Here is a 57,671-nt window from a genome sequence, read left to right as displayed (position 1 = left end):
TACTAAATAAAGTGGCCCAGGCGCTGTGGGAGAAAGCAGATAGGCTTGCTGAAGTTGAATCGCAAGACAATGGCTTGCCAATCAATGAAACGAAGTTTATTGCAATGCCAGCGATGATAGATGTTCTGGAGTTTTATGCGGGATTAACCAACAAAGTACAGGGCAGCACCCTTGCTTCTCCTCATGACCGGTTCAACTATACTTTGAAGGAACCCATCGGCGTCATTGGGGCGATAGTACCTTGGAACTTTCCGCTAATGTTGACCATGTGGAAGCTTGCTCCTGCTTTAGCAGCAGGGAATACGATCGTCATCAAGCCAGCAGAGCAAACTCCGGTGAGTATACTGGAAATGGTGAAAGTCTTTCAGGAAGCCGGTATTCCTGACGGAGTCATCAATGTCGTCCCAGGATATGGGAAGATAGCTGGTGATGCCCTCAGCTCACATCCGGACGTCGACAAAATCGCTTTTACAGGTTCTACCAATACGGGCAGGCTGATCATGCAAGCGGCAAGTAAGAATTTAAAACCAATTAGTCTTGAATTAGGAGGTAGATCACCCAATATCGTGTTTGACGATGCCTCCATCGAGAATGCAGTGAATGGTTCCATGTTTGGAATCTTCTTTGCTCAAGGTCAAGTTTGTGCATCGGGCACCAGACTTTTTATTCAAGAAAGCATATATGACCGATTCATGGAATCATTCGTGAAGAAAGCTCAGTCGATACGTGTGGGGAATCCATTAGACGGAACGACCCAAATGGGTCCGCAAGTTTCCTTGCAGCAACTGAACAAAATTGAGCAATACGTAGCGGAAGGCCTGGAACAGGGAGCTAATCTAGTCATTGGCGGTGAAAGAAACCTAGATGCAGGTAATGGCTATTTCTTCACGCCCACCGTTTTTGAGAATGTCACCAATGAGATGTCGATTGCCCGTGAAGAGATATTTGGTCCGGTTTTGTCGGTGATCAAGTTTAAGGATGAAGAGGATGCTTTAATCAAGGCTAATGACTCCTTGTATGGCCTTGCATCGGGTGTATGGACCAATGATTTAAAACGGGCCCACCGGATGGTAAGGGGGCTAAAAGCCGGGACGGTGTATGTTAACACATTTAGCATGCTGGATAGCGCCGCTCCCTTTGGCGGCAGGAAACAAAGCGGCTTTGGAAGGGAACTGGGGATCCAAGCGATGGATATGTATACGGAAACGAAGAATGTGTGGATCGATTTGAATGAAAAGGGCCTGAATTGGTATGGAGTCTGATGGTCGATGAAGGCAATGCCATATGTCACCTTGTTTCCTGGATGAAGAATTATGAACGGTCGATATCCTTGTACAAATAAATTTACGGTTGAAAACGAGCTGAGGTCAATCAACAAACAGAATGAGCCAGGCAAGTAAAAGGAATTGATGAAGTCAGCAATTTCTCGAGAACCGCTTGAACGATATATTATCCATAAGGAGAGGTTACGATGGAAAAAGCATCTAGCACAAAGATAGCGATGGTCGATCATCCGTTAGATCCATTAACGGCAGAAGAACTTAAATCGACAGTGCAAATTTTAAAGCGGGATAAAGGGTTGGATGATCAATACCGCTTTGCTAACATCAGTCTATTGGAACCGGCAAAATCGATTGTTTTGGGTTATCAAGATGACAGGCAAATCAACAGAGAAGCATTTTGCATCATTCTCCATAATAAAGAGGGAAGGACGTATGAGGCCGTAGTCTCTTTGACGGAGGATAGGATAAAGTCATGGAAACTGATTCCAGGAGTTCAGCCATCGATAATGGCTGATGAATTCATGGAGTGCCAAGAGGTCGTCAAAAGCCACCCAGAGATGATAAAGGCCTTTGCGAAAAGAGGGCTTACGAATATGGATAATATAATGGTCGATCCTTGGTCTGCGGGGAATTTTGGCTTGGAGGGTGAAGTGGATGTACGAATCGTCAGGGCTTTATGCTACTACCGCACATCATTATACGATAATGGGTATGCACGCCCCATTTCAGGGCTGTATGTGCTTGTAGACTTAAATAAGATGGAAGTCATCAAGATCGTCGATAAAGGAGTCATCCCCTTTCCGCCACTTGATGGGAATTATACACCAGATCAAGTGGGCAAATTGAGAGAGGATGTACAACCTTTAGAGATCATTCAGGTGAATGGGCCGAGTTTTACGACAAAGGGCCATGTAATCGATTGGCAGAAATGGAAGATCCGCTTCGGCTTCAACTCCCGTGAAGGTCTTGTACTTCATACGGTCAGTTACAATGATGATGGGGTGCAACGGCCAATCCTATATAGGGCGTCTTTATCGGAAATGGTTGTTCCTTATGGTGACCCAACAGAACCTGTGAATAGGAACAATGCTTTCGATGCAGGGGAATACGGCATCGGGATGTTGGCCAATTCATTAGAGCTCGGCTGTGACTGTTTAGGTGAAATCAAGTACTTTGACGCCGACCTAGTGGATAGTGCCGGGGATGTGGTGCAAATCAAGAATGCCATTTGCCTGCATGAAGAAGACTTCGGGATTGGTTGGAAGCATACGGATTGGAGGACAGGCCATGTTGAAGTACGGCGTTCAAGAAGATTGGTGTTATCAAGCATCTCGACAGTAGGTAATTATGAATATGGCTTCTATTGGTATTTCTTTCAAGATGGGTCGATACAGTTTGAAGTGAAATTGACGGGCATATTGCATACACAAGCCATAGAAGCTGGACAGAAATATCCACATGGCAATCTGGTGGCACCCCAATTATTTGCGGCACATCATCAGCATTTTTTTAATATGCGACTGGATATGATGGTGGATGGAAGCCAAAATTCAGTATATGAGGTGAATACGAAAAGAATGGAGAAGGGAGTGGACAACCCATATGGAAATGGATTCTACCCAGTTTCGACATTGCTTAAAAATGAATCGGAAGCAGTTCGGGATCTCGACTTGAGCACTGCGCGTTTCTGGAAGGTGGTCAATCCATCCAAAACGAATCTTTTCGGAGAACCGGTGGGGTATAAATTATTTGCAGGGGAAAATTGTTTTCCATTCGCCCATGATGACTCGCCACTATTGAAGCGGGCTGGGTTTTTAAAACATCATTTTTGGGTAACGCCATTCAATTCCGAGGAACAATTCGCCTCTGGAAGGTACCCCAATCAGCATGCAGGGGGAGAAGGACTTGAAGACTGGGTCAAAGCCGATCGTTCGATTGAAAAGGAAGACGTGGTGATCTGGTATAACATGGGGCACCATCATATAACCAGACCTGAAGATTGGCCAGTCATGCCGACTGCTTATATTAACTTCATGCTGAAGCCAACAGGCTTTTTCAATCGGAATCCGGCTCTTGACGTGCCTCCATCCAAACCAATGAGTTCGGCTTGCCATATGGATGGTGACTCTTCCTGTCATTAATACGATTAAAGGGGAAGTGAATCAAATGCTGCTGATCAGTTTTACGATAGTCTGGGCCTATACCTTTTACTTTTTTAAAAAGGCTCATGACTATAAAAACCATGTTGGTGCCAGCCTTGGTAAATGCATGGTCATGATGATAAGCATGACCACAAGCTTAACTTTAAGCTTAATCCTATCATTCCTGCTGCCCGGCAGGCTTGCGGTGTTAACCGTTTTATCCATCGTACTGTGTTCGGTGGCTGCCTTCATCATTGGAAGCCCATTCGGTTCATTGGCGGTCATGGAGTCCATATCCACAACTCTGATGGGTGCGATGATGGGTGCCATGCTTGGGGTCATGCTGCCACTTGATTCACGGATTTTCATGCTTCTTTCAATGGATCTCATATACCTTGTCAGTATATTTTTTGTAACATATCAGCTAAAAAGACAAGTTTTCAAAGAAACGCCTCCCCAAAGAATGAGGGAACTCGCTCCTTTCTTTTTGACGCTGTTGTGCTCCGTCATCATTATCGGCACGACGGCTGCCTGGGAAAGTGATTACTTCAAAGATGGCGGTGATCCGAAAATGGATATGCACAATCATCAGCATGGCTGATAGTCATGTAATCATGGTTTCGGATGGGATTCCTTCCGAAACCTTTTTTATTAAGCCTGTTTTCGGAAGGAATGTTGTTTTTAAAACGGAACAAACGATTTAAGGTTGATTGGCGGCTCATTTGTCCGCCCGCTGGATAGAGCAAGCATTGGCGGGGAAACCAACCACTCCGCATTATTTGGTGGATGGCAACGAAGTATCCGAAAGCAGCCTTTCCTTATTATTGAAGCAGTTATTTTCAAATCCCCGGAATCAGTTCGTAAAACGTCCATGATTCTTCTGACACCCGCGTGTCAAATGACCAAACTAAAAATTACCAAGGCTCAATTCACGGAGTGAGAACATATTAAGAAAAAGGCTAAGTGAAATTTTCCTGCTTTAGTTTGGACATACATATATGGGGGTTGAAGATGGATATAGTATTAGCGCTCTTGCCGGCAGTGTTCTGGGGAAGCATCGTTTTATTTAATGTGAAGCTGGGAGGCGGACCTTACAGTCAGACACTGGGAACAACGATCGGGGCCTTGATATTCTCAATCGGCGTTTATATTTTTGCCGATATCAAGCTTTCCCTTTTGGTATTTGGCGTCGGCGTCGTGTCTGGTCTGTTTTGGGCGGTTGGACAAGCCAATCAGCTAAAGAGCATCGATTTAATGGGCGTTTCCAAAACGATGCCGATATCAACTGGGCTGCAGCTCATTTCGACCACGTTATTCGGGGTCATCGTTTTCCATGAGTGGTCGACGATGAAGGCGGTCATTTTAGGCGTTTTGGCACTAGTTTTCATCATTATAGGAATTGTCCTGACTTCATTGGAAGATAAAGAATCAAAAGAGGGGAAATCGGGAAACTTGAAAAAAGGAATCATGATTCTCCTCATCTCCACCTTAGGTTACTTGGTTTATGTGGTCGTGGCCCGGCTCTTTGATGTTGATGGCTGGTCAGCACTATTCCCTCAAGCGATAGGGATGGTGATAGGTGGACTATTATTGACGTTTAAACATAAACCGTTTAACAAATATGCCATTCGAAATATCATTCCCGGATTGATATGGGCTGCTGGAAACATGTTTTTATTCATTTCCCAGCCTCGAGTGGGAGTCGCTACAAGTTTTTCGCTGTCACAAATGGGCATTGTCATCTCGACACTCGGCGGAATCTTCATATTACGCGAGAAAAAAACGAAACACCAACTAATTGGAATCGTTATCGGAATAATATTGATCATCATAGCAGGGGTCATGCTCGGACTGGCAAAAAGTTAATTGGAGGATGATGGAATGTATAAAGATTTAGAAGGCAAGGTCGTTGTGATAACAGGCTCATCAACAGGATTGGGGAAAGCGATGGCCATTCGCTTTGCGCAGGAAAAGGCAAAGGTCGTGGTTAATTATCGCTCGAAACCGGAGGAAGCGGATAGTGTATTGGAAGAAATAAAAGCAGACGGCGGGGAAGCGATAGCAGTGAAAGGCGATGTCACCGTCGAGGAAGATGTGATTAACCTCGTTCAATCGGCAGAGAAAAAGTTTGGAAAACTTGATGTATTCATCAATAATGCAGGAATAGAAAATCCCGTTCCATCTCATGAGATGCCGTTAAGCGATTGGAATAGGGTAATAAATACCAATTTGACTGGCAACTTCCTCGGCTGCCGTGAAGCAATTAAATATTATGTCGAGAACGATATAAAGGGTAATGTGATAAACATGTCCAGTGTACATGAGATGATTCCATGGCCTTTATTCGTTCACTATGCAGCAAGCAAGGGAGGCGTAAAATTGCTTACGGAAACCTTGGCCCTTGAATATGCGCCAAAAGGAATTCGGGTTAACAGCATAGGACCCGGTGCCATTGCCACCCCTATAAATGCAGACAAACTGGAAGATCCCGAAAAGAAAAAGGACCTCGAAAGCATGATTCCAATGGGGTATATCGGAAAGCCTGAGGAAATTGCCGCGGTTGCTGTGTGGCTGGCTTCCTCCGAATCCAGTTATGTAACAGGCATCACCTTATTCGCCGATGGCGGGATGACAAAATATCCTTCGTTCCAAGCTGGAAGAGGATAAAAGAAGCTCCAACAGCAAATAATCAACAGCTGGTTTCGGAATGATACCCATTCTGGAACCTTTTTATATTTCACTATTCTGGAAAGCGCCAATAGGTATGTGTACGAAACCTAAGCATAAGAAAGCGAATGCGTGGAGAAGAAATTGTATATGTGTTTCCTTCCTTAGAACTTAGCAAAAGAAGCAGGCATCATCACAGCGTGTTTCAAAAAGGAAAAAGCCATGGCTATCGGATCCTTTCACTCTTCCGCTCAAAGGAGCAGTTTTCCGGAATTTTTTACATGTTAAATAAAGATAATATTAAATTTCAAGTTTATTAATCTTTTATTAATATCATGTTAATGATTTCCATATAGACTAAATATTGAATACAAATAAGGAGGAAATAAAAATGAAAAAAATATTCGTAGCTTTACCAGTAGTGACTTTGTTAGTATCGGGGTTTTCCTACAGCACTGCAGATGCAAGGAGTGCTCTAGGCGAATTGCCAGTTTATCCAGATTCAAATCCCACTTCAGAAGTAAAACCGAAAGAGAAACCAAAACAGGAAGAAGTAGTTGAAAACAATGGCGGGAGTGCAATTGGGCATCTGCCAAGTAATCCAGACTCAACCCCCACTCCTGAATCCAGTTCTTCTATCCATAGTAAAATTACTATTCTAGAAGCATATGCAGGTGAAAATACAATAAAAGTCGAACATCCAGCTGATGATTTAACTCTCAACTTTTACCGTAATAACAAATATGAAGGTTCAGGTTCTGTTTATTATTTCTTTTATAGAGTTTGGGGTAATCGAGCAAGTTTCAATTATCCAGGCGAGGCATTAAAACCAGGCGATATTTTGCGGGTGGATACAAAGGATTCGTTCGGTCTAGTAACTAAAGGAAAAGAATTTAGTGTAAGTGATATGGGTAGACCGGAAGATAAAGTAACGGTTAATAACCTTAATGCTGGAAAAAACGTCACTATTGAAGGTGAAACAATGGAGAATGCCTGGATTTATGAAATATATGTAAATGGAAAGAAGGTTACTTATGTCCAAACAAATAAATTTTCCCCGGATGTATATTCAGTACAAGTTCCAAATTTAAATAAAGGAGATATTGTAACAGTTTTAGCCAAAGATATTAGTGAATCTGGCAATTATACTCATGGTTCGGTTACAACAACCGTGCAATAAGTTACCAAAGTAGAAACACATTCGCAAGTTTAAGTGGTTCAGTAGAAAATTGAACTGCCCCGTAAATGTTTTACATCAAACTTATTTTACGGGGTATTTTTATGGCTAATTTTACAGCATGTATTTCATGCTTACCTAGAGCCCAATTCTAGAGTAGTACAAATTTGTATAGTCAGTGCACATTCAGGCAAAGGCAAACTACCGGTCCCCAATATATAGGGGACCGGTAGTTTGGGTGTTTTTCCTAAGTCTTAATTAAAAATCCTCAGCGAGTATGATGATTATACCAGTCTATGAAGTTATCTACGACCGTATCGATGAACTGGACAGTCGATTCGTGTGTAAGGCTTCCGTCACTGTCGATTTTATCATGAACGGCTCCCACATATACTTCATTCCCTGGTAGGAGTGGTGAGGAGATGCCTAGTGCGAATAAGATATCACGTAGATGCAGTTGGGCTTTAACCGTTCCGAGCTGCCCCATTGACGCGCCCATGATCCATGATGGTTTGCCAATCAAGACTTTATCCACACGTGATAACCAGTCGATGGCATTGCCCAATACGCCAGGAATCGTTCCATTGTATTCAGGTGTCACCCAAAGAACTGCATCTGCATCGGCCACTTTGCCTTTGAATTCTTTCACGACGGCAGGAGGATCGTTTTCAATATCTTGATCATAGAACGGCAAATCACGAATGTTTAAGATTTCAAGATCGAACCGATCTTGATACCTGGTTTGAATATATTTGGCAAGCTTTAGGTTATAAGACTCTTTACGAATGCTTCCCACTATTGCGACAACTTTCATCTTCATTACCTCCAAGTGTTAATTTGTCATGGATAACCATGTTAATATGTTCCACTTACTCATTATAATTGGATTTATAATGAAAGGGAAAAATGATGCTTGAAGAACAGAAACAGCTACAAGAGATTGTATCCTTGTTGCCCAAGTCATACATACAAGACTATGAATCTAGACGAGCATTCAATTCCATGATAAACACGAGTATGTTAGAGCTTGTCAAGGAAGGTGTAATTACATTCTTATCAATTCCTCAAGATGATAGCGCAGAATATGGATACACGGCAATGGACCAACAAAAGGTTGCTGAGAAGATAGAACAATTACGCTTGTATAAGCAAGTGCATATGTATCCTGGAGCGGACGAGGTGGGAGCGACTTTATTGGCGCGTGTATATAATGAATGGATGGAGAAAAGGCCAAAGATTTATCCGGTTTGGCCCCAGTTAATTCCCATGTATGAGGCTCGCCCTTACGCTGAAAGTTTAAAGTCACATGTACTAGCGGCAGGCTGTCAATTAGTAACGAGCGCTGATGATGCGGATTTAATACTTGCTTATAATACTCCAGGCCGTATTATGCAAGAGGCGTGGAATCAACATAAAAAAGATATTACATACACAAGTTTTCGAAATATGTTAACCTTTGTTGATTCTATCAGAACGTTTATAGAATCCGGAAAAAAAGTGGTGGTTGCCGATGCTGCCTATGCGAACGGGGGAGATCGGGAGTTAATCACACTTTTGGATGAAGAACGAGTACTGGATAAATTGTTGTCCTATAAAGGAAAGGATGGAATACGAATTGTAACACACTTGGTTCAACCATTTGTCAAGGTGTTGTCGCTCTAAATGGTAAGGCGGACATCATCGAGGAAAATATCATGTATCATTTACTAGATGACTATTTTTATCAAACGGAAGTTCGAATGGACATGGTAGCCGATTTTCTCCCCAATTATAATCTAACGTACTTTAATCTGAACAATGAAGCGGGAGTTGTAAGTAGAGAGAGAGGTGATCGATTAATAAGGCGTTACCATGAAATGATTTTACATAGTTTTAAAGGAATCAAACTTGAAAAATCACCACATTCGCACCTTGGAATCGAATGTTTGAATGTGGAATGGTCTTACAAATTAATAGGAGAGGGGGAGGGACATGTTAACAACAATCAAAAAAGGGTTAGTTGTATCTTGTCAGGCTATAGAAGGGTAACCATTATGTGGATCTGATAATATGAAACGAATGGCAGATGCCGCAAAAAGAGGCGGGGCCGTTGGGATTCGTGTTAATGCCGTGGAGATTTTCATCTACCAGTCATCCCCGAAGGGAATATCAACACCGCCGATAGGCTTTAAAGCGCATCCAGTCGGGGTTTACCGAGCGCTTTGTCAAAGAAATTCAATCGATGAGAAACTCAACTTGAATCAAGCATAAGCCGGAAGATCCAAGTTGGGGTTCACATCCTGTAATTACCGGAGTTATCCTAATGACAGATAAGGGGTAGCTCTTTTCCCTGTGAGGCTGGGCTGCGCGGGCTTACCCGATTTTTATGGCAGCAACGTGGAAGAAAAAAGGCAACATATTGTGACAGACAGGCGAAAGGAAAGGGAAGTTCTTATGAAAGTCCCATAATAATATGTACAAGGTTTGTTCGTATCACGTCACTTGACCTTTATATTTCTTCATTTTCCTTACGACCGACGGCTGACTGATGCCTAAGGATTTTGCCATTTCATATGTGGATTTACATTGTTTGCTCGCTTTCATCAACATCCACTTTTCCACTTGTTCAAGAGCAGTCTTAAGGTCACTGTCGTCCACCAGCATTTGATCGAGCATCAAGGTATCATCTTGATTCCCAAAAGAATCTTGTCCATGCAATTGGGTGGGGAGGAAGCCTGGGAAAATGATGGAGTCTTCCGAGGTCAAAATGAGCCGTTCAATAAGGTTTTCCAATTCTCGCACGTTCCCGGACCATTTATGGTGAATCAGGATTTCATATGTGGAAGGATGCAATTTCTTATTCGTGTTGTATTTCTTGTTGATGATCTCGAGATTATGATTGATTAGGATGGCAATATCTTCTTTTCTTTCTCGTAAAGGCGGTATTTGGACGGGAATCACATTTAAGCGGTAATACAAATCGAGCCTGAAAGCACCCTTTTCGACCATTTCCTCAAGATTTTGATTGGTTGCCGTTACAAGCCTGAAATCAATCTTATGCTCTTTTTTTCCGCCGACTCTTTTAAACGTCTTCTCTTGCAGGACATTTAATAATTTCACTTGCATATCCAGAGGCAGCTCGCCAATTTCATCCAAAAAAAGCGTTCCGTTATCAGCTTGTTCAATCAAGCCTTCCTTCCCGTGCTTTTGCGCCCCTGTGAAGGACCCTGCTTCATACCCAAACATTTCCGATTCAAAGAGGCTTTCTGGTATGGTACTGCAATTGACTTCGATGAAGGGCTCTTTCCTGCGATAACTTTGATCATGGAGCCTTCGGGCAAAAACGCTCTTTCCCACCCCCGATTCGCCAAGTAGCATGACAGTGGCATCCGTTTTGGAAACACGCAGGATCGTTTTGGCGATTTGCCGCATCTCTTTGCTTCGGTAAATCAGTTCTTCCTGTTCCCTAAGCTCTTCTACCTCGGTTTGATATTCTTGGACCTTTTTCTCCAATTGGCCGTATTGATCCTGGAGCTTCCTGATTTCCGTTTGATCTTGGGTATAACTGACGACTCGAATCAGTTCACCATCATCATCAAAGATGGGGTAAGCTGTCGACATGACGATTTTTCCCGTTTTTGTATGCTGCATGATTTGGACAGGCGTTTTTTCTTTCAAGACCATTGCGGAAATTGAAGGTGAGAGGATCCCCTCCGTTTCAAGCTGATAAACGGATTTCCCAAGATAATGGTCGGGTTCAATTCCATAGATCCACCAATGGTTTGGATTTGTAAATAAAATGAATCCCTTTTCATCTGTCACGGTGATATTGTTATTGGAAGTGCTGATGATGCTTTCCAAAATTCTTTTTACGTTATGATCATTCATCATGTTCCTCCTAATCCTTCTTTCCATTAATTCAAATATAAATTAAAAAAGCGAGGTAAATCAAGAATTTTCAGTTATTTTGATTTGGAAATGAATCATTTCCTACTATAGTCTCTGCCCCGTAAGGTTTGCTTACAAGTTTCCAGAGAGTAATAGAGTAGCAAGGCTTGTCTTCATTACCTGGACACTTATACGGTTAACCTACTAATGTTTGGGTATAAATATAGTAGAGATGAATAATTCGGAGGAGTGTTGATTTGATGGAAAACAGAACCTTGGGACAGTATTTATACGATTGTTTAAAAGGAGAAGGAATTACGGAAATTTTTGGTGTGCCCGGAGACTATAATTTCTCACTGCTAGATACCCTGGAGGAATATGAGGGGATTGAATTCATTAATGGAAGAAATGAACTCAATGCTGGATACGCAGCGGACGCCTATGCCAGGGTGAAGGGCATTTCGGCATTGATCACCACCTTTGGTGTTGGGGAAATGAGCGCATGTAATGCAGTGGCGGGTGCCTACAGTGAGAATGTGCCGCTCATTCATATCGTGGGGTCGCCAAAGTCCATGATGCAAAAAGAGAAGGCGATTGCCCATCATACGTTAATGGATGGAGATTTTGATGTTTTTCGAAAAGTATATGAGCATATCACGGGCTATACAGTGGTTCTTACACCCGAGAACGCTGCTAGGGAGATACCGACAGCCATCAGGATCGCGAAGTCAAAGAAAAAGCCCGTTTATATGGTAGTGGCTATCGATCTTGTTACAAAACCGTTGCTTTCTCACAGTGAGCCATTGGAAAACGAGGCCAAAACGAACCAGGTCGCGCTGCAGGCAGCGGTCGAGCAGATACAAAAAATGCTAGAGCCGGTAAAGAAAGCTGCACTGCTTGTCGATATGAAAACACTGCGGTATAACCTTGGAGAATCTGTGCAGGAGCTTGCTGAACGGTTGAATGTACCGGTCGCTTCGCTAATGCAGGGGAAAAGCGGTTTCGAAGAGAGCCATCCTCAGTATATCGGCGTTTACGGCGGGGCGTTCGGCAGTCAGGAAGTGACGAAGACCGTTGAAGAAGCGGATTGTATCATTGCCGTTGGTCCTGTTTGGTCTGACACGAACACCTCAAAAGAGACAGCAAAGCTTGATCCGCTGAAAATGGTCGAAATCCAACCTGATTCCTTGAAAGTGGGGGCAGCCAGTTATATGAACGTCAAGGCGGAGGATATCCTGCATGCACTCAAGGACATCGGCTTCAAAATGGAGGAATCCGTTGCAACCATGGCGTTTCCCTATGACACAATGGCTGGTGACTCATCCGCACCACTGAATGCGGCTTCTTATTATCCCCGGATTCAGCAAATGTTAAAGGAAGATGACATTGTGGTCACGGAAACGGGAACATTCTCTTATGGCATGTCACAGGTTAGGCTGCCAAAAGGTGTGACCTATATAGCGCAAGGAGGGTGGCAAAGCATCGGGTATGCCACACCTGCCGCTTTCGGCGCTTGTATTGCCAACAAAAACCGCCGTGTTCTTTTGTTTACCGGTGACGGCTCGATACAGCTTACTGCACAGGAAATAAGTTCGATGCTGGAAAATGGCTGTAAACCTATCATTTTCATCCTCAACAATGACGGCTATACGATCGAAAAATTCTTGAACGTCAAGGTTGATATCGAAAAACAGAAATACAATGAGATACCAGCCTGGAATTATACAAAATTGCCTGAAGCATTTGGCCAGGAAGCCTTCACTGCTAGGGTCGAGACGAACAGGGAACTGGATGATGCCATCTCAAATGCTCAGGATTTGAACGGTGAAAAACTGTGCTTGATCGAACTGATCGTGAAAGATCCCATGGATGGACCAGAGTATATGCAAAAAATGAACCAGTACCTAGAAAAGCAAGAGAACTAAAGTAATACCATCCCCCCCTGATGATGATTTTTTCTGCATTATTCAAGAAACTGCGGAACCCCGCTAGATTATTGCGGCGGGAGGCTTGGCAGCCATTCACGGAAAGGGTGCGGAATTATGAAATCAATAAAAAAGGCCTTCTGATGAAGGCCTTTTTTGTTGGATAGATGATGTAATTGTGTCAGTGAACTCTGCACGGACGAATCATAAACAAGAATGGCAAGTTAAGAAGTAGAAGTAATCAGAGGATCATATCATTTTTGGTCAATGTCATTTCAAAATTGGAACCGCGAATTCTGAAAATAACAGTATTATAAAACTATCATGCAGGAATTGGCAAACAGATATAACTACTCTTTTGGCGTTTGCCTACCATTACAGGCAGATGATAATAAATGATTTAAAGAAAGCTGATTATTACAACAAACGATGGTCTATCATCGGAAAAATGGGTGAAATAGCCCAACGAAAGGAATCATCAAGCATGGAAGGTGCCTGTAGCAGGAGCCAACTCAATTATGTGATTATGGAAATGCAAAGTTTATTGCGTGAGGTATGAGGAAAAGTAAGTATTGGTCTTATAAAATAGTTTTTTCTGGTGTGATTAATCTTGCTGCGATTATCCACAAATTTGGGTTTGAAGCAGTCTATGTAATCGTGGTACCGCTAAGGTTAATGAGCGTGCAAGGCGTTAAACATTTACAGCAAAAGGAGTAAAATATCAGATTCTATTAACTTATATTAATAGAATCTTGAAGCTAATACGGTATGGCCCCTGCCCTTTTCTGTGCTTATATGATATATGGGGTAAAATTCATTTGGAGAACGGAGTTTAAAACATCAATAGAAATGAAAAAGGGTACAAGAAATATGGTTTTTATAAAAAATATTGGATTAAACCTATTAAAATGGTATTGAGAAATATAGGCGGTTTATTGCCTCAATCGGATCATCCTTTCGGAAAAAAATCGGCATTAATCAATCGTGCCATTTACCTACAGCTAAGATGGTCCATTTCAGTCATCCCCGATAGTAATCATTTCCCCTTATATAGCCTCTTAATCCACGAATGGATGTAAGCCCAGCCACTTCCGTTATAAATAATGGGGCTAAAAAGCCGGCTAAAACTAAGGCACAAGGCTGGTATGCCTTTTTAATCAAAGGGAATGGTAGCCTCCTGTATCAATATTCGATAAACGAGCCGTCAATCTCCCCGAATATAGAAGAAAGTTAATAATACAATAAGATGGGGAAAGGATAGTAGTATGGATCTGTGGGCAGAGCCCTTACGAAAATGTAAATCGTTTCATTGTTTAATTGAATTTACATTACAATCCCTTTATATTGAAAAGGTGGCAGTTCATTAGGTGAATTCAAGCAAGGATATGAAAATGGAGAGGATCGGTTTATTACGTGATGGTTATATGGATGGTCGGTTTTACTATTTTATTGGCTCTATTTCTACTATATACGTTAGTCCCAACGGTGCTTATCCGTGGATTCGGATTGGGAATAACCAAAAATATAAGGAAAAATGGCGGGGTAGCGCTAACTTTTGATGATGGACCCAACCCCGAATATACAACAAGATTGCTTGATCTTTTAAATAAGCATGAAGTAAAAGCTTCGTTCTTTGTGGTTGGCAGTAAGGTGAAGAAGAATCCTGATATCATTAAACGGATGCATGAGGATGGGCATGTGATTGGAATCCATCATTTTGACCATATTTCAAGTTGGGTCCTTTCACCATTTCAATTAAAGAAGCAATTGGGTATGACAGAAAAGGCAATAACAGAATGTACGAAGGAAAAGGTCGTTTTTTATAGGCCTCCATGGGGACACTTCAATATTTTCACACCTATTCTTAGCAAGAACTATAGGGTGATCATGTGGTCGGCCATCTTTGGTGATTGGAAAGTGCATAATTGCAGAAATAACCTGCTTGATCGTTTACGGACAACTTCCAATGAAGGCGAAATTTTACTACTGCATGACTGTGGTGAAACATTGGGTGCGGATAAGGAGGCACCACTGCATATGATTGAAAACTTGGAAATTTATTTACGCGAAAGTAAAGAAAAGGGAACGAAGTTTGTTACGTTAAGAGACATATAAATTCTGGGGGTACCATGAATATCGATACGATTTTACATTTCATTAATATATATGGATACCTGATCATTTTTCTTTTTTTGTTCCTCGGTATCGTTGGAATTCCCGCTCCTGAAGAATCGCTCCTTTTTTTAATTGGAGTGTTGATCGTCCAAGATAAACTCGCCTTTGGGCTATCGGTATTATCTGCTTTTCTGGGTGCTTTTATAGGGATGCTCGTAGCTTACGTTTGTGGGAAATATGTGGGGTACCCATTTATAAATAAATATGGCAAGTACGTTGGGATTACCAAGGAGCGTTGGGAAAAGGCAAAAATAAATTATATGGAAAATATCCAAAAGACGATCGTGTTTGGATTTTATATACCTGGGATGCGGCAAATTAGTCCTTATTTTGCTGGGATATCCAATATCCCTTTCCGTAAATTTTTCTTTCTTTCCTTATTGGGCACTTTCCTCTGGACTGTCCCCTTTATAGTGGCTGGATATTATATGGGGAATGCATTCAATATAAACCCTGAATATGTTCCGTATTTAGGTGTCTTTTTCTTATTTATTTTTGTATTATATGGGACTTTCAAATATATTAAAAGAAAGAAACAAAAGTCCAGTAATTGAGAGTCACTTCTTTTCCATGAAGCGTTAGCACTGATTTCCTATTGGAAAATAAGTTTATCAATGGAGACTTATTATACTTTGAACTATCATTGGAATTCTCGACCAACAAGAACGTGTACAGCAAAGATGATGATTTATTGTAGCAGGATCTCCGTTCTGAGCCTGCTAGTATTTGTCTATATGAAATATGGTATTCAAAGTATGATTTCTTAGGAGATGACACGTATGAAAAAGATTTTGTTTTTACCTCTCTTTCGAATGCAGTCAGGACATCATCAAGTTGCTGAGGCATTAATGGATATGTTGAAGAAGCATTCAAACGGTATCGATTTTAAAAAAGTGGATTTGATAAGCTATACAAATCATTCTTTAGAAAAAATGGTGACAACTGGTTACCTAAAATGGATCAGGTATGCACCAGAAACCTATAACCTCGCCTATAAAAACCTTTTTTATGTTCCAACATCGAAGGAATGGGCATTCAAATGGTATCAAACTATATTCTTAAGAAAGATGGAACAATTGATAGCTGAGGAAAAACCCGATTTAATCGTATGTACACATGGTTTTCCTTCCTATCTTTTGAGCCAGTTAAAGATAAAAGGGAAATGCAATATCCCGGTCATTAATGTATACACGGACTACTTCATTAATAATGTGTGGGGGACACAAGGGATAGATGCCCATTTTCTCCCTAGCCAAGAAGCAAAAGAAAAGTTAATGAGCATGTGTGAAATACCAAAGCAAAAGATGATGGTCACCGGTATCCCCGTCCATGAGGACATCACTAAAATCGCCAGTGAACCAAAAACATCGGATCGCCCTAAAATTTTGATATCGGGGGGGAATAGCGGTCTGGGCGGGATCTTGAATATAGCTGCCCAGTTAAAGAAGTCGACCGAGTTCGACTACTTCGTGCTTTGTGGCAATAACAACAAACTGTATGATGAGATCCAATCATGGAATTTGGCTCATATCAAGCCTTTATCCTACATCTCATCAAGAGTTGAAATGAATAAGCTTTATGAAGAGGTTGATGCCATCGTTACGAAGCCGGGCGGTGTCACCATAAGCGAAGCATTACGAAAAAGGCTGCCGATTTTCGTCCATTCCATGCTTCCAGGCCAGGAGGAAATTAATTTAAAGTATTTAAATGAACAAAAGCTTGTATTCGAGCTTAATCAGAAAAGGCCATTTGAACAACAAATGAAGGAAACGTTGTTGAACCAGGAATTAATGGAGAAATGGACCACTTCGATCGAGTCCTATCATAAGGAAATTGAACTTGATAAGCCTGAGGGGATGGTTGAAGTGATGAAGTTGATCATAAATCTCGAAGAAGCCAGCGACCTTCCGTATATGAGCAGTCAGACTAAAGTCATTTAAGGCATGGACTGCGTTACAGATGGGACGAGCTTCATCCCCTCCAAGATCATGTGCATCAATATCACTTGGAGGGGAGAGGGCTCATCCTTTATTAATGGTGCGGGATATATAGGGGCTTCCTGTCACCCAAAAACGCCACGGATAATCCTTGGCTTCCCCAGAGTTATCGATCCCGATGCGGGGGCCGCAGGAAATGTGTTCAGGCTGCTTCCCGGCAGCAAGATAAAGAGGGGGAGCCGTATAGGATCGGCCATAATCCTCCATGGTGATGCCCAGTGCTTTTGTCAGCTTCCCAGGACCATTCGTCCATTTGCGCATGTCGGCAATGCCGCGCCTTTCCTGCATGTTCTCAAGGCCCGAATAAGGTTCAACCGCCCGGATTAAAATGGCTTCCGGATTCCCGGCACCGCCGCTTACGACGTTGACCAGAGTATGGGTGTGCATGACATATGTATAAATCAATCCGGACTTACCGAACATCACTTCCGTCCGTTTTGTCCTTCTATTTCCAAAACTATGTGCAGCCCTGTCAAGAGGACCCATGTAGGCTTCGGTCTCCACGATGAATCCAGAAGCGGTACCAGCCGGTGTTTCTTTTACAAGCAGGCACCCGAGGAGGGATTTTGCCAGCTCGAGCGTGGGTTGTTCATAAAAATCGCTTGATAAGATTGAATGGTCCGTTATTTCGGTCATATGATCACTCCATTTTATTGCTTACAGGTAAATTTCCCTAAATAAAGAAGAAGAAAACATCGACTTGAAGGGATTAACAAGGCCGGCTGAATCACTCAGCCGGCCTTGCTTTTTGTCAACTTAATTCTTTTTCCGTTTCTTGATCTTTTTTGATTCTGCCCGATCCCACGGAAAGTGCCACTAATATGCCCGCTGCAACGAAACAGATACCAGTGACGAAAACACTGGAAAAGGCATCTATCCAAGCGTTTTCGATCGTTTTTATCAGGACGCTGCCAACTTCTGCGGGTACTTTAAGATTCTCGGGATAAAGCATGATGTTGAATAACTTATCCGTTTTATCCGCTAGTGCAGTCAGTGCCTCGTGCAATATCGGATTCTTTTCGCTAACTGCAGCATCATCCATATTTTTCTGTAGGTTATGATTCATGACTGCGTTCAAAATCGTGATGCCCATCGTCCCGCCTATTGATCGGAAGAAGGTAGAGGCCGCCGTGACCGATCCAAGCTGTGACTTAGGAAATTCATTTTGAACGGCAATCATCAATGTCGGCATGACAAGCCCCATTCCGATTCCAAGAACAGCCATGAAGGAATAGGCAGTGTAAATCGTCGTACTGCCATCCATCGTACTCATTAGGAAAAAGCCTAAGGTCGCAATGGCCATTCCAAAGGTAAGCACTGTGCGAAAACGGAATGTTAATAACAACCTTCCGCCTACGATACTGGAAAGAATTAAACCGACCATCATGGGGGTCATGGTCGATCCCGCTTTTGTAGGTGAAACGCCAAGCACTCCTTGCATGAACAGGGGAACGAACATGATCGCCCCGAACATGCCGAGGCCAAGCAGGAATCCGAGAATATTGGTGGTCGCAAAAACACGATTTTTAAAAAGGGCTAAATCAAGGATCGGTTCAACTGCTTTTCTTTCAAAAATGATGAATAGAGCAATGAAGATGATGGTAAAGCCGAAAATCAAGAGAGATTCAAGGGATGCCCATTCGAACTTATCACCACCGAATGTCAAGCCCAATAATAATAGGACAATACCAGGTATCAAGGTGAAGATGCCAAGATAATCAATATTCACTTTCTCCGTTTTATTGATCGACTCATGTTTCAACCCGACATAAATCAGAATGGCGGATAATAACCCTGTCGGCACATTGATGAGGAAGATCCAATGCCAACTGATATGGTCTACGATCACTCCGCCAAGAAAAGGTCCAATGACAGAACTTAACCCGAAGAGGCCACCGAATACTCCTTGCCATTTAGCTCTTTGTTCCGCCGAGAAGATATCGCCGATGATCGTCTGGGATAAAGGCATGATCATTCCGCCTCCTATGCCTTGCAGCCCCCTGTAAATGATCAATTGCTCCATGGAGGTGGCAGTGGCACATAAAAATGAACCAATCGTGAAAATGATCGTACCAAGCAGGTAGAGCGATCGCCTGCCATATAGATCAGAGAGCTTTCCAACAATCGGAACAACAGTCGTTGAAGCTATTAAATAGGCAGTCGTTACCCAAGCGAATATAGTAAAACCATTCAATTGTCCGATAATCGTCGGCATGGCCGTCCCGACTATCGTCTGCTCCAATGAACTGAAAAACATTCCAATAATCAACCCTGTTAAGACAAGCCTGGTATTGACTGCTTTTTTCTCCATTTGCATACCATATCCCCATTCCTCAAACTGTATTCCTTGTGACTGATAGGTCAAAATTATATAGGTGAAATGACCAATTAGTCAATGGTTTTTTTTCGCTAAAAAAATCAAGATTTTCTCCATGTCCCCTTAGTAATTCGGTTGGAAATCGCTAAATCCTTCCTATTGAATATTCCGGCGTGTTTCCATATAACAAATCCGATATAATAAGAAGGAATATAGATGGATCTGGATAGGAAGTGTAAGATATGAATGAAAAAATCGGTTTTATTGGCTGCGGTAAAATGGGGGAGGCCATGCTGGAGGGCGTGTTGCTTGCTGAGGTCGTTTCGTCCGATCGAATCATGGTAAGTACTGCAAGCATGGAATCCATGGCGAAGATCACTTCGAAACATAAGGTTAAGGGCACCATTGATAATGAAGAAGTTGCCGCGTTTGCCGATATTCTCTTTCTTGGGATTCAACCTGCCATGCATAAGCAAGTGCTTGAACAGGTGAAGGGTCATGTAAAAGGAAGCACCGTGATCATTACGATGGCGGCAGGAATCAATATATCCTTAATAGAAAACAGCTTCGGAAGGAAAGTGAAGGTCGTAAGGACGATGCCAAACACTCCCTCCCTTGTGGGTGAGGGCATGACAGCCATAAGCATTAACGATGAAATCACGGATGAGGATATCGCAACTGTAACGGCACTGCTCAATAGCTTTGGAAAAACGGAGATCCTTCATGAGAATTTGATGGATGCAGTGCCTGCCATAAGTGGATCGTCTCCAGCATATGTATACATGTTCATCGAAGCGCTTGCTGATGGCGGGGTTCGTGATGGCATTCCGCGAAAACAAGCATACCGTATGGCAGCACAAGCTGTAATGGGGGCTGCTAAAATGGTTCTTGAAACGGAAAGGCATCCAGCCGCTTTAAAGGATGATGTATGCACTCCAGGCGGTTCAACGATAGCAGCAGTGGCTGCTTTGGAAGAGGCACAGCTTAGATCGGGCATTTTACAAGCAATGAAGGCATGTACGGATAAAGCGAAAGGGATTGGCAAATAAGAGAGTGACGATTGCCCCCCAATGGGCAATCTCCTTTTGATTATCGTTTTCAGAATGTTTGGTCAAAAAAAGGAGGGTGCAGGATGAATCAGTACATAGAGGACTTAAGGAATATATTGACGGATGAGCAAGTATCGGTGAATGAAACGTTATTGGAACAGCATAGTCATGATGAATCGTACCATACACCGCATTTACCTGATGCGGTTATCTATCCAAAGGATACGGCAGAAGTAAGTGCAGTCATGAGGTATGCGAATGACCACGATATTCCTGTCATTCCGTTCGGGTTAGGATCAAGCTTGGAGGGGCATGTCGTTCCAGTTAAAGGAGGGATTTCCCTTGATATGACCTTGATGAATCAAGTTTTGGAAATCAGGGAAAATGATTTTCTCGTTAAGGTGCAGCCGGGCGTGACAAGGACACACCTCAATAAAGAGTTGAAAAAGTATGGACTGTTCTTCTCCGTCGATCCCGGCGCCGATGCGACGCTGGGTGGAATGGCCGCCACGAATGCAAGTGGGACGACCTCGGTCAAATATGGGATAATGCGTGATCAAGTCAGGGACCTGGAAGTCGTACTGGCAAACGGTGAAGTGATCCACACGGGCAGTTTAGCGACAAAATCTTCATCAGGCATTCATTTGAATGGACTGTTTGTAGGATCGGAAGGTACATTAGGTGTTTTTACTGAGCTGACACTAAAGGTATATGGAATCCCTGAAGTCACCATGGCAGGAAGAGCGACGTTCCCGACCGTCGAACAGGCTGTATCTGCGGTCAATGGAATCATGCTTGCAGGAATCCCGATTGCACGAATTGAATTGGTTGATGCAGAATCGATAAAAAAAGTTAATCAATTCATGGATAAAGCCTATGATGTCAGACCTACCTTATTTCTGGAATTTCACGGGAATTTTGCCGGTTTGGAACAAGATGTCCAATTCGCTAAGGAAATAGTAAGTGATTTTGGATGTGGCGATATCCAGTTCGAAATGGATTCAAAAGCACGGAATGCTTTGTGGGAGGCACGCCACAATCTGGCGTATGCCTTCATTCATAGTGCACCGGGCAAGAAACTGATGGTGACCGATGTAAGTGTACCGCTGCATGAATTATCGAATGCCATCTTGGAAACGAGGAAGAAGGTCGAACTTTCCAAAGTGGAGGGAGCGATCGTAGGACATGTAGGTGATGGCAATTACCATGTTTTGTTCATGATCGATCTACAGAACGATGAGGAAGTGAGAGAGGCGAAACGATTAAATGAAGAAATTGTCGAATATGCCCTATCGAAAGGTGGCACTTGTACCGGTGAACACGGTGTCGGGATTGGGAAATCGAAGTATCAGTCAAGGGAGCACGGAGCAGCTTACCAAGTGATGAAAACGATCAAATATGCACTAGACCCGAAAGGAATTATGAATCCAGGTAAAATTTTCGCAGATTAGAAGAGTTTCAGGGTGCTAGATGAGCAGTAATTGGTGAAAGGGCAGACTTGCCGTTCCTATAACCATGTAATATAGAACGGCAAGTCAACTCCAATTACATGTAATTGAACCACATAAGCGTCTAAAAACGGAAAAACGCCTGTAAAAAAAATCCGTCCGAGCAGAAAATCCGCTCCACATCGGAAAAATCCGCCCGTCCGAGCCCATAATTCGACCAACATCGGAAAAAATCGCCCGTTCGAGCCCATAATTCGACCTACATCGAAAAAATCGCCCGTCCGAGCCCATAATTCGCCCTACACCGTGAAAAATCCGCCCGTCCGAGGCCATAATCCGACCTACACCGTGAAAAATCCGCCCGTCCGAGCCCATAATTCGACCAACATCGGAAAAAATCGCCCGTCCGAGCCCATAATTCGACCTATATCGTGAAAAATCCGCCCGTCCGAGCCCATAATCCGCCAAACATCGGAAAAAATCGCCCGTCCGAGCCCATAATCCGACCAACATCGTGAATAATCCGCCCGTCCGAGCCCATAATTCGACCAACATCGGAAAAATCGCCCGTCCGAGCCCATAATTCGCCCTACACCGTGAATAATCCGCCCGTCCGAGCCCATAATTCGACCAAAATCGGAAAAATCACCCGTCCGAGCCAATAATTCGACCAACATCGGAAAAAATCGCCCGTCCGAGCCAATAAATCCGCCCCGCAATGTGAATAATCCGCCCGTCCGAGCCAGTAATTCGACCAACATCGGAAAAAATCCGCCCGTCCGAGCCCATAATTCGACCAACATCGGAAAAATCACCCGTCCGGGCAGGAAAACCGCCCCGCAACGTAATAATCCGTCCGAACGAGTTAATATTTCGCCCAGCATCAGGGATAAACCGGCCCACAGCAAAAAAATCCTGAGATTTCCGAAAAAAACTCCAGACACGGTTTTGTGTCTGGAGGATTCTTTTTTATATTAAGCGTTAATGTTATTTGGGTTTAAAGCATTTTCAACACTCACATAGTTGTAGCCTAAGTCGTTTGCAACTGCTTCGAACGTGATTTCACCGTTCGCCACATTGACTCCTTTAGCAAGGGCATCATTTTCAAGGATCGCTTTAAGAGCTCCTTTGTTTGCGATTTGAAGGGCGAATGGAACCGTTACGTTCGTTAAAGCGACAGTGGATGTTTGAGGCACTGCTCCTGGCATGTTCGCCACTGCGTAATGGACAACTCCATGTTTTACATAAGTAGGGTTATCATGTGTTGTTATGTGGTCAACCGTTTCAAAGATTCCGCCTTGGTCGATTGCAACATCGACGATCACTGAACCTGGAGACATCGACTTAACCATTTCTTCCGTTACGAGCTTTGGAGCTTTGGCACCCGGAATCAGTACAGCGCCAATCACCAAATCAGCATCCTTGACTGCTTCAGCGATGTTATAAGGATTTGAGATAAGCGTAGTCAGCTCATTTCCGAAAATATCATCCAATTGTCGAAGACGGTCGGGGCTTAAGTCAAGAATGGTTACATCTGCGCCTAAACCAATTGCAATCTTAGCTGCGTTGGTCCCAACCATTCCTCCGCCTACAACTGCGACTTTACCGCGTTTCACTCCAGGAACACCGCTTAATAGGATTCCTTTGCCGCCATTATTCTTTTCAAGGAATTGAGCACCGATTTGCGCAGCCATACGGCCTGCCACTTCACTCATTGGCGTCAATAACGGAAGTGTGCGGTTTACTGCAACCGTCTCATAAGCAATGGCCAAGACACCGCTTTCTTTTAGGGCCTGTGCAAGGGCCGGTTCAGCTGCAAGATGTAGATATGTGAAGAGAATTAAATCTTTACGGAAATATTTATACTCAGATGAGATAGGTTCTTTTACTTTCATGATCATGTCTGTACTTGACCAAACGCTAGCGGCGTCCTCGACTATTACTGCACCAGCTTCTTGGTATGATTCATTTGTAAAACTGCTTCCTAGACCAGCGTTCATTTCGATTAATACTTCATGTCCCGCATTCACTAATGCTACAACGCCTGCTGGAGTGATAGCTACACGGTTTTCATTGTTTTTAATCTCTTTCGGAATTCCTATTCTCATCTTAATCCCTCCAATAATATGTTTTACTATTTGTATCACAAGTATAGTTGGAAAAAGAAACAGTTAGTATGTGGAAATCAGAAAAATGAAAAAGGTGTATTTGTGAAATTCCACAAACGCAGATTCAATAAACATGGACTGGCTCGTTGTGAGCCCTTCATTCATATCAATAATGTGACATAATATGACAAAGGGGCTTAACTTTTAACTGTCGATTCTTGAATGCGCTCTAAAATCCGTCTTTTCCTATACAGCATGATACCTGTATCAGCCATATCGGCAATCATGGAGCGATTGGTCATGGCGCCAAAGATCATCCCGGCAATCGGAACGATTTGCAAAAGCTTCTTCCAGCCAAACTGATCACGATATGTATATACGACTTCGCGCCATCCTTGCAGCTCGGAGGCGATTTTTCTCTTTGATTCAGAGTCAGGCAAGTTCATTTTTGACAATTCCTCTAATATGGCCTTTTTTCCAACAACATCCGATGTTGTGAATTGCAGGCATTTGACGATGAAAATCCGTTCTTGACGGTCACGGGGATTGAAGCCATACGTGATGGCGATATCCTGAAGAATCTTGATCGACATGCCGAGAAGAAGGGGAATATCAATGGCCAAGGTGAAGATTCCGCCTATACCGGTGGTGGCTCCTTGAACCGTGGCCAATTTGCTGCCGGAATTTTTAATATCCTGGCTCACGCCATCCATGACATGGAGCGGCAAGCTTGAAACATCATCCAGACCATTAATATTCGTTTCGGGACTTTGGGCTTGAAGCTTAGCCAGGATGTGGGTCTCTTTCGTTAAATACTTTCCGCCGGTCTGAATGTAGCTGCCGATTTCATCGAGCATGATCCCCAATTTATCCTGAATGAAGTCTGGGGTCAACTTATCCAAAAGCTTGAAGGGGAGTCGTCCGATTCGTTCCCAAAACCATAGTCCCTTTTGATCCTTCTCCCATTTTTCGATGGTTCGTAATTCTTTCTCAAGCTCTTCTTTTGTTTCCAGTTTCATAAGACCAACCTTTCCATGCTTCTAGTATCTCCTTAGCAGGCACTATTTCATCAATTTTTCTTGAAATAATCATCATATTGATCCAGTTTAATATTTAGAAAAAGGGACATTTTTTGAATCGGGTCTTTTAGACGGATGGCCCCCACTTCCGATATTCGCTTTAAACGGTAATTCAATGTATTCACATGAATATGAAGCTTTCTCGATGCTTCGTTTGGGTTACAGTCCTTTTCCAAATAAACGGTGAGTGTTTGCAGCAATTCGGTTTGGTTCTTCATATCATATGCTTTTAATTTTAAAATGGCTGGATGGGCATGACGCTGTTTATTGCCTGCAAGCGCTTCAATCATTTGGAACATGCCAAGCTCTTCATAGTGTACGATGAGCTTCATATCATCAGGGAAAATATTCTTCATCCTTAACGTGTATTGTGACTCCTCGTAGCTTGATTTAACATCCAGAAAGTTTTTATACGTATTGCCAGCCGTACCAAGGATATGCTCTACACCGAAGCGCTGTTTCATTTCCAAGATGAAAAATGGAATGAAATCATATATGGATGTAGTGAAAAAAGGACTGTTTTCCTCTGTGGCGCCTGCGAAAAGAATGAGCTTGTTTTGGTCAATGGCAAAGAGGGAACTGTTTATCTTTTGAGTAGTCGTTAGCATGTATGAAATGTATCGTTCCACTTCACGATTGATCTCTTCAGGAAATTCGAATACCATGATCGAAAAAACAACAGGAACATGAAGCGAAAATTTCGTGAAGTTTTCAATTATTTCTGCTTCTTCTTGATAGTGTCCTGTCAACAGGCGCCATAGGAATTCCTGATGACCCGCTTCTTTCCGTTTCTTTTTCAGCTGCAATTGCTGTAACTGATTTTTTGCCTCCTTGGCTGCAAATTGGAGAAAGTCCATATCTTCATCGGAGAACGGCGCATTGACCTCCAAGGCCCAGATGAAACCAAGGACTTCATTATTTTTTCGAATGGAAACCGCAGCCCTATTACCGAGGCCAACATCATTGATGGCCCCGATTTTGATGGGGGCATCCTTTTTCAGTAAAGCAGGGATGATGCCATCTTTCCATAAACTATTGATGACCTTTTCAGGGACCCGTCTTCCGATGATGGTCATTATGCGTGCCTGATCGGTAGTATCATCATGTGTGCTATATGCAAGTAAACGGTGGTTACCGTCCTCGATTGTAATAGGGCAACCTAAAACCGAACTGATTCTATCGGCAAACTCCATCATATCTCCATAAAGGTCTTTAAAAATATCTCTATTTTTTTCGAATTCCTTCATATTTATTTTTGCCCCTCGCTAAAAAAATTCCTTCTCCTTGAATTTTATACGATTTTTATTGAATACGCATGGATTAAATGCATGCGGGGGTTGGTACATAAAACAGAAAATCCCTACCGATGGAAACCGGAAGGGATTTTCTGTTTTTTTAAAATAGGAAATTGATTAGTAAATAAATCAAACCTGCCAATGTTGCAGAAATGGGAATGGTGATGAACCAAGTGATGATCATTCTTTTTGCCGTTCCCCATTTTACGCCTTTAACCCGATGAGCCGATCCTACTCCAAGAATGGAAGAGGAAATAACGTGGGTAGTACTGACGGGCATGTGTATTACGGTCGCGCCGAAAATGATGAAGGCACCGGTTAAATCCGCCGCTACACCATTTACTGGGCGGATCTTCATGATCTTGCCGCCGACGGTTTTGATGATTTTCCATCCACCTACGGAAGTTCCAAGCCCCATTGCTAGCGCACAGGAGAATTGGACCCAGAAGGGGATATCTGAACTTGAAGCATAACCATTCGCAATAAGGGCCATCGTGATGATACCCATCGCTTTTTGGGCATCATTCGTCCCGTGAGTATACGATTGAAGTGCTGCAGTGGCAATCTGTATAGTACGGAATTTTTGGTTTGTTTTCGTCAGATTATTGTTTTTGAAGACAACTTTAAAGATGCTGTATACGATAAACCCGATTGCAAAAGCAATTAGCGGGGAGAAAATCAATGCTTGAAGAATTTTTAGGAATCCTTCCCATCTTATGCCGGCAAAACCAGCTGCAGCAATGGCTGCCCCTGCAATCGAGCCGATCAGTGCGTGGGAGGAACTGCTTGGTATTCCGTAGTACCAAGTGAGTAGGTTCCAAAAAATCGCGGCCAGCAAAGCGGCCAGGATCACATAAGAACCATTAGGAAGCGTGAATGGGTCCACGATATCCTTTGTAATGGTCTTCGCCACGCCAGTAAATGTCATGGCTCCGACGAAGTTCATGATGGCGGCCATGATGATGGCATGGCGGGGCTTCATGGCCTTTGTTGAAACGGCAGTCGCTATAGCGTTGGCTGTATCATGAAATCCATTGATGAAGTCAAATGCTAAAGCAAAGAAAACGATTAATATTGTCAGAATTAATAAAGTATCCATTTATTTGGGGTACTCCTTAGGCGTTTTTCATTATGATTGTTTCAAGTGTATTGGCCACCGCTTGACAGTGATCGGCGATTTCTTCCAGGCTTTCGTAAATTTCTTTATATTGGATGATTCTGATTGGATCTTTTTCAACTGTAAACAGGTTTTTGATCGATTGACGTTGAATTCCGTCACAAACAGATTCAAGATCTTTTATTTTAATTGCATTCTCACGAATCATTGGTAATTTTTTTGTCGAGAGAGTATCTACAGCTGTTTCGATTTCATACGTACATTCCTTGATTGCATCAACAAACTTCAGCATATACTCGTCTGCATTGACGATCGAGTACATTTCGAATAATGCGGAACAGTGCTCCAAACCATCAATGACATCATCCATTCTCATGGTTAATTCAAGGATATCCTCCCGTTCGATAGGAGTGATGAAAGCGTTGTTCAACTCTTTGATCACGTTATGGACCATTGAATCGCCTTTATGCTCATAATCTTTCATCTTATCTGAAAATACTTTTAGATCGGAGATGTTTTTCAGCTTATAATCCGCGAAATAGTCAGCACCTTCTTTAAGGTTTTGAGCGATGTTGAAAAGCATTACTGCGAATTTGTCTTTTTTTGATTTAAAAGCCATGTTGAAGCCTCCCAATTATTCATGCAATTTACGCACCTTAGTCGTACGCTTAGTATTAACAAGTTGATTGTAACGAATTCATATACATTCAGGGAAGGTTTTTCGACGAAAATTTACAAAATCTTAATAAAACTTTACATGAGAAAACAAGGATAAGTAAAAAATGGGAACCAATTACACTTATTAAGCGGAAACCGATGTAAAAAAGCCTCTCCGGAAGGAAAGGCTGACGATGTTATAAAAACAGGGCAATAATATAATAAATCATACCGGCTAATGAAGCGGAGATGGGCAATGTTATGAACCATGTGATTAACATGCTTTTAGCCGTTCCCCATTTTACCCCCTTTATTCTGTGTGCAGAACCGACCCCAAGGATGGATGAAGAAATGACATGTGTCGTGCTGACAGGCATGTGCAGGAAGGTAGCACCGAAAATGATCGCCGCTCCTGTCATATCGGCTGCGACTCCGTTAACCGGTCGAATTTTCATGATTTTCCCACCGACGGTTTTAATGATTTTCCAGCCTCCGATTGATGTTCCAAGCGCCATGGCTATTGCACAGGATAATTGGACCCAGAAAGGGACTTCGGAATTAGTGGAATACCCGTTAGCAATTAAAGCCATGGTGATGATACCCATGGATTTTTGTGCATCATTCGTTCCGTGTGTATAGGATTGAACGGCCGCCGTGAGAATTTGTATTCTTCTGAATCGCTTGTTGGTCTTTCCTAAATTGTTGTTCTTGAAAATCACCTTGAAGATGCTGTATACAATGAATCCAAGTGTAAAAGCAAGGATGGGTGAAAGAATCAAGGCTTGGACAATCTTGGTGAATCCGCTCCATTTAATCGCATCGAACCCACTGGCGACAATGGCCGCCCCGGCTATTGAACCGATTATCGCATGAGAAGAGCTGCTTGGAATGCCAAAATACCAGGTCACCAAGTTCCAAGTTATTGCTGAAAGAAGCGCAGCCAAAATGACATAAGAACCGTTGTTCAATGTGAATGGATCCACAATATCCTTCGTAATCGTATGTGCCACACCTGTAAAGGTCAGTGCCCCTAATAAATTCATGGCTGCAGCCATGATGATGGCGTGGCGCGGCTTAAGCGCCTTGGTTGACACAGCTGTAGCGATGGCGTTCGCCGTATCATGAAATCCATTGATAAAGTCAAAGACCAAAGCAAAAACGATAATTAACGCGGTTAAGATGAAAATGCTACTCATACATGGAAGACTCCCTTAATATTCAAATATGTAAAAATTGAATTTGGATTGTAAACGCTGAAAGGTTTGTTCTGCAACTCCTCATTATTTAGAATGGGGGTTTTACGTTTGATTATTCTTTAAAAAGCGCACCTTCTTTAACTTGTTTTTAAACAACTATTCAATTGTAACGAATTTCTTATCTATAAGGATAGATGTTTGGTCATTTTTTTACAAAATATTTAATTTAGTGAAGGAATAAATGTGTGATTTTTCCTTTTATCTGGTGGATTTTCATTTTAACGGAAACGAAAATACGAGGCTTATGGTTAGAAATAGGAGAAAGGGAGTTGTATAATTGGTAAATAAAAGTATGGGGGAATGTAGATGATTTCAAACATTGGGGAAACGATCACTTTACATAATGGGGTTAAGATGCCGCAACTGGGTTTTGGTGTTTTCAAGGTGAAGAATGGCAATGAAACGGTTGCTTCCGTCAAGAAAGCAATTGAAGTGGGTTATCGTGCGATTGATACAGCAGCCATTTATGAAAATGAAGAAGGGGTTGGACAGGCAATCTCTGAGTGCGGAGTTCCCCGTGAAGAGCTGTTCATTACATCTAAAGTGTGGAATACGGAGCAAGGATACGACACTACGCTTCAGGCATTTGATGATAGCTTGAAACGCCTTGGTTTGGAATACTTGGATTTATATTTGATCCATTGGCCGGGCAAAGACAAGTACTTGGATACATGGAAGGCTTTGGAAAAGCTTTATAAGGATGGAAAAGTGAGATCGATCGGTGTGAGTAATTTCCATGTTCACCATTTGGAAAATTTACTGGCGAATTGTGAAGTGAAACCAGTCGTCAATCAAATCGAATTGCATCCCCTTTTGACTCAGAGTGAAATCCGTAATTACTGTGAAAAGAATGAAATCAAGGTGGAAGCATGGAGCCCGCTAGGCAGGGGGAATCTATTGGAAGAACCGACGATTAACCATATTGCGAAAAAGCATGGGAAAAGCCCAGCGCAAGTGCTGATTAGATGGCATCTACAACATGATATCGTCGTTATACCGAAATCGATCACACCGGCCCGTATCGAGGAGAATGCCCAGGTGTTTGACTTTTCTTTGAGCCTTAACGAAATGAATCAAGTTGATTCCTTGAACAAAAATGAACGGTTCGGAAGCAATCCGGATGAGGTTTTGTTTTAAATACGGCGGAAATCAGAGGCTGTCCCACTAAGTGGGTTTCCTTACCTGACTGCAGACAAACTCGAGAATAATGGAGTTTGTCTGCAGTTTTTTTAGGTTTTAGCAGTTCATTACATTCGATTTGGAACTCCGGAATTCCAAATGCCCACAGTATTTGAATCTTGGACTTTGAACGTTCGTATCACTGCAGGCACTTATCCAGGAGCCAGGCGAGGGAAGGCTCCCAAAACTTCTATGCCGGAAAGGGAGGGATGTACCCAAAGGTAGGGCATCCTCTTTCTTTTATGTAGGGACATATTTGAGGCAGTTCCTGCTTATACTAATTATGTGACAGAATTAAGCGTAATATATACCCGTTCATTCCTTCTAATAACCTTGTTTTTATTGCCAAATATATTTTAAAGAAATTAGGTTTTAGATTATAGAAACGGGGAAAATAATGAGTACAGCGGCAAACAAAAAGAAAACACACTAACATCGAGGAGCGCCAATCAGTTCCGCAGGGCTATAGCTAGCTAACTTTACCCACTAATTTAAAACAGTCACATTCATTAAAGAGTGTGCAAAATTGGCATCATACCATTTGAGTGTAAAGGTAAAGAACTGGATGGGCAGGACTTAACGTAAAGAGATTTCTTGAGTCTGCTGGAAAAAACAACTAATTTGAAGGAGGAAATATATTATGGGATTTTTATGGTCATTAATTATCGGAGGTATCATTGGTTGGTTAGCAGGTATGATCGTTGGACGTGACGTACCATTTGGAATTATCGGTAACATCATTGCAGGTTTTGTCGGTGCTTGGTTAGGTTCATTAATTCTTGGAACTTGGGGACCTTCAGTAGCAGACTTCGCTATCATTCCAGCATTGATTGGTGCAATCGTATTTGTCTTCATCTTAAGCCTTATCTTAAAAGGCATGAGAAAAGCTTCATAATATAAAAAATAAAGCTGGCCCAAGCGGCCAGCTATTTTTTTGTCCATTTATGATGAAAAGTCTTTGCAAAGGGTATTGCTCGCCTGCTTAGATGAATGGGCTGAACATCGTTCTGTGGTGGAACGTTTTTTTTTCCATTAAAGGTTCCTTCCATCAAATATTTCAGGTTTATCCAAGAATGGCGCTTCTATTGTCATTTTTTCTTCGGAAATCGGGTGGGTGAATTCGATTTTTCGTGCATGCAGCGCTTGGCGGTGAAAGGTTCTTTTGCCTCCATACAATGTATCGCCTGCCAACGGATGATTCAAATGGCTGAAATGAACCCTGATTTGGTGCGTTCGCCCGCTTTCCAATGTGCAGCTGACAAGTGACAAGTTACTTTTGGAATCGTGATTGAGAACCCGGTAATGGGTGATGGCAGTCTGGCCGGTCGGTGACACTCTGCGTCTCGTTGCATGATGGCGGTCCCTGCCAATTTTCTCATTGATTTTTCCTTCCTTCTTATGAAGAGTTCCCTCGACTAAAGCTACATACGTCCGTTTGATTTCCCTTTCTTCCAACATTCTATCAAGCATTGACCCGATCAGGCGGTTTTTGGCAAAAAGGACTGCTCCTGTCGTATCTTTATCAAGCCTATGTATATGCTTGATCATACAGGTCTGCCCGGTTTGTTGAAGATAGTAGGCGACTCCATTGATGAGGGAATGGCTTTCACCAGGCTGAGACGGGTGTGTATCGATGCCAGCCGGTTTATTGGCTACCAGCAACCATTCATCCTCATATAAAATCGGAATGTCTAAGTTAGTCGCTTGAACGGTTTCATTTTCAGCGGCATCCATTAATGGGATGCTGAGCAGATCTCCTTGCTGTAGGATGGTGGACCATATCGCAGTCCTGCCGTTCAGCATCACTTCTTTACTCATTCTCCATTCATGAACCAGCTTCTTTGGGGCCTTCCATCGTTCCTTAAAGAGTTTTTCCAGCGATAGTCCATTCCAATTTTCCAGGACTTTTATGAACATACTTTGATTTTTTGTATTAAAATCTTCCATGGCAATTCCTACTTTCGGCTTATTTGGTTGAGATTAAATGAAAAATGAATATAATAATTACAGGTAAGATATAAAAAAAGTAACAAAGGACCTATTGTCAAGATTGTGGTGGTGGAAATTACCACATATTTTTTACAATTTTTATGTTATTCTATTGAGAAAGAAATCGCTCGTCCTAGAATATACATATATTAGATAGGTCTAACGGATCTGAAAAAAGGTGGTTTTTTTATTGAAGACGGTCTTTTCTTCAACAGAAGAACAAGAACAAGAAATAGCGAGTCTCGTTTCGAGATTCTACGAAACTGTATTTCCAAAATACTTTACCAAAAGTGAAATTCTTCATTTTCGGAAGATAGGCGTTTTAGAGCGCAATCGCAGCAGCAGTAGGTTTACCTATCTGGGCACCTTAAGGGATGCTTTTCAAGTAATGACCTGCCTGCATGTACTCCTATCCATATTGGGCAAACAGCAGGCAGAAGAATGGATGAATCCCGATTCGGCGGAATTGTTCCAACATAACATAACGTTATTAAATGAATACGGAATCTTTTTCCCTTTTTATTATGACCATTTTTCAAATATGAACCAAGAAGCGAGTAATGATTTGCAAATGATGGATGCCCAAGTGGCGAATCAATATTTAGTATAAGCCCAAAAAAATGAGCAGGCTATAACGGGAGAAGCATTTTCCGTCAGGGCCGGCTCATTTCTTCATTAATTAATGTCGTTGTCTTCGAACCACTTCTTGAAGGTTTCCTCTTCTTTAAATCCAACGATCCGTTCTTGTTCCTGTCCATTTTTATAATGGACGATGGTCGGGGTATCCTTGATGCCATAATCGCTCCATCCTTGCTCAAATTCCAAAAGATTATATTGAACAAGATCGATTCCCAGTTTTTCCGCCAACGGCGCTACGATCGGAGTGGTCTTTTCACTATAACCGTTTTTAGGGCTGTAGTAATAAACAGTCACGTCTTTATTGTCTTGGAGGTCTTGCTCCAATTCCTGGGGCAGTATCAAGTTTTGATAATTGGGATCATCCAGCTGATCGACAGTGGCAGGGTCAAGTTTATCCTTGCCGTAGGGATTTCCTTTTGATTTTTCTTCTTTTTTCATAGTTGTCAAAACGCCCATCAGGACAAATAAAGCAACGATTATCACTAAAATAATAGCCATTTTCTTCATTAAGCTGCAACCTCCTTGGATCTTGTCCAGACGATGTAACTGCATATGGTGACGAATGCAGTCAAGGCTAGGAACGGGTCGGTAATGAAACCGGACACGTTCATGTATTTTCCTCTGCAGGTGCTCCTTCAGCATGCAGAGGTATGGTCAGAAATTAATGATACGTGCAAATCCACGCATCGATTCGAATAACATGATCCAATGATTTTTTCTAATGATTGCAATTCCTAAAAAAGGATACTATGATGATTCGCGGGACCAATAAAGAGCATACAGATCGTTGCACTTTTTTTAAAAAATGGAAGCTTTGAAACATCGCACAGATGGATGCAGCTCAGGCTAAGATTTACCCGTTTTTTTTTCTGCGGTTTGGCTCGTGCCTGGTGCCTCTTCCCCATCTCTTTTTGCCCTCAAGAAAAGTATAGTATGTATGGATGGGGTCTGTAAAATATATATTCTTTTTCGGGGGAGATTAGCCAGGTGAATTCGAGATACATGGATAGGTACAGTTGTTTTAATTTTTGGATAAGGGGTATAATTCTTATGGAAGAGATTAAAGGAGTTTGAGGAAAATGCCTAATTTGGACTTGCATAAATATGAAAAAATAATGGAAATACGTAACATGAAACTAGAAGACATAGATGAAATAATCGTTTTGCAATCGAGTTGCTTTCCAGGAATGGTTCCTTGGAAGCGGGAACAGCTAGAGAGTCATCTGGAAATTTTCCCCGAAGGGCAATTCGTTGCTGAATATGATGGAAAAGTGATTGGGTCATGCTCGAGCCTCATTATTAATTTTGACGAATATGATGATCGCCATACATGGGACGATGTAACGGATAATGGATATATCACGAATCATAATCCGGACGGGTATAATTTATATGGAATCGAGGTCATGGTCCATCCAAATTTCCGCAGGATGAAAATCGGCCAAAGGCTGTATGATTCAAGAAAAGAACTCGTTGCGCAGCTGAACTTGAAAAGCATCATCATCGGCGGCAGGATACCTAATTACCATAAACATGCTGATGAGCTTTTACCAAGGGAATATGTGAAAGAAGTACAGTTGCATAAAATATATGACCCAGTACTTTCATTCCAGCTGTTAAATGGATTCACGCTCATGAGGATCAATCCGAATTACCTACCGGATGACCTGCAATCGAATAAGTACGCCACGCTCATGGAGTGGAATAATGTCGATTACCAGCCGAAATCCAAACGTTATTATAAAACATCCGAACCTGTAAGGATATGTGTGGTGCAGTATATGCTGCGCAAAATCGATTCCTTTGATGACTTCGCCAATCAAGTCGAGTATTTCACTGACGTAGCTTCGGATGCCAATGCCGATTTCGCGGTATTCCCGGAATTGTTCACCACCCAGCTCATGTCATTCTTGAATGAAAGATCGCCAAGCTTGGCTGTAAGGAAGCTATCCGATTTCACGGAGCAGTATATTGAATTGTTCACCACTCTAGCTGTAAGGTATAATATCAATATCATCGGAGGTTCTCATTTCGTGAAAGAGGACGATGATAACATTTATAATATAGCTTATTTATTCCGTCGTGACGGGACGATCGAAAAGCAATATAAGATTCATATCACACCGAATGAAAAAAAATGGTGGGGGATCAACGCCGGTGACCGGGTTCGTGTCTTCGATACGGATTGCGGGAAAATTGCGATACAAATTTGTTATGATATTGAGTTTCCGGAGCTTGCCCGAATCGCAACCGACATGGGAGCCAAAATTATCTTCACGCCATTTTGTACGGAAGACAGGCAAGGTTATTTGCGCGTTCGCTATTGTGCCCAGGCCCGTGCCGTCGAAAATCAAATTTATACCGTCATTTCCGGAACGGTCGGCAATTTGCCGCAAACGGAAAATATGGATATCCAATATGCCCAATCGGGTATTTTTGCTCCATCGGACTTCGAATTTGCCCGTGATGGCATAGTCGGGGAAACGAGCCCGAACTTGGAGATGGTCCTGATCGGCGATGTTGATCTGGAAATACTACGACGAGAAAGACAGTCGGGTACGGTAAGGCAATTGAAAGATCGCCGCCATGACATATACAAGCTACACTATCAAAAAGGTGAAAAATAAACGGTTAAAGAGCTCGTGATGAGAAGTTACGCTTCGTGTGTTTCCTCTCATTTCGAGCCTTTACTTCATTTATTGGAAAAAATGTGATAATTTTGTATATGTAAGCCAGATACATAACACATAAAAAAAGCGTTTGGAGGAGATGTTGGAGATGGACTGGAAGACGTTATACACCAAATGGGCAGGGTACCAGAACTTAAATGGGGAATTACGTGTCCTCCTTGAGGAAATGCAGCGGGATGAAGCGAAGCTGGAAGATGCCTTTTATAAAAACTTAGAGTTTGGGACAGGCGGCATGCGCGGGGAAATCGGAGCTGGAACAAACAGGATGAACCTTTATACGGTTAGGAAGGCTACGGCTGGATTAGCTCAATTCATCACGTCGTTTGGGGATGATGCAAAAGGAAGAGGGGCTGTGATCGCTTATGATTCAAGGCACAAGTCCCCTGAATTTGCGCTTGAAGCAGCTAAAACATTAGGGACATTTGGAGTGAAGGCTTATTTATTCGATGAGCTGCGCCCGACTCCCGAATTATCCTTTGCTGTTCGCGAGTTGAATGCATTTGCTGGAATCGTCATCACGGCAAGCCACAATCCGCCTGAATATAATGGATACAAGGTTTATGGTCAAGATGGGGCACAACTGACGCCAGAAGCTGCGGATCAAGTGATCGGCTATGTGAATGGGATTGAAAGTGAGCTTGATATTCACGTAGAAGAAGTTGAATTCCTAAAAGAGAAGGGCCTTATTGAAATCGTAGGTGAGGAATTGGATGCGGCCTACAATAGGGAGTTGCTGACAGTTCCCGAGAATGCTGAGCTGGCAGAGGAAATCGATGTGTCTATCGTTTTTACGCCGCTTCATGGAACGGCAAATAAATCAGTCAGGAGGGCTCTGCAAAGCTTAGGCTATCAAAATTTACATATCGTTAAGGAGCAGGAGCTGCCCGATCCCGATTTTTCGACAGTCAAGTCCCCAAACCCCGAGGAACCAGCTGCATTTGAAATGGCGATCGAGCTCGGAAACAAAGTAGAGGCGGACATATTGATTGCAACGGACCCGGATGCCGACCGATTGGGAATTGCCGTGAAAAACGAATCCGGCCAATATGTTGTCCTTACGGGAAATCAAACTGGGGCCCTTTTCCTTGATTATTTACTTGCCCAGAAAAAAGAAAAAGGGGAGATTCCAGCAAACGGAGTCATCTTGAAAACGATCGTCACCTCGGAAATAGGCAGGGCGATTGCAAAATCCTACGGCCTGCATACAGTTGACGTTCTTACAGGTTTTAAGTTCATCGCCGAGAAAATCCAGCAATATAATGAAAGCGGGGAACACAGCTTTTTATTCGGATATGAAGAGTCGTACGGTTATCTGATTAAAGACTTTGCCCGTGATAAAGATGCCATTCAAGCGTCCATACTCGCTGTAGAGGTTTGTGCTCATTATAAAAAACAAGGGCTCACTCTTTATGAAGGGTTATTGAACGTGTTCGAAAAATATGGCTTTTACCTTGAGGGGCTGCGCTCATTGACGCTGAAGGGAATCGAGGGTTCGAAACAAATTTCTGGAATATTGAATCAATTCCGCCAAAACCCTCCTGCACAAATTGCCGGCAGCCGAGTAATCACAGTGGAAGATTATCAGAGCAGTAAGAAGTTAACATTGCCTTCAAATGCCGAAGAAGCGATCGAGCTTCCTAAATCCAACGTATTGAAGTATTTTCTCGAAGATGGCACATGGGTATGCCTTCGCCCTTCTGGCACGGAACCGAAAATTAAATTTTATTTTGGCGTTCAAGGTAAGTCAATGCCGGAAGCTGAAACCAAGTTATCGGCAGTGATGACGAATTTCATGAGCCAGATAGAAGCATTAGTTTAAGAAAACACAATGTAATCATTCAGTTATCCATACAGACTGTAGACAAACTCAAGAACTATGGAGTTTTGTCTATAGTTTTTTTGTGGTTATGTAATTTATCCGTTCATTTTCACTCTGAGCGATCATGAATGTTTAATTCCTATTGTCCACAGAGTTGGAGGGTTTGTACATAGAACGTTGCATTCGACAGCAGGCAACTCCCTTATCCAGAGGAGGCCGGGGAGCCGCCTCGGCCGCTTGCGCCTGCCATAAAAACTGCTTAGCGTAAGACTGAAGGTGAGAATTCGTTTTCTTTGACAGTAAAGGCGAGAAGATGACGAAAAATATTTAGAAGCTGACATTTAATTTCAAGGTAATTCAGCTCCTATTTTTGGTATACTGGATTGGCGAGTGATGGGAGTCAATCGATTATCATCTAATAAGAGAGAGCCTTACAAATGGAGGGTATAAACATGAAGTTAGTAATCATTAATGGTTCACCACGTAAACAAGGACGTACAGGAATTGCATCACGCTACATATCCAAGAAATACGGAGCGGAACTTATTGACTTAAGCAATAGTGAGATCCCTTTGTATTCTGGTGAAGGTGAGCAATATCAATTGGAAGTGATTCAAGATCTTCGTAAAAGCATCGAGGAAGCTGATGGAGTGATCCTTACCACTCCTGAATATCATGGTTCCATGAGTGGTGCTTTGAAGAACGCTTTGGATTTTCTAAGCAGTGAGCAATTCGCACATAAACCAGTGGCATTACTAGCGGTTTCCGGTGGGGGAAAAGGCGGGATTAACGCCTTGAATTCCGTGAGAACTGTTGGGCGCAGCCTTTATGCCAATGTAATCCCGAAACAATTGGTTCTTGATCCACATTGCTTCGATTATGAAAAAGATGGCTTGTTTGAAGAGTCAGCCGTACTGGTAGAAGGCTTACTCGCTGAACTTAAAATGTATGCAACTGCCTATGCGACAATAAAAAAATAATGAGATGAGGGTCAGGTATATGTATACCTGACCCTTCCTTGTTTTTATGGGGTTTACCAGCCAAAGTTTATCCCTAAAAATCCATCTTCTTGTATATATTTTCCCGTTTTGCAAAAACTATAGGTGATTTAGCCTGGAAGTTCACTTAAATAAGCATTTGTTTTTTCTGCTGCATGATCCAAGTAACGGAGCAATGCATAAAGCTGAGATTGAACGATTTGATAATCATGCTCAAATCTGTAGGCGTGTAAAAAATGTTCGATTTTTTTCGAAAGGATATGGTCTTTCGTTCGAACCATCAATATTAACAAGCTGTCCCAATCAGAACGATGTGTGTGAAACAATGCCTGATCATAATCCGCGATCCTCATGTAGTTCTCCCCCTTATTAAGGAGCTATTTGTATTTTGTTCAGTTCCCGATTAACTTCTCCTAACAATAAGTGGCGATGTATTTGGACCGCTGTTGTTGCTTTTTACCTGAATAAAAACAAAGGTGAGTAGTTATCCATGAGAAAAATAATGCTGATTGGAATATTGTCCCTTCTGTTTCTTCCGAAAACGGTTCTCGCAGAAGCTGTATATTCCCCTGAACGTATGGAGTCGGACCTGAAAGCAATCCAGGACCAATATAAATTGGACGTACAAATAATCGGCCAAACGGAAAAAGGGAAAAATATCAAGGCAGTCAAGTTAGGAAATGGAAAAAAACCAATTTTGCTTGTTGGATCGCATCATGGCCGCGAGTGGCTAAGCTCAAAAATCCTAATTGCAATGCTTGAAGACTATGCAGCCGCCTATCGTGCAGGAAAGCCCGTCGAAGGGTACCCTTCGGAATTATTGAATCAAGTCAGCATATGGTTTATCCCGATGCTGAATCCGGATGGCGTCAGCATTCAACAAGGCGATTTATCAAGCTTGAACGTTCTTGAAAAAATATCCGTCTGGAAGATGAACAGGTATAGTACAAATTGGTCACGATGGAAGGCAAATGCCAAAGGAGTCGACTTGAATAGGCAGTATCCGGCTGGATGGAAAGAAGTCATAAGCCATGAAACGAAACCAACTTACCAATTTTTTAAAGGGGAACAGCCCCTTCAGGCAGCCGAAGTTAAGGCGCTTGTGAAATTCACTGAGGAAATTGACCCTCTTATCGCGGTGTCCTACCATACGTCAGGAAGGGAAATCTTTTGGCATTTTCACAATAAACGCGAAAATATGGCTAGGGATTATGGGATTGCCAAAAAAACGGCGGAATTGACTGGGTATGAACTGACCTTTCCCGAAAAAGAAGCGGTAGGCAGCGGTTTTACCGATTGGTTCATCACAAAATTCAATCGTCCCGGTATGACAATCGAGCTTAGTTATTTAGTGGATGAAACCAATCCACCGGTAACTGTATTTCCCGAGGAATGGGAAAGGAATCGTTCCATTGGTATCATGCTTGTAAAAGAAGCGAGCCAGCTGCATAACAATTGAACAATATTACATAATAATACGGAAGAGTAAGTTACGAGGAGGGAAAATATTGAAGAAAGTCATCATGATATTTATCGGAGTTTTTTTGCTTTTCCACACAGGGGCGATTTCAGCAGAAGCTGCCGAAAAGCCCGATTATGAAAAATTCGGTAAAATAGCGATTGCCGTTGTCCAGGCGGATTATCCCGAAAATGAGGTTACTGATTATGAATATAAAGGCAGAAAAACAGTAGCGAAGAATTTTGTCGAAGACGATTTCAAATTTTTGGTCGGATCTAATGGAATGGAGTTCAATGTCATCGTGACCGTGCAACACGATTTGCGAAATAAAAAATTGCTTAGTTTAAAGGTCACGGAGCAAAAAGGAAAGTGAGTTCAGATTACGAACAAAAGGGGCAAACCCCTTGCCGAACATCTTCGTCTGCAGAAGATGTTTTTTTCGCTTCTTTTAGGAATGGGGTCAATGATCAAACTTTAGGTGATATGACCGTCCATATTCCGCTTCCATGAACTTTTGATTGCTTTTATGAGCTGCATACCAGTATAGTTAGTATGGATTGAAACAATATAGCTTGATTTTAGGGGTATCAATATCATGAGAAAGTTTAAAAAAGTTTATGTAGAAATTACTAATATATGTAACTTAAAGTGTAATTTTTGTCCTAGCTCCAGTTTGCAAAGGACCCTGAAGTTCATGGATCCAGAAGGTTTTACGCATGTCATTGAGAAAATCAAACCACACACCGATCATATTTACTTCCATTTAATGGGGGAACCATTTTTAAATAAAAATTTGGGTGCATTCCTCGATATCAGTGCTGAAAATGATCTGAAGGTGAACATTACAACGAATGGCACTTTGATTCAGAAGGTCAAGGAAAAGCTGCTTTCGAAAAAAGCCCTTCGTCAAATCAATATTTCACTTCATAGCTTTGAAGCGAATGATACAACAAATAGCCTTGACACATATGTCAGTAATATTGCCGACTTCATTAATGAAGCCAATGCGACAAGTGAAGTGATTTGTGCCATCCGTTTATGGAATATGGATACCGATGAACTAAAAGCGAGTAATGGCCTGAACGACGATATACTTAGCATGTTAGAGGAGAAGCTCTCGTTGGATATACGTCTTAGCGAAGCACTTCAGCAAAAGAATAATATCAAGTTGAAGGATCGGGTTTATATAAACATGGCCGAAAAATTTGAATGGCCGGAATTGGATCGTGACATAATTGACGAGAATATATTCTGCTATGCGTTAAGAGATCAATTGGGAATCTTGGTGGATGGCACGGTTGTACCTTGTTGCTTGGATAGTGAAGGGAAAATCCCGCTTGGCAATATTTTTGAAACGTCACTTGAAGACATCCTGAATGGTGAACGTGCTAGAAACATGTATGATGGCTTTTCCAGAAGATGCGCCGTTGAAGAGCTGTGCAAACGATGCGGCTATGCGAAACGTCATAAAAAATAAAGTAAAGTAACCCATGGAGCCGGGCTTCGTGGGTCTTTTTAGAGAGGCGGTCGTTTTATTGATAATCCTGGATATTGGTATTTCACAAGGCTCTTAAGATTTATCGGAGCAGATTGCGAGACACCTGCGGGAGCACCGGGACACCCCCACAGGCGTTCCCCCCCACGACCGCCCTCTATAGAGCTGGGCATTGGAGGTGAACCACCAAACACCATTACTTGGTGAATAGCAACAAAATATGCAAAAACAGCCTTTCATAAACATGCCATGTTAAAATAATCTCGATCGTTGAATGCAGTCATCACTTCAAATTATCGTATTAAAAGTGTAAGATTTATATCATGGTTTGAAAGGGATGTTTTATTTACAGCAAAAGGTGGGGGCTGGCCAAAAACAGGTAGCAGAATAGTTGTTAGTGCAATCAAATATATGGGCAGTCACTTCAGCCTAAAAGCTTTTGGCGGAAATTGGCGTCCGCTTTTGTTATTCATTAGGGTTAATTGAATTGGCGGAACTTTAAAAACTTATCCATAATCAGTTATTATACTAGAACAGCAGCTTGAATGAATACCATACTTCCAAACTTGAAGCTGCCAATCAGCCCAACTTCATGGCTCAAGAGATGGGGCGGGATATACGCGGCATGGAATAGACGAAACAGATACTTTCCGATAATGATTTCTTCAAAGTGGTCGATAAGTTTGCCATAGCTGTTAATCATTTGATTTCTGGACATCGTTCTTCATATCGGCAGCATATTGGTTAACTTTTATGTGCAGGATTGTTCGGGAGGATTTCCATTTGTATGGACCGGATACGGATGATTTGTTTTTTCAAAGAAATGAAATGACTGAAAATTCCGTTTTGTCGGCCCTTTCGTTCCAACGATTGCTGACCTCGACATCGAGAACCTCACCATCGATTCGGAGCCTGATTCATTTTTCTGTATTGAATAGTTTGTTAGCTGGTGTATCGATTAAAGCTGAGCAACAGTTCAAAGAAAGAAAAGCCATGTATGATGCGTTCAACCAAGATGACTATTCTTTTGAAGATCCAAACCGATAAGGGAGAGAATGATATGGATATTAAACAAACGATAGAAACATTAAGGCCGCGCATCTTTGGGATATTCGACCATCTGCATGCCCATCCTGAAACGAGTTGGAATGAAGTGAATACGACCGCCTTCATTTCCAATATTTTAAGAGAAAACCACTGCACGGTACAAACCTTCGAAAGCTGCACAGGAGTGGTCGGGGAAATCGGTGCCGGTGCTTTCACGGTTGGGGTGCGCTCGGATATCGATGCACTTTGGCAGGAGGTGCGTGGAGCGTTTCAGGCTAATCATTCCTGTGGGCATGATGGGCATATGACCTTGTTGCTTGGGGTGTTCCTCGTATTAAACGAGATGAACTATAGGCCGGCAGGTAAGCTGAGATTGATTTTTCAGCCCGCTGAGGAAAAAGGGACGGGTGCCTTGAAGATGATTGAAGAGAATGTATTGGATGATGTCGATTTTCTTTATGGGGTGCATTTAAGGCCGGTGGAGGAAGTGAAGGACGGGCAGGCGTCGCCAGCCATTGTTCATGGCGCCGCCCAGTTCATGAAAGGCGAAATAATCGGGACGGATGCTCATGGGGCAAGACCGCACCAAGGCCAAAATGCGATTGAAATTGGAGCATCATTCGTCACATTGTTAAACGGCATCCACCTCAACCCATCCATTCCATATTCAGTGAAAATGACGCAGTTCGCTGCTGGCGGTGAAAGCTCCAATATCATTCCTGGAAAAGCCAGTTTCTCATTGGATTTACGGGCTCAAGATAATGAAATGATGAAACTGCTCACCAAAAAAGTGGGGAAAGTTGCAGAGTCTCTGGCGATTGCTAACGATGTTGACATAAAACTTCAGCCGGTATCTAATGTAGCTGCGGCAATCGTGAACGAACAAGCACAGGAAATAATGGCTGAAGCTATAGCTGATACACTCGGGAAAGAAAATCTGGTGGCACCAGTCGTAACGACCGGAGGGGAGGATTTTCATTTTTACACGCTTAAAAAGCCAGAAATCAAAGCGACAATGCTTGGGTTGGGGTGTGATTTGGCACCTGGGCTCCATCATCCTTATATGACCTTCAACAAAAATGCTTTGCTTTCTGGAATTGAAATCCTGACGAAAGCCATCATTTTTACTTTTGAGAAGTATGGGAAGCCTGAGCTTTGAATGTCAGATGATTTAATCTTTAAATCGCTATCATCAATAGCAGATCATGAGGAGATGCAGCGGGTTGAAGTCCTTGTATCGGGCATGGATTTGCATTCCTTCACATCAAACCCTTACCGCGGTTAAAATGGCGGATTTGTAGTGGGCCGGGTCATCGATAAGGTGATGACATTTTCTTGTTTCATGCTCCCTGGTTCCGGTGCGATTTTCGAAGACAACCCGGCTTTCCAGGTATAGCCTGAGTTTTTCGTCATGACCGTCCTTACGATTGGAACACTGTTATCCATCATTAGTGCCGTCACACCGCTATTGTTCATCATCATGTTAATTCATTCACGTTATCATTTTTACAGCCAATTCCATCTTTATTAAAATTCTATCTTCTTCGAGTAAAGGAAAGCCTATAACCAGAAATTGGCTAAAGGTTCATGGCTATATGCTACATATCATGTTACGGCTGGAATGGCCATGCTGGCCGTAAAAGGACCTTCAGAATAGGAAAGAAGCCGGTATTGGAGGTGTTTTGGGAAATATCGGATTGGGCACCCCGTTTTATATCTCTGTGATCATCGCTTTTTTTGCAAGCTTCGCCGGCTGCATTAAATTGGTAGGAACGGTGTATCCAATCACAGGATTTTTAGGCTTTGTAATCATGGCTGGACTAATCATCCTTTGGCCCCTTTTCTAAAAAGCCGGTGATTAGGGGATTCCCAAAATAGTGAAATACGGTCTGAAGGATATCATTGCAGCGGTGCAGGGCTGGCATCTTCATCAAAGTGAAGATGTTTTTTCCGTTATCGGTGACCTTTACACATGATCACGGCATTTTTCCTCCTTTTTTTCATACATTAGTGTAAAGGCGGAAGACAAGGGGGATATCGGATGAATGGAGCGGAGCAAAAGGCTCTGGAATATGCCATTAGTGAGATAACAGAAATAGCAACTGGATTCGGATTGGATTTTTACCCGATGCGTTATGAGATTTGTCCTTCGGAAATCATTTATACATTTGGTGCCTATGGGATGCCGACCCGTTTTTCTCACTGGAGCTTTGGAAAACAATTTCATAAGATGAAACTGCAGTATGACTTTGGGTTAAGCAAAATCTATGAACTTGTCATTAACTCTGATCCTTGTTACGCTTTCCTGCTGGACTCCAATTCACTTGTACAGAATAAATTGATTGTTGCCCACGTATTGGCGCATTGTGATTTCTTCAAGAATAATATTCGCTTCAATAATACGAAGAGGGATATGGTCGAAAGCATGTCAGCGACTGCAGAAAGAATCCGGGATTATGAAATCCTGCATGGCAAAAAGGAAGTGGAGACGTTCCTTGATGCACTCTTAGCCATCGAAGAGCACATCGACCCTTCGCTGATGAGACCTAAGCTAGCCTGGTCGATGGAAGACGAGGAAGAGGAAGAAGAGATAAAACCGGCAGCGACTCAATACGATGATTTATGGAACCTGGATAGCAAGGATAAACCGAAGAAATCGAGCATTAAAAAAAGAAAAAAATTCCCGCCGCGGCCTGAAAAGGATATTATGCTTTTCATTGAACAGTACAGCAGGGATCTAGCCGATTGGCAACGGGATATCATGACGATGATGCGGGAAGAGATGCTGTATTTCTGGCCTCAGCTCGAAACGAAAATCATGAACGAAGGCTGGGCTTCTTATTGGCATCAGCGCATCATCCGCGAATTGGATCTATCCTCAGGGGAAGCGATCGAGTTCGCCAAATTGAATGCAGGCGTCGTTCAGCCATCACGCACCAGCATCAACCCTTATTATCTTGGATTGAAAGTGCTTGAGGATATCGAGGAACGCTATGATAATCCAACCGAAGAAATGATCAGGCTGGGCGTCAAGCCTGGATCTGGCCGGGAAAAGATGTTCGAGGTCAGGGAGATCGAATCCGATATTTCCTTTCTCCGGAATTATTTGACGAAGGACCTGGTCATGCGAGAGGATATGTATCTATTCCAAAAGCAGGGCAAAGATTATAAAATCGTCGATAAGGCATGGGAACAGGTCCGCGATCAGCTCGTCAGCATGAGGGTGAACGGCGGATTCCCATATATCACCGTGAATGATGGCGACTACATGCGTAATGGTGAGCTATATTTAAAGCATTGGTTCGAAGGTATAGAGCTGGACCTGAAATACCTCGAGAAAGTCATGCCATATATCCATCAGCTCTGGGGACGCTCCGTGCATATGGAATCAGTGATGGAAGGAAAAGAGGTTCTGTTTTCCTATGATGGAAAAGGGATTCACCGAAAATATTTATAATGCTGAAAAAAACTGCCGGTCATTCGGCAGTTTTTTTGCTTCAAGCTCCATTATAGTCAACTTGGGACATTTTGTTGGAATCAAGGTAATACGTTCTGTCAATCCAAGCGCTACTTTCTCGGCCTCCGGATAAAGTTCACGTTCCCATACACTCACACAATAAATCTGTTTTTCCTATTTTTAGGCAACAGCTGTATGCATGTTGATACAATACGCATAACCGTTCATCTGGCAGCCCTACAGCCGGTGCCTGCGGCGATAGATCGGATCTTGCACATCACATGCGCAACAAAGTATGCCAAAAATGCCAAAGCAAAAACCACACACTGACAAATTCAATTAAGTCAATGTGTGGTGTCTTCGTGTATATAAAGTCGATGACATCGAGAATGGATCATTTGCCCTTAGTGAAATACTCTTTCGTAAAAGAACGAACTTCCTTCGGTAAAAGAACATCCAGTTCAGCCTGTAGCTGAGCAAGTGTCTTCTGACGGAGAAAAGCACGCATTTGCTCTTCCGCTTGTAGCATGGTCAAATTAATGGGACAAGAAAGATTTCCCGAAGGGCAAGAAGAACAGATAGATTCCTCTTTATCCTTGTATGGCAAACCACCCTGTAAAATGTTTTTACATTGAAATATCGGTTTTACCCCTTCAACCGCTTCGACTACATCCCAAAAAGAAATTTCCTCAGCGGATCTTGCCAACTTATAACCACCTTTGACTCCAGGAACTGAACATACGATGCCTGCCTTAGACAATTTACCAAACACTTTTGAAAGGAACGTTTCCGAAAGCCCCTGAAATTCGGAGAGCTCTTTAATTCCAACACTCGTCTTCTCTGGTACATCAATTAAGTAAACAAGACAGTGCAATGCATATTCGACTCCAACGCCATATGACATAATAACTTCACCTACTTTTCGTTCATAAGATAATCAAATGTATATTAGAAGTAATAGATAGTTTTGTCAATCATGCAAACCTTCGATCCATCATTCACTGGAGAATTTTTTTGTTTGACAAACAACATAATCAGAGGTATATTATTGATCGAGTTAATCGTCGATTGAATTAATCTTTAATTAAATCGCCATTCTATATATCCGAAGGAGATCCTACCTATGAGTAAATTGCTAATTATCAATGCACATCCGAGAGTCGATTCTGCTTCTTCTTTTAGCCTTAAAGTATTCCATCATTTTCTGGCGCGTTATAAAGAAATACATGGTGAAGAAGAAGAAATTGAAGAAATAAAATTGTACAAAGATGAAGTACCGGCGATAGATGAACAGGTGTTGAACGCCTGGGAAAAAACCGCTAAGGGCCTAGAGCTGACAATGGAAGAAAAAAGAGTGACAGACCGCATGACAGAAGTCTTACACCAATTCAAAAGTGCCAATAAATATGTGATTGTGCTGCCTCTGCATAACTTTAATATTCCATCAAAGTTAAAAGATTATATGGACAATATTATGATTCCAAGGGAATTGTATAAATACACAGAAAACGGGTCAGTGGGTCTATTGAAAGATGGACGGAGCATGCTTGTCATACAAGGAAGTGGATCTATTTACACAAACGATGATTGGTATGCAGAAGTGGAATACTCCCATAAATACTTGAAATCCATGTTCAATTTTTTTGGCATTGAAGATTATGAAATGTTGCGTGTACAAGGAACGGCCTTGATTGGCGGAGAAGAAGTGTTAGCAAAAGCATATGTGGAAGCGGAAGAAGCTGCTGCTGTATTGGCAGCGAAATAGGGAACTATTGTAAGCTTGGAAGCGACAGTTTGCAGTGTGAAACGGATATCCGAGCAACTGCAATAAAGGAGAGTTCATACTGTGGCAGTCCTTCGTTGGCAAAAAGACCAGTCGGAAGTCAGGCTGGTCTTAATATATTTTTATTTTAAGTGCTAGGTTGCAATTTGAAACCAACAACCATTACGCATCAGAAAGAAAAAATTACAATAAATCTCCTAGCCTAACCTGTATAAACACTTTCACATGCTCCAGGTTTCGTTCATAAAAAAAATGATTTTTAAATTGGCCAGCAAAAGGTTGATCATGCCATTCGCCTTCTGCTCTCATCATCCTTTCCATTAAGTCGGCGTCTGAACTTCGGTAATTTACCCTTGGCGTTTTTTCACCCCAAAAGTATAGTATGGAAAAAAGCCCACTTTAATTTCATCGTTGATAATATAAACTTGTTTAGTTTTAAAGGCGTAAGTAAAAAGGGCATTCTTTTTAATAACTTTATGTAGCTATCCTGTCCTTTCCATATTATCGGAGGCCCCCATCATACTTAAAGGTTATGGCCTCCGGTTTGAAAAAGGGCTTGGAAAGGCCCTTTTTATTTGGTTAGCGTTATGCCCTCAAGGACTTGATCCCAAATCTCATGGTTACTGGGATCTTGACGTGGAACTTGTACTAAAGAAACCCCGTCTAAACCCCATTCCACTTCTCTTATTCCCTTTAAACCTTCAAGCTGCTCCATTAACAGAATCGTTACTTTACCCTTAGTGAGTCCAGACAAGATGGCTTGTAGTTCTGCGGTGTTTTCATAATTCGCGTTTAGCCATTCATACCTTATGAATAAAGTGGATTGACTTTGGGCAATTTGTGTGAAAAATCGTTGAATTCGAGTGTTCAATTTTTCCTTATATAATGGATACTGAGCTGTCCAATTTTGATTAACGATCATTGGAAAATCATGAACGGAATCAATCTTATAACGACTATCATGAATGAAATGTGCCTTGGCTGGTTCGGTTTCTCCTTCTTGAAAGACGGCATTACCTTCATCAACGAAATGTGCCAGTATGTCCTTTTCCACCATATTTTCCAGCTCCATGAAACCCTGAAACCCATTTCTCAATAAACGATTTACTTCGGATAGATTAGGGGATTGAACCCAATCGAAAGGCAATGAATGCCTTCTTAAATCATGACGTTTCGAGTGCAATGCGGGACCGCACCACGCGCCTAAGCTCACTACCAAATCATAGGATCCCTGGATATCTTGTAATTTCATAATCATCACCCCATTTGCTTTTTTTACATACTACGCAGGATGGATTGGCCTTGATTGGATGAGGGCGTAATTACTTAATAAAAACCTAATGTATATCGCCCTTTGTATTAGAAACATTATATTGACATTTCCATTCATCCAACTGATAATGAAAATTGTTATCAACTAAATTACTAGTATTTATATATTTGAAAGGTTATACTGCATGGTTTTGGATTCAACTAACGAAATATTGCGACAAAACGTACGATCGAGCGGAAGCCCAAAAAATGCATGAAGGATCAAACGTATTTGAAAATGATGACTGTCTCTAAAAATATTCCCAAAATACTAGCGTACAAAGGTTGTGTATCATGAAAAAAGAAGGATTATGGACAAAAGATTTTATTTCCATATCGGTGGTTAACTTCGGATTGATGTTATCGATGTATTTACTGTTAGTAACGATGGCGCCCTATGCTATTGAAAAATATGGTGTTTCGGTCAGTACTGCTGGATTGGTTGCCAGTATCTTTATAATTGGCGCTTTAATGAGTCGCTTATTTGCTGGTCGGCAAATAGAAATGGTAGGCAATAAAAAAATGCTGATGATGGGGATTGCCATCTATATCATAATGACTTTTTTTTATTTTATGCCTACCAATATCTTTGCCCTCATGGTTATTCGCTTTTTACAGGGAATAGGAGTGGGAATGGCGACTACAGCAACTGGAACCATTGTAGGGAAGGTCATCCCGCCTAATAAATATGGAGAAGGAATCGGTTATTTCAGTTTAAGTGCAGTGTTGGCGGCAGCTATCGGCCCTTTGATTGGAGTCGCGCTTATAGAATATATTAATTACACGAGTATTTTTGTATTTTCATTAGCGGTCGGGTTTGGGAGCTTGATCATTTCCGTTCTTGTCGATTCTCCAGCAAAGGAGATAATGTCGTCTGCCAGGAAACGATTTACGTTTTCCAGTTTCATTGAGCCGAAGGCCTTGCCCATTTCACTCTCGATATTCGTAATAGCACTTGGGTATTCAAGCATTCTGTCATTTATCACCGCGTATACTGCGGAAATCGATTTAGTAGAGGCGGGCAGTTTTTACTTTCTTGTCTATGCACTGGCCATTATGGTTTCACGGCCATTTACAGGGAAACTGGTTGATTTGAAAGGCGGCAATAGCGTGGCTTATCCTGGCTTGGTTTTATTTGCAATTGGTATGATTCTAATTAGTCAGGCACAAACGAGTTTCGTCTTTTTAGTGGCATCGGCCTTTGTCGGATTAGGGTATGGGAACTTCCAATCTTGTACACAATCACTTGCCATCAAGGTGACCCCTAGGGAAAGAATCGGATTGGCAACATCGACATATCTCGTTTTTCTTGAATTGGGGATAGGTTTTGGTCCATTCATATTAGGCTGCCTGGTCCCTTTAATCGGATACAGAGGTATGTATTTATCGCTGGCGGGGCTAATTATAATGGGCATACCGATTTATCATGTTCTTCACGGTCGGAAAGATAAGGACGTACTCGTTTCGAAAATGACATGAAACATGTTCATAAAAAAGGAGCTGCTATAAATCAGCAGCTCTCCGATCGCAGACAATCTCGATAATAATGGAGGCTGTCTGCCTTTTTTTTAGTTTTTACACCTTGTCCGTTTCGTTCCATGCCCTTTTGCATGTAAACTAAGCTGGAATCCTGATTGCCCGCAGACTTGAAGGCTTTGTATTGGGTCGGTCATCCCGCTCTCCTTATAGTCTGGGCGAAGCGTCCAGCATATTGATAGGTAAGGCGATCACTCACACCGTGTAGAAGAATGCCATAATACCTGCTTCCAATCCAATTCATAGACCAAAAGGTTTCGGAAGGGAATCCCTCCGAAACCTTTTGGTCTATGAATTGAACGTTCTTGGTTAGATTTTAACTTCGACCTTAGCATCTTTCTTAAGTTCTTCCACATGTTTCACAAGCTTTTCTTGTTTCTTTTGCTGTTCGAGTTGTTCCTTGATTTGCGGTTTCATTTCTTCCAGTTTATTTACCTTTTGCCCGCTTGCCTTGGATTGCTCGGCAATCTGATCATAATATTTCTGAATTTCTTCATCCGTTGGCTCTTCTACTTTAATCTCATTTTCTACATACTTTGTATAGGGAATATTTTCGGCAATCTGCGTGTTTAACGTTTCTGAATTCAGGCCTGCTTGCTTCATCGCTTCCTTGAATTTTTCCTCGGTTTTATATTGCTCTTTGATTTTCGCAAGTTGCTTTTCGATTTCAGCCTTGGAGGCTGTGTAGCCTTTTTTGTCAGCAGCTTGCAGCAGTAATGTTTGCCCCACTAACGAATTGATCGTTTGCTCTTTAATTTGTTTGGCACCTTCCTTGGTAGTTGGGTCTTGTCCAAATTGCTGCATTTGCATTTGTGTTGACGATAACACGGTATTGTATTCCGCACCGGTAATATTTTCGTCATTGACGGTGGCTACCGTTTTCTTTTCATCCACTTTTTGTTTGTCTAGTTTCTTCTGCATTTCTTCCATCTTTTTTTGTTGTTCCTCAGTTGCTTTAGCCGTTTCTTTGCTTTGCTGTGCCTCGGTTGTTTTAGTTTCTTTCTCGTCATTCTTTTTATCCGCGTCATCGTTCGATCCACAAGCCGTCAAGGCAACAGCCAATAATCCGATAACGATAGGGTACAATAGTTTTTTCATGTTCAGTCTCCTTTCGTATTCAGTGCTAAAAAAAATCATCTAATGCGCATTATATAGGAATTGCCCTTGAAAACACAATTAAATCATTCTATTTTTCCAGAAAACAGGAATATAGTAGAGTCATCTCCCGAAGATATCGGTGATCCTTTCCAGCAACTGAATCGATTTACCCTTTGCCCTGCGAAGATAAAGGGAGCTAAGAATGATTTCGCATGCAGTCAAGTTCCTGAAAAATTCATGACATAAGTAACCACCGTTCAAGTTATTTTATGGTATTATATACCTTATTATTCAAGAATAGTTCATTTAACCTAGAAGACACGGGCAGCAGAGAAAGAAGCAGTTAGCGGGGGGATGGAATTTGAAAGGGAAATCTGTACTGCCAATTGAATTGGCGGGATATTTAAAGCTGGGGGATGCCGTCATCATTACGGACCAAGATCATCGGATACTTGATATTAATCGTTACTATGAACAGACGACAGGATATACAAGGGACAGCATAATCGGTTTCAAAGCTGGTTTTTTAAAGTCAGGTATAACACCAGCAACTACCTACACATCTTTGAAAAACGAATTAAGGAACGGGAATCCCTGGTCAGGGGTATTGACCAATCGGAAGAAATCAGGTGACGTATGGCATTCCTCGATAACGATCACACCTGTTCAAGTGAAAAACAAGTCTTATTTCGTCGGGGTTTTTCGAGAATTGGAACAATTGAAGGAAGGGGTTTATCTTTCGGAAAAGAAAAGGACAGAGACGCAAAGGGAATTATTGAAGATCCTCGCCATTTCATGCGAAATTCGCGATCCAAGCATAGAGGAGCATTTATCGAGAGTGCAAACTTTAAGTGAAAAGCTTGTAATCGTACATAATAGGCGAATGCAGCTGGGGATGTCTGCTAGCGATATTCATCATATCGCTCATGCGAGTATTCTGCATGATATCGGCAAGGCGGAGATTCCTGAAGGGATCCTATATAAACCTGGTCCATTGTCTCCGTATGAACGAACCATCATTGAGATGCATCCATTTATGGGAGCCGATATTTTGAATAAGATCTCTAGGGAAATAAACAATGAGTTCATCAGCAGTCTCGAAGTGGCGGAAAATATTATCCTTTATCATCATGAAAAATGGGATGGAACGGGATACCCCCATCATTTGAAAGGGGAGGAGATTCCATTGGAAGCAAGGATCACTGCGATTGTGGATGTGTTCGATGCCCTGACAAGCAGAAGGGCGTATAAAGACTCTTGGTCAGTGGGACGGGCATTATCTTTCTTGAACGAACAAAAAGGAAAGCATTTCGATCCAGACATGGTAGAGTCTTTCTTTGAATATTTCGCCGTAAGGGATCAAAAGGAAAAAGGCTGCGAAGCCACGCGCAGTAAGGAGGACATTACATAAGGAACTCGGCGAGGCCCCTGTGCAGCTGAAATAATGGAAGGGAGGAATCTCATAGCCATAAGGAAGAAAACGGAAATCTTGTTTCTTCGAATAAATGTATGCTAGCGAATATTAGTAAAAAGAAAAGTCTATTGAATTATAGTTCTGTATTCTTATTTCTTTTAACGTAATAAAGGACTGCCATAATGAGAAGCAGTAACACCAAAAATATTTTCACTTCGTCTGAAGCCTTCAATACTTGGTTCACGGAGTACGCCTCGATGAGGAGGGCGGGCATCTTCCCAATCGATGTGGCGACGAAGAAAATCATGATGCTCGTCTTACTTAATGCTGCCGCGAGGTTAATCACGCCGGAAGGAACGAAAGGTAGGAGCCTAAGCAAGAGGATCATCCAAAATGCAGGAAATCCCTGTGACTTTTGCAGTCGCATGATCCAACGATTCCTCGTGAATTTTGGTTGAAGTGATTGAATGCCTTTCCGATATATCCAAAAGCTCACTGCCGCTCCTATAATTTCCCCTAAGTAAGAAACGATCAATCCCTCCTGGAATCCAAACACGGTGATATTTGCTGCAGTGATGAAAGCGCTGGGAATAACACCGAGCACGCTAATCAAAATGTTAAAGACGATACTGACAAGAATGGACAAGTGACCGCTTGATGCTAACGCCTCAGAAAAGAAATGCATATCAATCAAGAAGAACTCCATTTATATCCGACGCCCCATACCGTTTTCAAATGCTCATTTGCCGGAAAGCCGGCCTGGCGCAGCTTTTCCCTAATATTTCGAATATGGGAATCGATTGTCCGATCTTCCGTGTTCGATCTGAACCCCCAGATGGTCGTAAGCAGGTGATCCCTGGAGTATACTTGATCAGCTGATTTTAAAAACAAGGACAACAAGGAAAATTCTTTCGGCGTCAATGAAATGGACTTGGCTTGATAATGCGCTTCATAAGCGGATTCATTTAATTTTAACCCCTTAAAGGACACCCCGTCGACTTCGCGATGCGATACCCGTCGCGTCACAGCTTCGATCCTGGCCAGTAACACATCTTCATTAAAAGGCTTCGTTATATAATCATCGGCGCCATTGTTCAGCCCTTTCACCATATCTTCCGCTGCATCACGGGCAGTGAGCATGATGATGGGAATGGCAGAAAATGACCGGATCCTTGCGCAGGCTTCCCACCCATCGATCTCAGGCATCATCACATCAAGAATGACGATGTCAGCATGATTATGCTTCAAGAACAATACCGCTTCAAGCGCCGAGTCCTTCTTTATGCACGTATATCCGTGAGGAGCAAGATACAACTCTATCAGATCCATCATTCTTTGTTCATCATCTACCAGAACTGCTGTTTTCATTTAATGGTCTCCTTTGAATATGATCGTGAAGCACGTCCCTTGGTTCAGTTTGCTTCTAACTGAAATGGCTCCTCCTTGAATCTCGACTAACTGTTTGACGATGGAGAGCCCCAAACCGAATCCGCCGGTATTTCTAGCGCGTGATTTCTCGACACGGTATAAACGATCAAAGATATGAGGGACATCTTCATCGGGAATGCCCACCCCTTGATCGATGATGGAAATATCGATACTGCCAGGTAACCGTTCTGCTTTGATGGTGGTAACCGTATTTTCGTTCGAGTATTTTAATGCATTATCCAGCAGGTTAAGCATGATTTGCTCAAACCTTGCAGGATCTAAATCAATCGATGAATCATCCGTGCATTCGAGATGCAATTGCATTTTTTTATTCTGAAAGGCTGGGAGCACCTTTTCACGAATCGATTCCAGGAATGAAGCAAGCCGGACGGTTTCTTTTGATATGGTGAAGGTATTCATATCCATTTTAGCCATATTGAATAGTTCGTCCAACAATTTGTTTAATCGTTGTGATTCATCAAGGATGATTTCCAAATATGACGTCCTTTCGGATACATCCAAGTCTTTTCTTCGGGCAATATCAGCATACCCCTTGATATATGTGAGAGGGGTGCGCAGTTCATGGGATATGCTGGCCAAGAATTCGTTGCGTTCCTTCTTTAAATAATTCAATTCATTAGCCAAGCTTTGTATCGATTGAGCAAGTTCACCAAGTTCATCATGTGATCGAATGGGCACAGTTACGGAGAAATTCCCCTCGCTTAATTTCGTTGTCGCCTCCTTCATGCCTATAAGTGGTCTGGTCAAGGCTTTTGATAAGAAATAGATGATGATAAGCATGAAGAAAAGAAGCAATACCGTTGCAAAAAGGAAGTGCTTATTCAATTGGGCGATCAATTCTTCTACTTCACCTGTATTTTTGAACATATAGACATAGCCTTCATATTCATTGCCACTATTATATGGTGTAACGGTGGCAATATACGGTTCATCCTTCCAACTTGATTGGATGATCAAACCCTTTCGGGGAACTTGGGGAAGAGTCTTCCGTAAGATTGTTTTCATCTCTGCATTTATATTTTCCGAAGATTGCAGAATATCGCCTGTTGAATTCGTTATCACGACATCTGTATCTGTATGGGATTCCATCAGGCCGATATGCTCAAGGGTCCCCTCGGAATACGAAAGTTCTAACACATCTCGATGGCTGTTGCCCCGGGATTTCAATGATTCCAATTCTTGATTGATCCGCGATTGGATGACGTGATTGTGTAAGTAAAGCATCGAAACTGTTTCCAATAGGAAAATGCTTATAAATATATAGAGTCCTAGCTTCAAGGAGATTTTCAAGATGTTCACCTTCTTATTAAAGTCATTATAGAGGATAAATATGAAGGAATTATGCAGATCGACCACATTGCTTCCGATACTAAACATAATCCGAATGAAGGCAGGTTACAAGGAGGACTGCGATAATTTTAAGTCAACTCCAGCTGACGCCTTCCCGATTCCAGTAGAATGGAAGAATTAGAGTTTTTCTTGGTTTATCGAAATGAATTTTGTTGAGTGAAGGAAACATTTTGTCACCAGGTGAATATAATGTAAAAAAGGAGCTGATCGATATGAATTGTACAAACCGTACCCAAAAAAAAATACTTGCGTATTCGGCTTTATTCAAAAAAATCGGCATCATCAATGAAGAAGAATACAAAACGATTGCTAAGACCTTTCAAGCGAAGGATTGAGGAAGGGAACCTTGAATGATCATAAACGTGTGTCCCACCTTAAGCAGGCTGTAAAACCTCCGCCTTCTTTTTCTCAATGAGGGGGCGACAGCCTGCATTCACTTACAACTTAGGATATATATGGTATTGTATAGGTACTCAGGATCATATGTGGAGTAAAATGTCTAAAAAAGGAGAATTTCAGAAGATATGTTCGATTTCGAAAAATATATGCATGCACCCTCTTTAATTGCTACAGCGTCCAGTTACATACTGATCGGAACCTTATTTGCCATCATTTATAGAAAAAAACCAGCATCTCCTAAGCTCTGGAAGGCTATTCTCGTATTGGTGCTAGGAATGTTCGCTTTTCATTTCACTTTTAATCTAGCAGGAGAGGTCATAAGCATACCCATTCTCCCAATCGGTGTGGCTCTCCTCTCTTGGTTCTTGGGAAGGCAAGGGAATGCGGCGAGATGGCAGCGATTTCGCCGTTTTGCCTGGCTCGGATTTTTATCGAATTTCATCGTTTTCGCTTTTGCCCTTTTAGCCATACCGATTGATGGAATGATGTATCCGAAGAATGTGCCGTCGACATATATGATGGATGTTAAAAAGGCTTCTTTGATAGCGAGCCACCCCCACTCGAAAGAAGAAACATTAAATAAAGCAAAGCTGGAAAAATTGATGGGAAAGATGAAACAAAAAAAGATCGAGAGTGAATCTTGGTATAATCGAATCCGTGAAGATGGCGATCACAAAGAGAAATTCCCTTATATCCTGAATGGGACAACCGCTGCAAAGGGGAGCGGACTTAAAGCAATCATTTTCATTGAAGAAGATGGCAGGGGAATCCTGATTACACCTAATAAAGGGCGTCAAGTCTACTTCAGGCTCAAGGAATCGATTTTGACAGGAGGTGATGGGGAAAATGGCTAAAAAAACAAAAAAGATTATTTTACTAGCTGCGATATTATTGATGATCGGTGTTCTTTCATTTACTCAATTACCTAAAGACCCTGACCCTTTCCTATCGGATAAGCAAGTCATCAAACGCATCAACTCATTTTTTTCTGAAGCCCAGCC

54 protein-coding genes (1 of these 54 running past the window's edge) are annotated in these 57,671 nt (G+C 42.1%); 32 read left to right on the top strand and 22 right to left on the bottom strand.

Annotation, left to right across the window (positions count from 1 at the left end; translation table 11 throughout):
* The 6 genes from CVN76_RS11160 to CVN76_RS11125 form a co-directional block, all read left to right on the top strand.
* Positions 1-1,262 carry the 3' portion of an aldehyde dehydrogenase family protein gene (locus CVN76_RS11160; RefSeq protein ID WP_100531294.1) on the top strand. 211 nt of this gene lie to the left of the window's left edge, so only the last 1,262 of its 1,473 coding nucleotides appear in the window; its start codon lies off the left edge, out of view; its stop codon occupies positions 1,260-1,262.
* A gap of 209 nt (positions 1,263-1,471) precedes the next feature.
* Positions 1,472-3,424, top strand: coding sequence for a primary-amine oxidase (locus tag CVN76_RS11155; RefSeq protein WP_100531293.1), 1,953 nt, complete (start codon positions 1,472-1,474; stop codon positions 3,422-3,424).
* Positions 3,425-3,449: 25 nt separating this feature from the next.
* On the top strand, positions 3,450-4,025 hold the full coding sequence (locus CVN76_RS11150) for a hypothetical protein (RefSeq protein ID WP_100531292.1): 576 nt from the start codon (positions 3,450-3,452) through the stop codon (positions 4,023-4,025).
* Between the two features lie 410 nt (positions 4,026-4,435).
* On the top strand, positions 4,436-5,290 hold the full coding sequence (locus CVN76_RS11140) for a RhaT/GlcU family sugar-proton symporter (protein WP_100531290.1): 855 nt from the start codon (positions 4,436-4,438) through the stop codon (positions 5,288-5,290).
* A gap of 15 nt (positions 5,291-5,305) precedes the next feature.
* Positions 5,306-6,091: an SDR family oxidoreductase gene (locus tag CVN76_RS11135; RefSeq protein ID WP_100531289.1), complete on the top strand. Its 786-nt coding sequence runs from the start codon at positions 5,306-5,308 to the stop codon at positions 6,089-6,091.
* Between the two features lie 391 nt (positions 6,092-6,482).
* Positions 6,483-7,271: a hypothetical protein gene (locus CVN76_RS11125; RefSeq protein ID WP_100531287.1), complete on the top strand. Its 789-nt coding sequence runs from the start codon at positions 6,483-6,485 to the stop codon at positions 7,269-7,271.
* 265 nt (positions 7,272-7,536) lie between these two features.
* Here CVN76_RS11125 and CVN76_RS11120 read toward each other — a convergent pair whose 3' ends face one another.
* Positions 7,537-8,082, bottom strand: coding sequence for an NADPH-dependent FMN reductase (locus tag CVN76_RS11120; protein ID WP_061143285.1), 546 nt, complete (start codon positions 8,080-8,082; stop codon positions 7,537-7,539).
* A 95-nt stretch (positions 8,083-8,177) separates the two neighbouring features.
* Between CVN76_RS11120 and CVN76_RS11115 the strand changes: the two genes are divergently transcribed.
* From CVN76_RS11115 to CVN76_RS31425, 3 genes are read left to right on the top strand one after another with little or no spacing between them, the layout of a single operon-like run.
* A complete protein-coding gene (locus CVN76_RS11115; protein ID WP_157805643.1) occupies positions 8,178-8,930 on the top strand; it encodes a DUF4127 family protein in 753 nt (250 codons plus the stop codon).
* On the top strand, positions 8,906-9,313 hold the full coding sequence (locus tag CVN76_RS32365) for a hypothetical protein (RefSeq protein WP_442857566.1): 408 nt from the start codon (positions 8,906-8,908) through the stop codon (positions 9,311-9,313). Before CVN76_RS11115 ends, CVN76_RS32365 begins: the two co-directional genes overlap by 25 nt.
* A 4-nt stretch (positions 9,314-9,317) precedes the next feature.
* Positions 9,318-9,518, top strand: coding sequence for a hypothetical protein (locus CVN76_RS31425; RefSeq protein ID WP_198512539.1), 201 nt, complete (start codon positions 9,318-9,320; stop codon positions 9,516-9,518).
* A 222-nt stretch (positions 9,519-9,740) separates the two neighbouring features.
* On the opposite strand, the gene CVN76_RS11100 is transcribed toward CVN76_RS31425, so the two are convergent.
* Positions 9,741-11,135 carry a sigma-54 interaction domain-containing protein gene (locus CVN76_RS11100; RefSeq protein WP_442857565.1) on the bottom strand — a complete coding sequence of 465 codons (1,395 nt, stop codon included), beginning with the start codon at positions 11,133-11,135 and terminating at the stop codon, positions 9,741-9,743.
* A 260-nt stretch (positions 11,136-11,395) separates the two neighbouring features.
* Here CVN76_RS11100 and CVN76_RS11095 point away from each other — a divergent pair, with 260 nt between their 5' ends.
* The 4 genes from CVN76_RS11095 to CVN76_RS11080 all read left to right on the top strand — a co-directional run bounded on the left by CVN76_RS11095 (position 11,396) and on the right by CVN76_RS11080 (position 17,175).
* Complete coding sequence (locus tag CVN76_RS11095) at positions 11,396-13,060, top strand: alpha-keto acid decarboxylase family protein (protein WP_100531283.1); 1,665 nt, start codon at positions 11,396-11,398, stop codon at positions 13,058-13,060.
* A 1,416-nt stretch (positions 13,061-14,476) separates the two neighbouring features.
* Entirely contained in the window at positions 14,477-15,175 is a 699-nt protein-coding gene (locus CVN76_RS11090; protein WP_100531282.1) for a polysaccharide deacetylase family protein, read from the top strand.
* Positions 15,176-15,189: 14 nt separating this feature from the next.
* On the top strand, positions 15,190-15,789 hold the full coding sequence (locus CVN76_RS11085) for a DedA family protein (RefSeq protein ID WP_100531281.1): 600 nt from the start codon (positions 15,190-15,192) through the stop codon (positions 15,787-15,789).
* Between the two features lie 225 nt (positions 15,790-16,014).
* Positions 16,015-17,175: an MGDG synthase family glycosyltransferase gene (locus CVN76_RS11080; RefSeq protein WP_100531280.1), complete on the top strand. Its 1,161-nt coding sequence runs from the start codon at positions 16,015-16,017 to the stop codon at positions 17,173-17,175.
* A gap of 81 nt (positions 17,176-17,256) precedes the next feature.
* On the opposite strand, the gene CVN76_RS11075 is transcribed toward CVN76_RS11080, so the two are convergent.
* Together CVN76_RS11075 and CVN76_RS11070 are read right to left on the bottom strand one after the other, a co-directional pair.
* On the bottom strand, positions 17,257-17,868 hold the full coding sequence (locus CVN76_RS11075; RefSeq protein ID WP_100531279.1) for a DNA-3-methyladenine glycosylase: 612 nt from the start codon (positions 17,866-17,868) through the stop codon (positions 17,257-17,259).
* Positions 17,869-17,983: 115 nt separating this feature from the next.
* Positions 17,984-19,549 carry an MDR family MFS transporter gene (locus CVN76_RS11070; RefSeq protein WP_100531278.1) on the bottom strand — a complete coding sequence of 522 codons (1,566 nt, stop codon included), beginning with the start codon at positions 19,547-19,549 and terminating at the stop codon, positions 17,984-17,986.
* A 242-nt stretch (positions 19,550-19,791) separates the two neighbouring features.
* Between CVN76_RS11070 and proC the strand changes: the two genes are divergently transcribed.
* Positions 19,792-20,598, top strand: coding sequence for a pyrroline-5-carboxylate reductase (gene proC, locus CVN76_RS11065; RefSeq protein ID WP_100531277.1), 807 nt, complete (start codon positions 19,792-19,794; stop codon positions 20,596-20,598).
* A gap of 83 nt (positions 20,599-20,681) precedes the next feature.
* Positions 20,682-22,049, top strand: coding sequence for an FAD-binding oxidoreductase (locus CVN76_RS11060; RefSeq protein WP_100531276.1), 1,368 nt, complete (start codon positions 20,682-20,684; stop codon positions 22,047-22,049).
* Between the two features lie 338 nt (positions 22,050-22,387).
* Here CVN76_RS11060 and CVN76_RS11055 read toward each other — a convergent pair whose 3' ends face one another.
* The 7 genes from CVN76_RS11055 to CVN76_RS11025 all read right to left on the bottom strand — a co-directional run bounded on the left by CVN76_RS11055 (position 22,388) and on the right by CVN76_RS11025 (position 29,498).
* Positions 22,388-22,849: a hypothetical protein gene (locus CVN76_RS11055; protein WP_157805642.1), complete on the bottom strand. Its 462-nt coding sequence runs from the start codon at positions 22,847-22,849 to the stop codon at positions 22,388-22,390.
* A gap of 171 nt (positions 22,850-23,020) precedes the next feature.
* Positions 23,021-24,154, bottom strand: a complete 1,134-nt coding sequence (gene ald, locus CVN76_RS11050; RefSeq protein ID WP_061143265.1) for an alanine dehydrogenase — start codon at positions 24,152-24,154, stop codon at positions 23,021-23,023.
* A 197-nt stretch (positions 24,155-24,351) separates the two neighbouring features.
* Positions 24,352-25,173 (bottom strand): EcsC family protein, encoded by an 822-nt coding sequence (locus CVN76_RS11045; protein WP_100531274.1) that lies wholly within the window; start codon positions 25,171-25,173, stop codon positions 24,352-24,354.
* Between the two features lie 50 nt (positions 25,174-25,223).
* Complete coding sequence (locus CVN76_RS11040) at positions 25,224-26,480, bottom strand: PucR family transcriptional regulator (protein ID WP_100531273.1); 1,257 nt, start codon at positions 26,478-26,480, stop codon at positions 25,224-25,226.
* Between the two features lie 148 nt (positions 26,481-26,628).
* On the bottom strand, positions 26,629-27,627 hold the full coding sequence (locus tag CVN76_RS11035; protein ID WP_100531272.1) for an inorganic phosphate transporter: 999 nt from the start codon (positions 27,625-27,627) through the stop codon (positions 26,629-26,631).
* 16 nt (positions 27,628-27,643) lie between these two features.
* On the bottom strand, positions 27,644-28,264 hold the full coding sequence (locus CVN76_RS11030) for a DUF47 domain-containing protein (protein ID WP_061143261.1): 621 nt from the start codon (positions 28,262-28,264) through the stop codon (positions 27,644-27,646).
* A gap of 235 nt (positions 28,265-28,499) precedes the next feature.
* Positions 28,500-29,498 (bottom strand): inorganic phosphate transporter, encoded by a 999-nt coding sequence (locus CVN76_RS11025; protein ID WP_061143260.1) that lies wholly within the window; start codon positions 29,496-29,498, stop codon positions 28,500-28,502.
* Positions 29,499-29,864: 366 nt separating this feature from the next.
* Here CVN76_RS11025 and CVN76_RS11020 point away from each other — a divergent pair, with 366 nt between their 5' ends.
* Together CVN76_RS11020 and CVN76_RS11015 are read left to right on the top strand one after the other, a co-directional pair.
* Entirely contained in the window at positions 29,865-30,695 is an 831-nt protein-coding gene (locus CVN76_RS11020; RefSeq protein WP_100531271.1) for an aldo/keto reductase, read from the top strand.
* A gap of 682 nt (positions 30,696-31,377) precedes the next feature.
* A complete protein-coding gene (locus CVN76_RS11015) occupies positions 31,378-31,632 on the top strand; it encodes a GlsB/YeaQ/YmgE family stress response membrane protein (RefSeq protein WP_180319977.1) in 255 nt (84 codons plus the stop codon).
* Positions 31,633-31,769: 137 nt separating this feature from the next.
* On the opposite strand, the gene CVN76_RS11010 is transcribed toward CVN76_RS11015, so the two are convergent.
* The gene (locus CVN76_RS11010) at positions 31,770-32,684 is read right to left on the bottom strand and encodes an RluA family pseudouridine synthase (RefSeq protein ID WP_232732179.1); all 915 of its coding nucleotides are present in this window, start codon (positions 32,682-32,684) and stop codon (positions 31,770-31,772) included.
* Between the two features lie 232 nt (positions 32,685-32,916).
* Between CVN76_RS11010 and CVN76_RS11005 the strand changes: the two genes are divergently transcribed.
* Positions 32,917-33,336, top strand: a complete 420-nt coding sequence (locus CVN76_RS11005) for a DUF5365 family protein (protein WP_100531270.1) — start codon at positions 32,917-32,919, stop codon at positions 33,334-33,336.
* Between the two features lie 65 nt (positions 33,337-33,401).
* Here CVN76_RS11005 and CVN76_RS11000 read toward each other — a convergent pair whose 3' ends face one another.
* Positions 33,402-33,872: a thioredoxin family protein gene (locus tag CVN76_RS11000; RefSeq protein WP_100531269.1), complete on the bottom strand. Its 471-nt coding sequence runs from the start codon at positions 33,870-33,872 to the stop codon at positions 33,402-33,404.
* Between the two features lie 572 nt (positions 33,873-34,444).
* Here CVN76_RS11000 and CVN76_RS10995 point away from each other — a divergent pair.
* The 3 genes from CVN76_RS10995 (at position 34,445) to CVN76_RS10985 (ending at position 38,854) form a co-directional block, all read left to right on the top strand.
* Positions 34,445-35,992 carry a bifunctional GNAT family N-acetyltransferase/carbon-nitrogen hydrolase family protein gene (locus tag CVN76_RS10995; RefSeq protein WP_061143256.1) on the top strand — a complete coding sequence of 516 codons (1,548 nt, stop codon included), beginning with the start codon at positions 34,445-34,447 and terminating at the stop codon, positions 35,990-35,992.
* A 151-nt stretch (positions 35,993-36,143) separates the two neighbouring features.
* Complete coding sequence (locus CVN76_RS10990) at positions 36,144-37,874, top strand: phospho-sugar mutase (protein WP_100531268.1); 1,731 nt, start codon at positions 36,144-36,146, stop codon at positions 37,872-37,874.
* 452 nt (positions 37,875-38,326) lie between these two features.
* Positions 38,327-38,854 carry an NADPH-dependent FMN reductase gene (locus CVN76_RS10985; RefSeq protein ID WP_100531267.1) on the top strand — a complete coding sequence of 176 codons (528 nt, stop codon included), beginning with the start codon at positions 38,327-38,329 and terminating at the stop codon, positions 38,852-38,854.
* Positions 38,855-38,982: 128 nt separating this feature from the next.
* Here CVN76_RS10985 and CVN76_RS10980 read toward each other — a convergent pair whose 3' ends face one another.
* Positions 38,983-39,225 (bottom strand): YhdB family protein, encoded by a 243-nt coding sequence (locus tag CVN76_RS10980; RefSeq protein ID WP_061143253.1) that lies wholly within the window; start codon positions 39,223-39,225, stop codon positions 38,983-38,985.
* 137 nt (positions 39,226-39,362) lie between these two features.
* On the opposite strand from CVN76_RS10980, the gene CVN76_RS10975 reads away from it, so the two are divergent.
* The 3 genes from CVN76_RS10975 to CVN76_RS10965 all read left to right on the top strand — a co-directional run bounded on the left by CVN76_RS10975 (position 39,363) and on the right by CVN76_RS10965 (position 41,808).
* A complete protein-coding gene (locus CVN76_RS10975; RefSeq protein WP_100531266.1) occupies positions 39,363-40,331 on the top strand; it encodes a M14 family zinc carboxypeptidase in 969 nt (322 codons plus the stop codon).
* 49 nt (positions 40,332-40,380) lie between these two features.
* Positions 40,381-40,704 carry a DUF3889 domain-containing protein gene (locus CVN76_RS10970; protein WP_100531265.1) on the top strand — a complete coding sequence of 108 codons (324 nt, stop codon included), beginning with the start codon at positions 40,381-40,383 and terminating at the stop codon, positions 40,702-40,704.
* Between the two features lie 222 nt (positions 40,705-40,926).
* Positions 40,927-41,808, top strand: a complete 882-nt coding sequence (locus CVN76_RS10965; RefSeq protein ID WP_100531264.1) for a radical SAM/SPASM domain-containing protein — start codon at positions 40,927-40,929, stop codon at positions 41,806-41,808.
* 541 nt (positions 41,809-42,349) lie between these two features.
* Here CVN76_RS10965 and CVN76_RS10960 read toward each other — a convergent pair.
* Positions 42,350-42,544 (bottom strand): hypothetical protein, encoded by a 195-nt coding sequence (locus tag CVN76_RS10960; RefSeq protein WP_100531263.1) that lies wholly within the window; start codon positions 42,542-42,544, stop codon positions 42,350-42,352.
* A 65-nt stretch (positions 42,545-42,609) separates the two neighbouring features.
* On the opposite strand from CVN76_RS10960, the gene CVN76_RS10955 reads away from it, so the two are divergent.
* Positions 42,610-42,873: a hypothetical protein gene (locus tag CVN76_RS10955; RefSeq protein WP_100531262.1), complete on the top strand. Its 264-nt coding sequence runs from the start codon at positions 42,610-42,612 to the stop codon at positions 42,871-42,873.
* Positions 42,874-42,892: 19 nt separating this feature from the next.
* Positions 42,893-44,032, top strand: coding sequence for a M20 peptidase aminoacylase family protein (locus CVN76_RS10950; protein WP_100531316.1), 1,140 nt, complete (start codon positions 42,893-42,895; stop codon positions 44,030-44,032).
* A 122-nt stretch (positions 44,033-44,154) separates the two neighbouring features.
* Here CVN76_RS10950 and CVN76_RS10945 read toward each other — a convergent pair whose 3' ends face one another.
* The gene (locus tag CVN76_RS10945; protein WP_100531261.1) at positions 44,155-44,355 is read right to left on the bottom strand and encodes a hypothetical protein; all 201 of its coding nucleotides are present in this window, start codon (positions 44,353-44,355) and stop codon (positions 44,155-44,157) included.
* 559 nt (positions 44,356-44,914) lie between these two features.
* On the opposite strand from CVN76_RS10945, the gene CVN76_RS10940 reads away from it, so the two are divergent.
* Positions 44,915-46,330, top strand: a complete 1,416-nt coding sequence (locus CVN76_RS10940) for a SpoVR family protein (protein WP_061143247.1) — start codon at positions 44,915-44,917, stop codon at positions 46,328-46,330.
* Positions 46,331-46,724: 394 nt separating this feature from the next.
* Here CVN76_RS10940 and CVN76_RS10935 read toward each other — a convergent pair whose 3' ends face one another.
* On the bottom strand, positions 46,725-47,234 hold the full coding sequence (locus CVN76_RS10935; RefSeq protein WP_100531260.1) for an RrF2 family transcriptional regulator: 510 nt from the start codon (positions 47,232-47,234) through the stop codon (positions 46,725-46,727).
* 219 nt (positions 47,235-47,453) lie between these two features.
* Here CVN76_RS10935 and CVN76_RS10930 point away from each other — a divergent pair, with 219 nt between their 5' ends.
* A complete protein-coding gene (locus tag CVN76_RS10930; RefSeq protein ID WP_100531259.1) occupies positions 47,454-48,095 on the top strand; it encodes an FMN-dependent NADH-azoreductase in 642 nt (213 codons plus the stop codon).
* 589 nt (positions 48,096-48,684) lie between these two features.
* Here the strand turns inward: CVN76_RS10930 and CVN76_RS10925 are convergent.
* Entirely contained in the window at positions 48,685-49,365 is a 681-nt protein-coding gene (locus tag CVN76_RS10925) for a DUF1796 family putative cysteine peptidase (protein WP_100531258.1), read from the bottom strand.
* Positions 49,366-49,718: 353 nt separating this feature from the next.
* Here CVN76_RS10925 and CVN76_RS10920 point away from each other — a divergent pair, with 353 nt between their 5' ends.
* Positions 49,719-50,903, top strand: a complete 1,185-nt coding sequence (locus CVN76_RS10920) for an MFS transporter (protein ID WP_100531257.1) — start codon at positions 49,719-49,721, stop codon at positions 50,901-50,903.
* A 366-nt stretch (positions 50,904-51,269) separates the two neighbouring features.
* Here the strand turns inward: CVN76_RS10920 and CVN76_RS10915 are convergent, their stop codons facing one another.
* Complete coding sequence (locus CVN76_RS10915; protein WP_100531256.1) at positions 51,270-52,058, bottom strand: SurA N-terminal domain-containing protein; 789 nt, start codon at positions 52,056-52,058, stop codon at positions 51,270-51,272.
* A 361-nt stretch (positions 52,059-52,419) separates the two neighbouring features.
* On the opposite strand from CVN76_RS10915, the gene CVN76_RS10910 reads away from it, so the two are divergent.
* Positions 52,420-53,469 carry an HD domain-containing phosphohydrolase gene (locus CVN76_RS10910; protein ID WP_232732177.1) on the top strand — a complete coding sequence of 350 codons (1,050 nt, stop codon included), beginning with the start codon at positions 52,420-52,422 and terminating at the stop codon, positions 53,467-53,469.
* A gap of 136 nt (positions 53,470-53,605) precedes the next feature.
* On the opposite strand, the gene CVN76_RS10905 is transcribed toward CVN76_RS10910, so the two are convergent.
* Genes CVN76_RS10905 through CVN76_RS10895 form a run of 3 tightly spaced genes read right to left on the bottom strand, consistent with a single transcriptional unit; the run spans position 53,606 to position 56,220 of the window.
* Positions 53,606-54,157: a TVP38/TMEM64 family protein gene (locus CVN76_RS10905; protein ID WP_100531314.1), complete on the bottom strand. Its 552-nt coding sequence runs from the start codon at positions 54,155-54,157 to the stop codon at positions 53,606-53,608.
* Positions 54,158-54,162: 5 nt separating this feature from the next.
* The gene (locus CVN76_RS10900; protein WP_100531255.1) at positions 54,163-54,840 is read right to left on the bottom strand and encodes a response regulator transcription factor; all 678 of its coding nucleotides are present in this window, start codon (positions 54,838-54,840) and stop codon (positions 54,163-54,165) included.
* Positions 54,841-56,220 carry a sensor histidine kinase gene (locus CVN76_RS10895; RefSeq protein ID WP_332850627.1) on the bottom strand — a complete coding sequence of 460 codons (1,380 nt, stop codon included), beginning with the start codon at positions 56,218-56,220 and terminating at the stop codon, positions 54,841-54,843.
* 221 nt (positions 56,221-56,441) lie between these two features.
* Between CVN76_RS10895 and CVN76_RS30965 the strand changes: the two genes are divergently transcribed.
* Both CVN76_RS30965 and CVN76_RS10890 read left to right on the top strand, forming a co-directional pair.
* Positions 56,442-56,606 carry a hypothetical protein gene (locus CVN76_RS30965; RefSeq protein ID WP_157805641.1) on the top strand — a complete coding sequence of 55 codons (165 nt, stop codon included), beginning with the start codon at positions 56,442-56,444 and terminating at the stop codon, positions 56,604-56,606.
* A gap of 189 nt (positions 56,607-56,795) precedes the next feature.
* Complete coding sequence (locus tag CVN76_RS10890) at positions 56,796-57,524, top strand: hypothetical protein (RefSeq protein WP_100531254.1); 729 nt, start codon at positions 56,796-56,798, stop codon at positions 57,522-57,524.
* Positions 57,525-57,671 lie beyond the last annotated feature (147 nt).

The sequence above is a fragment of the Bacillus sp. mrc49 genome (assembly GCF_002803435.1).
This window is presented reverse-complemented; position numbering and strand designations above follow the sequence as displayed.

What these genes read in the sequence shown, in the direction of transcription:
- CVN76_RS11140 (WP_100531290.1), top strand. Translation starts at nt 4,436, where the DNA reads ATGGATATAGTATTAGCGCTCTTGCCGGCAGTGTTCTGGGGAAGCATC.
- CVN76_RS11025 (WP_061143260.1), bottom strand. Translation starts at nt 29,498, where the DNA reads ATGAGTAGCATTTTCATCTTAACCGCGTTAATTATCGTTTTTGCTTTG.
- CVN76_RS11000 (WP_100531269.1), bottom strand. Translation starts at nt 33,872, where the DNA reads ATGAAGAAAATGGCTATTATTTTAGTGATAATCGTTGCTTTATTTGTC.
- CVN76_RS11035 (WP_100531272.1), bottom strand. Translation starts at nt 27,627, where the DNA reads ATGGATACTTTATTAATTCTGACAATATTAATCGTTTTCTTTGCTTTA.
- CVN76_RS11150 (WP_100531292.1), top strand. Translation starts at nt 3,450, where the DNA reads ATGCTGCTGATCAGTTTTACGATAGTCTGGGCCTATACCTTTTACTTT.
- CVN76_RS11030 (WP_061143261.1), bottom strand. Translation starts at nt 28,264, where the DNA reads ATGGCTTTTAAATCAAAAAAAGACAAATTCGCAGTAATGCTTTTCAAC.
- CVN76_RS11010 (WP_232732179.1), bottom strand. Translation starts at nt 32,684, where the DNA reads ATGGAAGATTTTAATACAAAAAATCAAAGTATGTTCATAAAAGTCCTG.
- CVN76_RS11155 (WP_100531293.1), top strand. Translation starts at nt 1,472, where the DNA reads ATGGAAAAAGCATCTAGCACAAAGATAGCGATGGTCGATCATCCGTTA.
- CVN76_RS10890 (WP_100531254.1), top strand. Translation starts at nt 56,796, where the DNA reads ATGTTCGATTTCGAAAAATATATGCATGCACCCTCTTTAATTGCTACA.
- CVN76_RS10940 (WP_061143247.1), top strand. Translation starts at nt 44,915, where the DNA reads ATGAATGGAGCGGAGCAAAAGGCTCTGGAATATGCCATTAGTGAGATA.
- CVN76_RS10905 (WP_100531314.1), bottom strand. Translation starts at nt 54,157, where the DNA reads ATGCATTTCTTTTCTGAGGCGTTAGCATCAAGCGGTCACTTGTCCATT.
- CVN76_RS11015 (WP_180319977.1), top strand. Translation starts at nt 31,378, where the DNA reads ATGGGATTTTTATGGTCATTAATTATCGGAGGTATCATTGGTTGGTTA.
- proC (WP_100531277.1), top strand. Translation starts at nt 19,792, where the DNA reads ATGAATGAAAAAATCGGTTTTATTGGCTGCGGTAAAATGGGGGAGGCC.
- CVN76_RS11080 (WP_100531280.1), top strand. Translation starts at nt 16,015, where the DNA reads ATGAAAAAGATTTTGTTTTTACCTCTCTTTCGAATGCAGTCAGGACAT.
- CVN76_RS10925 (WP_100531258.1), bottom strand. Translation starts at nt 49,365, where the DNA reads ATGAAATTACAAGATATCCAGGGATCCTATGATTTGGTAGTGAGCTTA.
- CVN76_RS10930 (WP_100531259.1), top strand. Translation starts at nt 47,454, where the DNA reads ATGAGTAAATTGCTAATTATCAATGCACATCCGAGAGTCGATTCTGCT.
- CVN76_RS10945 (WP_100531261.1), bottom strand. Translation starts at nt 44,355, where the DNA reads ATGATGATGAACAATAGCGGTGTGACGGCACTAATGATGGATAACAGT.
- ald (WP_061143265.1), bottom strand. Translation starts at nt 24,154, where the DNA reads ATGAGAATAGGAATTCCGAAAGAGATTAAAAACAATGAAAACCGTGTA.
- CVN76_RS10920 (WP_100531257.1), top strand. Translation starts at nt 49,719, where the DNA reads ATGAAAAAAGAAGGATTATGGACAAAAGATTTTATTTCCATATCGGTG.
- CVN76_RS10980 (WP_061143253.1), bottom strand. Translation starts at nt 39,225, where the DNA reads ATGAGGATCGCGGATTATGATCAGGCATTGTTTCACACACATCGTTCT.
- CVN76_RS10965 (WP_100531264.1), top strand. Translation starts at nt 40,927, where the DNA reads ATGAGAAAGTTTAAAAAAGTTTATGTAGAAATTACTAATATATGTAAC.
- CVN76_RS10990 (WP_100531268.1), top strand. Translation starts at nt 36,144, where the DNA reads ATGGACTGGAAGACGTTATACACCAAATGGGCAGGGTACCAGAACTTA.
- CVN76_RS11095 (WP_100531283.1), top strand. Translation starts at nt 11,396, where the DNA reads ATGGAAAACAGAACCTTGGGACAGTATTTATACGATTGTTTAAAAGGA.
- CVN76_RS11135 (WP_100531289.1), top strand. Translation starts at nt 5,306, where the DNA reads ATGTATAAAGATTTAGAAGGCAAGGTCGTTGTGATAACAGGCTCATCA.
- CVN76_RS11120 (WP_061143285.1), bottom strand. Translation starts at nt 8,082, where the DNA reads ATGAAAGTTGTCGCAATAGTGGGAAGCATTCGTAAAGAGTCTTATAAC.
- CVN76_RS11085 (WP_100531281.1), top strand. Translation starts at nt 15,190, where the DNA reads ATGAATATCGATACGATTTTACATTTCATTAATATATATGGATACCTG.
- CVN76_RS11020 (WP_100531271.1), top strand. Translation starts at nt 29,865, where the DNA reads ATGATTTCAAACATTGGGGAAACGATCACTTTACATAATGGGGTTAAG.
- CVN76_RS11090 (WP_100531282.1), top strand. Translation starts at nt 14,477, where the DNA reads ATGGTTATATGGATGGTCGGTTTTACTATTTTATTGGCTCTATTTCTA.
- CVN76_RS10960 (WP_100531263.1), bottom strand. Translation starts at nt 42,544, where the DNA reads ATGTCCAGAAATCAAATGATTAACAGCTATGGCAAACTTATCGACCAC.
- CVN76_RS11060 (WP_100531276.1), top strand. Translation starts at nt 20,682, where the DNA reads ATGAATCAGTACATAGAGGACTTAAGGAATATATTGACGGATGAGCAA.
- CVN76_RS11125 (WP_100531287.1), top strand. Translation starts at nt 6,483, where the DNA reads ATGAAAAAAATATTCGTAGCTTTACCAGTAGTGACTTTGTTAGTATCG.
- CVN76_RS11115 (WP_157805643.1), top strand. Translation starts at nt 8,178, where the DNA reads ATGCTTGAAGAACAGAAACAGCTACAAGAGATTGTATCCTTGTTGCCC.
- CVN76_RS11040 (WP_100531273.1), bottom strand. Translation starts at nt 26,480, where the DNA reads ATGAAGGAATTCGAAAAAAATAGAGATATTTTTAAAGACCTTTATGGA.
- CVN76_RS11045 (WP_100531274.1), bottom strand. Translation starts at nt 25,173, where the DNA reads ATGAAACTGGAAACAAAAGAAGAGCTTGAGAAAGAATTACGAACCATC.
- CVN76_RS10915 (WP_100531256.1), bottom strand. Translation starts at nt 52,058, where the DNA reads ATGAAAAAACTATTGTACCCTATCGTTATCGGATTATTGGCTGTTGCC.
- CVN76_RS10975 (WP_100531266.1), top strand. Translation starts at nt 39,363, where the DNA reads ATGAGAAAAATAATGCTGATTGGAATATTGTCCCTTCTGTTTCTTCCG.
- CVN76_RS10935 (WP_100531260.1), bottom strand. Translation starts at nt 47,234, where the DNA reads ATGTCATATGGCGTTGGAGTCGAATATGCATTGCACTGTCTTGTTTAC.
- CVN76_RS10900 (WP_100531255.1), bottom strand. Translation starts at nt 54,840, where the DNA reads ATGAAAACAGCAGTTCTGGTAGATGATGAACAAAGAATGATGGATCTG.
- CVN76_RS31425 (WP_198512539.1), top strand. Translation starts at nt 9,318, where the DNA reads ATGAAACGAATGGCAGATGCCGCAAAAAGAGGCGGGGCCGTTGGGATT.
- CVN76_RS10995 (WP_061143256.1), top strand. Translation starts at nt 34,445, where the DNA reads ATGCCTAATTTGGACTTGCATAAATATGAAAAAATAATGGAAATACGT.
- CVN76_RS11070 (WP_100531278.1), bottom strand. Translation starts at nt 19,549, where the DNA reads ATGCAAATGGAGAAAAAAGCAGTCAATACCAGGCTTGTCTTAACAGGG.
- CVN76_RS11100 (WP_442857565.1), bottom strand. Translation starts at nt 11,135, where the DNA reads ATGAATGATCATAACGTAAAAAGAATTTTGGAAAGCATCATCAGCACT.
- CVN76_RS11055 (WP_157805642.1), bottom strand. Translation starts at nt 22,849, where the DNA reads ATGTTGGTCGAATTATGGGCTCGGACGGGCGGATTTTTTCCGATGTTG.
- CVN76_RS11075 (WP_100531279.1), bottom strand. Translation starts at nt 17,868, where the DNA reads ATGACCGAAATAACGGACCATTCAATCTTATCAAGCGATTTTTATGAA.
- CVN76_RS10985 (WP_100531267.1), top strand. Translation starts at nt 38,327, where the DNA reads ATGAAGTTAGTAATCATTAATGGTTCACCACGTAAACAAGGACGTACA.